Annotated in this window: 42 protein-coding genes (1 of these 42 cut by a window edge); 21 read left to right on the top strand and 21 right to left on the bottom strand. The window is 68.7% G+C overall.

Annotation, left to right across the window (positions count from 1 at the left end; translation table 11 throughout):
- Positions 1 to 144: 144 nt before the first annotated feature.
- Positions 145 to 3,840 carry a multifunctional oxoglutarate decarboxylase/oxoglutarate dehydrogenase thiamine pyrophosphate-binding subunit/dihydrolipoyllysine-residue succinyltransferase subunit gene (locus ACIOSY_RS04540; protein ID WP_400850918.1) on the bottom strand — a complete coding sequence of 1,232 codons (3,696 nt, stop codon included), beginning with the start codon at positions 3,838 to 3,840 and terminating at the stop codon, positions 145 to 147.
- Between the two features lie 157 nt (positions 3,841 to 3,997).
- On the opposite strand from ACIOSY_RS04540, the gene ACIOSY_RS04535 reads away from it, so the two are divergent.
- The 3 genes from ACIOSY_RS04535 (at position 3,998) to ACIOSY_RS04525 (ending at position 7,942) form a co-directional block, all read left to right on the top strand.
- Positions 3,998 to 5,452, top strand: a complete 1,455-nt coding sequence (locus ACIOSY_RS04535) for a GuaB1 family IMP dehydrogenase-related protein (RefSeq protein ID WP_400849699.1) — start codon at positions 3,998 to 4,000, stop codon at positions 5,450 to 5,452.
- 115 nt (positions 5,453 to 5,567) lie between these two features.
- Positions 5,568 to 6,884, top strand: a complete 1,317-nt coding sequence (locus ACIOSY_RS04530; RefSeq protein ID WP_400849696.1) for a hemolysin family protein — start codon at positions 5,568 to 5,570, stop codon at positions 6,882 to 6,884.
- Positions 6,881 to 7,942, top strand: coding sequence for a hemolysin family protein (locus tag ACIOSY_RS04525; RefSeq protein ID WP_400849693.1), 1,062 nt, complete (start codon positions 6,881 to 6,883; stop codon positions 7,940 to 7,942). The genes ACIOSY_RS04530 and ACIOSY_RS04525 overlap by 4 nt, the downstream gene beginning before the upstream one ends.
- A 101-nt stretch (positions 7,943 to 8,043) precedes the next feature.
- Here the strand turns inward: ACIOSY_RS04525 and ACIOSY_RS04520 are convergent, their stop codons facing one another.
- Complete coding sequence (locus ACIOSY_RS04520) at positions 8,044 to 9,111, bottom strand: NADH:flavin oxidoreductase/NADH oxidase (RefSeq protein ID WP_400849690.1); 1,068 nt, start codon at positions 9,109 to 9,111, stop codon at positions 8,044 to 8,046.
- Between the two features lie 56 nt (positions 9,112 to 9,167).
- Between ACIOSY_RS04520 and ACIOSY_RS04515 the strand changes: the two genes are divergently transcribed.
- Genes ACIOSY_RS04515 through ACIOSY_RS04505 form a run of 3 tightly spaced genes read left to right on the top strand, consistent with a single transcriptional unit; the run spans position 9,168 to position 11,551 of the window.
- Positions 9,168 to 10,001, top strand: coding sequence for an NAD(P)H-hydrate dehydratase (locus tag ACIOSY_RS04515; RefSeq protein WP_400849687.1), 834 nt, complete (start codon positions 9,168 to 9,170; stop codon positions 9,999 to 10,001).
- Entirely contained in the window at positions 9,998 to 11,233 is a 1,236-nt protein-coding gene (locus ACIOSY_RS04510; protein ID WP_400849684.1) for a hypothetical protein, read from the top strand. The genes ACIOSY_RS04515 and ACIOSY_RS04510 overlap by 4 nt, the downstream gene beginning before the upstream one ends.
- 3 nt (positions 11,234 to 11,236) lie before the next feature.
- A complete protein-coding gene (locus ACIOSY_RS04505) occupies positions 11,237 to 11,551 on the top strand; it encodes an MTH1187 family thiamine-binding protein (RefSeq protein ID WP_400849682.1) in 315 nt (104 codons plus the stop codon).
- Between the two features lie 6 nt (positions 11,552 to 11,557).
- Here the strand turns inward: ACIOSY_RS04505 and ACIOSY_RS04500 are convergent, their stop codons facing one another.
- Complete coding sequence (locus tag ACIOSY_RS04500; protein WP_400849679.1) at positions 11,558 to 12,013, bottom strand: DUF2000 family protein; 456 nt, start codon at positions 12,011 to 12,013, stop codon at positions 11,558 to 11,560.
- A gap of 49 nt (positions 12,014 to 12,062) precedes the next feature.
- Here ACIOSY_RS04500 and ACIOSY_RS04495 point away from each other — a divergent pair, with 49 nt between their 5' ends.
- From ACIOSY_RS04495 to ACIOSY_RS04485, 3 genes are read left to right on the top strand one after another with little or no spacing between them, the layout of a single operon-like run.
- On the top strand, positions 12,063 to 12,854 hold the full coding sequence (locus ACIOSY_RS04495) for an AraC family transcriptional regulator (RefSeq protein ID WP_400849676.1): 792 nt from the start codon (positions 12,063 to 12,065) through the stop codon (positions 12,852 to 12,854).
- Between the two features lie 4 nt (positions 12,855 to 12,858).
- Positions 12,859 to 14,088, top strand: coding sequence for an MFS transporter (locus ACIOSY_RS04490; protein ID WP_400849674.1), 1,230 nt, complete (start codon positions 12,859 to 12,861; stop codon positions 14,086 to 14,088).
- Between the two features lie 9 nt (positions 14,089 to 14,097).
- Entirely contained in the window at positions 14,098 to 14,706 is a 609-nt protein-coding gene (locus tag ACIOSY_RS04485) for an NUDIX hydrolase (RefSeq protein WP_400849671.1), read from the top strand.
- Between the two features lie 2 nt (positions 14,707 to 14,708).
- On the opposite strand, the gene ACIOSY_RS04480 is transcribed toward ACIOSY_RS04485, so the two are convergent.
- The 3 genes from ACIOSY_RS04480 to ACIOSY_RS04470 form a co-directional block, all read right to left on the bottom strand.
- Positions 14,709 to 15,917 (bottom strand): homoserine O-acetyltransferase, encoded by a 1,209-nt coding sequence (locus ACIOSY_RS04480; RefSeq protein WP_400849668.1) that lies wholly within the window; start codon positions 15,915 to 15,917, stop codon positions 14,709 to 14,711.
- Between the two features lie 40 nt (positions 15,918 to 15,957).
- On the bottom strand, positions 15,958 to 16,932 hold the full coding sequence (locus ACIOSY_RS04475; protein ID WP_400849665.1) for an endonuclease/exonuclease/phosphatase family protein: 975 nt from the start codon (positions 16,930 to 16,932) through the stop codon (positions 15,958 to 15,960).
- A 99-nt stretch (positions 16,933 to 17,031) separates the two neighbouring features.
- Complete coding sequence (locus ACIOSY_RS04470) at positions 17,032 to 18,354, bottom strand: bifunctional o-acetylhomoserine/o-acetylserine sulfhydrylase (protein ID WP_400849663.1); 1,323 nt, start codon at positions 18,352 to 18,354, stop codon at positions 17,032 to 17,034.
- A 147-nt stretch (positions 18,355 to 18,501) separates the two neighbouring features.
- On the opposite strand from ACIOSY_RS04470, the gene ACIOSY_RS04465 reads away from it, so the two are divergent.
- From ACIOSY_RS04465 to ACIOSY_RS04455, 3 genes are read left to right on the top strand one after another with little or no spacing between them, the layout of a single operon-like run.
- A complete protein-coding gene (locus ACIOSY_RS04465) occupies positions 18,502 to 19,284 on the top strand; it encodes an SDR family oxidoreductase (RefSeq protein ID WP_400849660.1) in 783 nt (260 codons plus the stop codon).
- A 2-nt stretch (positions 19,285 to 19,286) separates the two neighbouring features.
- On the top strand, positions 19,287 to 20,000 hold the full coding sequence (locus ACIOSY_RS04460; RefSeq protein WP_400849657.1) for a uracil-DNA glycosylase: 714 nt from the start codon (positions 19,287 to 19,289) through the stop codon (positions 19,998 to 20,000).
- A 4-nt stretch (positions 20,001 to 20,004) separates the two neighbouring features.
- Positions 20,005 to 20,625 carry a GNAT family N-acetyltransferase gene (locus ACIOSY_RS04455; protein ID WP_400849654.1) on the top strand — a complete coding sequence of 207 codons (621 nt, stop codon included), beginning with the start codon at positions 20,005 to 20,007 and terminating at the stop codon, positions 20,623 to 20,625.
- 2 nt (positions 20,626 to 20,627) lie between these two features.
- Here the strand turns inward: ACIOSY_RS04455 and ACIOSY_RS04450 are convergent, their stop codons facing one another.
- The 6 genes from ACIOSY_RS04450 to ACIOSY_RS04425 all read right to left on the bottom strand — a co-directional run bounded on the left by ACIOSY_RS04450 (position 20,628) and on the right by ACIOSY_RS04425 (position 26,591).
- Positions 20,628 to 21,428: an ABC transporter ATP-binding protein gene (locus ACIOSY_RS04450; protein ID WP_400849651.1), complete on the bottom strand. Its 801-nt coding sequence runs from the start codon at positions 21,426 to 21,428 to the stop codon at positions 20,628 to 20,630.
- Positions 21,425 to 22,216: an ABC transporter ATP-binding protein gene (locus ACIOSY_RS04445; protein ID WP_400849648.1), complete on the bottom strand. Its 792-nt coding sequence runs from the start codon at positions 22,214 to 22,216 to the stop codon at positions 21,425 to 21,427. Before ACIOSY_RS04445 ends, ACIOSY_RS04450 begins: the two co-directional genes overlap by 4 nt.
- Positions 22,213 to 23,082: an ABC transporter permease gene (locus ACIOSY_RS04440; RefSeq protein WP_400850915.1), complete on the bottom strand. Its 870-nt coding sequence runs from the start codon at positions 23,080 to 23,082 to the stop codon at positions 22,213 to 22,215. The genes ACIOSY_RS04445 and ACIOSY_RS04440 overlap by 4 nt, the downstream gene beginning before the upstream one ends.
- The gene (locus ACIOSY_RS04435) at positions 23,082 to 24,029 is read right to left on the bottom strand and encodes an ABC transporter permease (RefSeq protein ID WP_400849645.1); all 948 of its coding nucleotides are present in this window, start codon (positions 24,027 to 24,029) and stop codon (positions 23,082 to 23,084) included. The genes ACIOSY_RS04440 and ACIOSY_RS04435 overlap by 1 nt, the downstream gene beginning before the upstream one ends.
- Before the next feature lie 18 nt (positions 24,030 to 24,047).
- Entirely contained in the window at positions 24,048 to 25,565 is a 1,518-nt protein-coding gene (locus ACIOSY_RS04430) for an ABC transporter substrate-binding protein (protein ID WP_400849642.1), read from the bottom strand.
- A gap of 105 nt (positions 25,566 to 25,670) precedes the next feature.
- Positions 25,671 to 26,591: an alpha/beta fold hydrolase gene (locus tag ACIOSY_RS04425; RefSeq protein WP_400850912.1), complete on the bottom strand. Its 921-nt coding sequence runs from the start codon at positions 26,589 to 26,591 to the stop codon at positions 25,671 to 25,673.
- Between the two features lie 170 nt (positions 26,592 to 26,761).
- Here ACIOSY_RS04425 and ACIOSY_RS04420 point away from each other — a divergent pair, with 170 nt between their 5' ends.
- From ACIOSY_RS04420 to ACIOSY_RS04410, 3 genes are read left to right on the top strand one after another with little or no spacing between them, the layout of a single operon-like run.
- Positions 26,762 to 27,238 (top strand): carboxymuconolactone decarboxylase family protein, encoded by a 477-nt coding sequence (locus tag ACIOSY_RS04420; RefSeq protein ID WP_400849639.1) that lies wholly within the window; start codon positions 26,762 to 26,764, stop codon positions 27,236 to 27,238.
- Positions 27,235 to 27,948, top strand: a complete 714-nt coding sequence (locus ACIOSY_RS04415) for a tyrosine-protein phosphatase (protein ID WP_400849636.1) — start codon at positions 27,235 to 27,237, stop codon at positions 27,946 to 27,948. Before ACIOSY_RS04420 ends, ACIOSY_RS04415 begins: the two co-directional genes overlap by 4 nt.
- 53 nt (positions 27,949 to 28,001) lie before the next feature.
- Complete coding sequence (locus ACIOSY_RS04410) at positions 28,002 to 28,472, top strand: SIP domain-containing protein (RefSeq protein ID WP_400849633.1); 471 nt, start codon at positions 28,002 to 28,004, stop codon at positions 28,470 to 28,472.
- Between the two features lie 3 nt (positions 28,473 to 28,475).
- Here ACIOSY_RS04410 and ACIOSY_RS04405 read toward each other — a convergent pair whose 3' ends face one another.
- From ACIOSY_RS04405 to ACIOSY_RS04390, 4 genes are all read right to left on the bottom strand, one after another.
- A complete protein-coding gene (locus tag ACIOSY_RS04405) occupies positions 28,476 to 28,913 on the bottom strand; it encodes a Fe-S oxidoreductase (protein WP_400849630.1) in 438 nt (145 codons plus the stop codon).
- Entirely contained in the window at positions 28,910 to 29,731 is an 822-nt protein-coding gene (locus ACIOSY_RS04400) for an arginase family protein (protein WP_400849627.1), read from the bottom strand. Before ACIOSY_RS04400 ends, ACIOSY_RS04405 begins: the two co-directional genes overlap by 4 nt.
- Positions 29,732 to 29,794: 63 nt before the next feature.
- Entirely contained in the window at positions 29,795 to 30,538 is a 744-nt protein-coding gene (locus ACIOSY_RS04395) for a PspA/IM30 family protein (protein WP_400849624.1), read from the bottom strand.
- Positions 30,539 to 30,593: 55 nt separating this feature from the next.
- Positions 30,594 to 32,597 carry a TPM domain-containing protein gene (locus ACIOSY_RS04390; RefSeq protein ID WP_400849621.1) on the bottom strand — a complete coding sequence of 668 codons (2,004 nt, stop codon included), beginning with the start codon at positions 32,595 to 32,597 and terminating at the stop codon, positions 30,594 to 30,596.
- A gap of 152 nt (positions 32,598 to 32,749) precedes the next feature.
- Here ACIOSY_RS04390 and ACIOSY_RS04385 point away from each other — a divergent pair, with 152 nt between their 5' ends.
- Genes ACIOSY_RS04385 through ACIOSY_RS04370 form a run of 4 tightly spaced genes read left to right on the top strand, consistent with a single transcriptional unit; the run spans position 32,750 to position 35,632 of the window.
- A complete protein-coding gene (locus ACIOSY_RS04385) occupies positions 32,750 to 33,589 on the top strand; it encodes a DUF3097 domain-containing protein (protein WP_400849618.1) in 840 nt (279 codons plus the stop codon).
- Positions 33,590 to 33,634: 45 nt separating this feature from the next.
- Entirely contained in the window at positions 33,635 to 34,360 is a 726-nt protein-coding gene (trmB, locus tag ACIOSY_RS04380; RefSeq protein ID WP_400849615.1) for a tRNA (guanosine(46)-N7)-methyltransferase TrmB, read from the top strand.
- Positions 34,357 to 35,190, top strand: a complete 834-nt coding sequence (locus tag ACIOSY_RS04375; RefSeq protein WP_400849612.1) for a CPBP family intramembrane glutamic endopeptidase — start codon at positions 34,357 to 34,359, stop codon at positions 35,188 to 35,190. The genes trmB and ACIOSY_RS04375 overlap by 4 nt, the downstream gene beginning before the upstream one ends.
- Positions 35,191 to 35,239: 49 nt before the next feature.
- Positions 35,240 to 35,632, top strand: coding sequence for a DUF1304 domain-containing protein (locus ACIOSY_RS04370; protein WP_400849609.1), 393 nt, complete (start codon positions 35,240 to 35,242; stop codon positions 35,630 to 35,632).
- Between the two features lie 6 nt (positions 35,633 to 35,638).
- Here ACIOSY_RS04370 and ACIOSY_RS04365 read toward each other — a convergent pair whose 3' ends face one another.
- The 5 genes from ACIOSY_RS04365 to ACIOSY_RS04345 form a co-directional block, all read right to left on the bottom strand.
- Complete coding sequence (locus ACIOSY_RS04365; protein ID WP_400849605.1) at positions 35,639 to 36,040, bottom strand: RidA family protein; 402 nt, start codon at positions 36,038 to 36,040, stop codon at positions 35,639 to 35,641.
- Positions 36,041 to 36,161: 121 nt separating this feature from the next.
- Entirely contained in the window at positions 36,162 to 37,139 is a 978-nt protein-coding gene (locus tag ACIOSY_RS04360) for a zinc-binding dehydrogenase (protein ID WP_400849602.1), read from the bottom strand.
- A gap of 19 nt (positions 37,140 to 37,158) precedes the next feature.
- Entirely contained in the window at positions 37,159 to 37,581 is a 423-nt protein-coding gene (locus ACIOSY_RS04355; protein WP_400849599.1) for an organic hydroperoxide resistance protein, read from the bottom strand.
- Between the two features lie 21 nt (positions 37,582 to 37,602).
- Entirely contained in the window at positions 37,603 to 38,079 is a 477-nt protein-coding gene (locus ACIOSY_RS04350) for a MarR family winged helix-turn-helix transcriptional regulator (RefSeq protein WP_400849596.1), read from the bottom strand.
- 98 nt (positions 38,080 to 38,177) lie between these two features.
- Positions 38,178 to 38,603, bottom strand: coding sequence for a GIY-YIG nuclease family protein (locus ACIOSY_RS04345; protein ID WP_400849585.1), 426 nt, complete (start codon positions 38,601 to 38,603; stop codon positions 38,178 to 38,180).
- A gap of 126 nt (positions 38,604 to 38,729) precedes the next feature.
- On the opposite strand from ACIOSY_RS04345, the gene treS reads away from it, so the two are divergent.
- A complete protein-coding gene (gene treS / locus ACIOSY_RS04340; RefSeq protein WP_400849580.1) occupies positions 38,730 to 40,499 on the top strand; it encodes a maltose alpha-D-glucosyltransferase in 1,770 nt (589 codons plus the stop codon).
- Positions 40,496 to 41,720 carry the 5' portion of a phosphotransferase gene (locus ACIOSY_RS04335; RefSeq protein WP_400849577.1) on the top strand. The gene runs 233 nt beyond the window's last position, so only the first 1,225 of its 1,458 coding nucleotides appear in the window; the start codon lies at positions 40,496 to 40,498; its stop codon lies off the right edge, out of view. Before treS ends, ACIOSY_RS04335 begins: the two co-directional genes overlap by 4 nt.

Genomic DNA, 41,720 nt, shown 5'->3' with positions numbered 1-41,720 from the left:
CGCCCGCCCCCGCTCTGCCCGCGGTGGGGGGGCTCGCCGCCGCCCCCGGGTCGTCACTTTTAAACAAATCCAGGGGCGGGGGGGGGGGGGCGCCCCGCCCCCCCCCCCCGCCCCTCTTCTGTATCGCGTTCTTGTATCGCGGACTCAGCCGGTCGTGAGCGCCTCGCGCAGCAGCGTGGCCTGCTCTGCGGCGTGCACCTTGGACGACCCGGTTGCGGGCGAGGCCGAAGCCTGACGTGCCACCGGACGGAACGAGCGGTCCCCGGGGACATCGGCGAACGCGAGCGCGAGGAACGGCCACGCGCCCTGGTTCTCCGGTTCCTCCTGCACCCAGACGAGCTCGGCGTTCGGGTAGGAGTCGGTGATCGTCTTCAGATCATCGATCGGCGTCGGGTAGAGCTGCTCGAGACGAACGAGCGCGACCTCGGGGTTGGGGTTCTTCTCGAGTTCGGCCCGCAGATCCCAGTGGACCTTGCCCGAGTGCACCAGCACGCGCTTGACGGCGTTGCGGTCGAGCTGGCGGCTGTCGTCGACCACCGGCTCGAAGCGACCCTGCGTGAAGGCCTCGACGGGGCTCGTCGCGCCGCGCAGGCGCAGCATGGCCTTCGGTGTGAAGACGATCAGCGGCTTGCGCGGACGAGCATAGGCCTGACGGCGCAGCAGGTGGAAGTACGACGCCGGAGTCGACGGGCGGGCGACGATCATGTTCTCCTGCGCGCACAGCTGCAGGAAACGCTCGATGCGCGCCGACGAGTGGTCGGGTCCCTGGCCCTCGTAGCCGTGGGGGAGGAGCAGCGTGACGCTGGACTGCTGGCCCCACTTCTGCTCGGCAGCCGAGATGTACTCGTCGATGACCGACTGGGCGCCGTTCACGAAGTCGCCGAACTGCGCCTCCCACAGCACCAGGGCTTCGGGAGCCTCGACCGAGTAGCCGTACTCGAATCCGAGTGCGGCGTACTCGCTGAGGAGCGAGTCGTAGATGAAGAACCGGCCCTGCGCGTCGGACAGGTTCGACAGGGGCAGCCATTCCTGGCCGTTGGCGCGGTCGTGGAGGGTCGCGTGGCGCTGCACGAAGGTGCCGCGACGTGCGTCCTGGCCGGCGAAACGCACGGGCGTTCCCTCGACGAGCAGCGATCCGAACGCCAGCAGTTCGCCGAAGCCCCAGTCGATGCCACCGTTGCGGCTCATGTCGAGGCGCTTCTCGAGCAGCTGCTGGATCTTCGGGTGCACCGTGAAGCCCTCGGGCTTGTTCACGAACGCATCGCCGATGAGCTGGATGACCTCGCTCGGCACGCCGGTCACCTCGGGCGCGCCGACCTGGTCGTCGATCGGGGGCAGGTCCGGCGCGATCGGAGTGGCTCCGGTCTCGGCCGCGTGCGTCTCGGCGAACGCGATCTCGAGGCGGTTCTGGAAGTCCGCCTTCGCCTCGTCGTACTCCTGCTCGGTGATGTCACCGCGGCCCACGAGGGACTCCGTGTAGAGGCGGCGGACGGAGCGCTTGGCCTGGATGAGATCCGTCATCAGCGGCTGCGTCATCGAGGGGTCGTCGCCCTCGTTGTGTCCGCGTCGGCGGTAGCAGACGAGGTCGATGACGACATCGCGGTGGAACCGCTCGCGGTACTCGAAAGCGAGCTGAGCGACGTGGATGACGGCTTCGGGGTCGTCGCCGTTCACGTGGAACACCGGCGCCTGGATGGTCTTGGCGACATCGGTCGCGTAGACCGAGGTGCGTGCGTCGCTCGGCGTGGTGGTGAAACCGACCTGGTTGTTGACGACCACGTGGATCGTGCCGCCCGTGCGGTAGCCGCGCAGCTGCGACATCTGCAGCGTCTCGACCACGACGCCCTGACCGGCGAAGGCCGCGTCACCGTGAACGAGGATCGGCAGCCAAGCGAACGTGCCGATCGGCTTACGGTCCTGCTTGGCGCGGACGATGCCTTCGAGCACACCGTCGACGGTCTCGAGGTGCGACGGGTTGGCGGCGAGGTAGACCGGCAGCTCGGAGCCGTCGTCTGCGACGAACGTGCCCTCGGTGCCGAGGTGGTACTTCACGTCACCCGAACCGCGCTGGTTGCCCGGCATCTGCGTGCCCTCGAACTCGCGGAACACCTGTCCGTACGTCTTCCCGGCGATGTTGGTGAGCACGTTGAGGCGACCACGGTGGGCCATGCCGATCGCGGCGCCGTCGAGCCCGCCGGTCGCGGCACCCTGCAGGATCTCGTCGAGAAGCGGGATGAGCGACTCGCCGCCCTCGAGGGAGAACCGCTTCTGTCCGACGAACTTGGTCTGGAGGAAGGTCTCGAAGGCCTCGGCCTCGTTGAGCTTGCGGAGAACGCGCAGCTGCTCGTCGTGGCCGGGCTTCTGGTACTTGAGCTCGACCTTCTCCTGGAACCACCGGCGCTGCTCGGGGTCCTGGATGTGCATGTACTCGATGCCGAGCGTGCGGCAGTAGGAGTCGCGCAGCACACCGAGGATGTCGCGCAGCTTCGCGATGCGTCGGCCGCCGAAGCCTCCGGTGACGAACTCACGGTCGAGGTCCCAGAAGGTGAGGCCGTGACTCTCGATCTCGAGGTCGGGGTGCGACCGCTGCACGTATTCGAGCGGGTCGATGTCTGCCATCAGGTGGCCGCGGACGCGGAACGAGTTGATCAGTTCCTGCACGCGCGACTGCTTGTCGACGCGCTCGGCGAGATCGACCGCGATGTCGGGGTTCCAGTGGATCGGGGCGTAGGGGATGCGCAGGGCGGCGAAGATGTCGTCGTAGAAGCCGCGCTGCCCGATGAGGAGCTCGTGCACCTTCTTGAGGAACTCGCCGGAGCCGGCGCCCTGGATCACACGGTGGTCGTACGTGCTCGTGAGCGTGATCGTCTTGCCGATCGCGAGCTCGTTGAGCGTCTTCTCGCTCGCGCCCTGGAACTCGGCCGGGTACTCGAGCGCGCCGGCGCCGATGATGCAGCCCTGGCCCTTCATCAGACGCGGCACCGAGTGCACCGTTCCGATGCCGCCCGGGTTGGTGAGCGAGACCGTGGTGCCCTGGAAGTCGGCCGCCGTCAGCTTGTTGTTGCGGGCGCGCGTCACGAGGTCTTCGTAGGCCGAGAGGTACTCGGTGAACGACATGGTGTCGGCGCGCTTGATGCTCGGAACCATGAGCGCGCGGGTGCCGTCGGGCTTGGGGAGGTCGATCGCGATGCCGAGGTTCACGTGCGCCGGTGCGACGACCGACGGCTTGCCGTCGACTTCGGCGTAGAAGACGTTCTGGCTGCGGAACTCGTCGAGCGTGCGGATCAGCGCCCAGCCGATGAGGTGGGTGAAGCTGATCTTGCCGCCGCGGGTGCGGGCCATGTGGTTGTTGATGACGATGCGGTTGTCGATCATCAGCTTCGCCGGGATCGTGCGCACGCTGGTCGCGGTCGGCACGGTCAGCGACTCGTCCATGTTCGCTGCGAGGGCCTTCGTCATGCCGCGGAGGACCGTGACCTTGTCTTCCTCGACGGTGACCTCAGCCGCGGGCTCGGCGGTCTTCGCCTGGGGCTTGGGGGCCTGAGCGGGGATCGGGGCGGCGGCTGCCGGCTTGGCGGTCGTGCGTGCCACGGGCTGCGAGCCGATGACGGGGATCGGTGCCGTGACGGGGTGGGCGGTCTGCGACGCGGCATCCGAGGGCGCGGCCTCGGATGGTGCGGCACCGCCGGCGGTGTCGGAGTGGTACTTCTCGAGGATCGGCCACCATTCCTTGTCGACGGAATCGCGGTTCACCTTGAACTGTTCGTAGAGCTCTTCGACGAGCCAGGAATTGGCTCCGAACCCTCCGTCGCCCCCGACGCCGGTCACCTGGTTCGACACGCTCGATCGCCCTCTTTCATCGCTGAAGCTCACAGTGCTCACCAGACGCAGGATGCGCCCAGGTCCGCACACTCTCGACTTTCAAGCCTAACGTGTTTCGTCGTGTGAATCTCGGATGCCGTGCCCAGGATCCACCCGATCTCGATACCGTGGAGTCATGGAGTTCTCAGGTGCACTGCCGAGCGTCGATCTCACCTATTCCGACGTCTTCCTCATCCCGCGACGATCCGCGGTCACGAGCCGGCTCCAGGTCGATCTGGCGCCGCAGGACGGCACACCTGCGACTCTGCCGCTCGTCGCGTCGAACATGAACTCGGTGACGGGGCCGCGGCTCGCCGCCGTGATGGCTCGCCGCGGAGGTCTCGGTGTCCTCCCGCAGGACATGCCGCTGCAGGATCTCGACGCGGCGATCCGCAACGTCAAGGATCAGCCCGTGCTCTGGGACACGCCCCTCGTGCTCCCGCCGAACGCCTCGGTCGCCGACGCGCTGCGTCTGCTGCCCGCCACGGCCGGATACGGGATCGTCGTCGCGGAAGGGCCGGCGCCGATCGATGTCGGCAGCATCCGGGGCATCCTTCCGGCGCACCGGCTCGCCACCGCTTTGCCGGATGCTCAGCTCGGCGACCTCGTGCACGCGGGGAGTCCGTCGATCGATGCCGACGACATCGGATCCGAACGTCATGCGTTCGACGTGATCACCGACGCTGGCGTCGAGATGGTGACGGTCATCCGCCATGGCCACCTGGTCGGCACCCTGAGCGCTCGCAGCGCGCTGCGTTCGACCCTCTACCGCCCCGCGCTGGACGCCGACGGTCGCCTCACGGTGGCTGCAGCGGTGGGGATCAACGGCGACGTCGCGGCGAAGGCGACGGCGCTCGCCGGGGCAGGCGTGGACGTGCTGGTGCTCGACACCGCTCACGGACATCAGGACGGGATGCTGCGCGCTCTGCGCACCGTGTCGGATCTCGGGCTCGGTCTGCCGATCGTGGCCGGCAACGTCGTCACGGCCGACGGGGTGGAGGATCTCGTCGATGCCGGAGCATCCATCCTGAAGGTCGGCGTGGGCCCCGGGGCGATGTGCACCACGCGCATGATGACGGCCGTGGGGCGGCCTCAGTTCTCGGCCGTGCTCGAGACGGCCCAGGCCGCCCGCGAACTCGGTGCGCACGTCTGGGCTGACGGAGGCGTCCGATATCCGCGCGATGTGGCGCTCGCGCTCGCGGCGGGCGCGGCGTCAGTGATGATCGGATCCTGGTTCGCCGGCACGATCGAGGCGCCGGGAGAACTGCAGCGGGATGCGGAAGGGCGCGTGTACAAGGAATCGTGGGGGATGGCATCGACCAAGGCCGTGCAGGCGCGGTCCGGTCGCCTCGATGCCTTCGAGCGGGCGCGGAAGGAGCTCTTCGCCGAAGGCATCTCCTCGTCGAAGATCTATCTCGATCCGCTGCGACCGGGCGTCGAAGACCTTCTCGACATGATCACATCGGGGGTGCGTTCGTCGTTCACCTACGCCGGGGCATCCTCCGTGCGCGAATTCCATGGGCGCGCACTCGTCGGCCTGCAGTCCGCAGCCGGTTACGAAGAGGGCAAGGCACTGCCGGTCAGCTGGTGATTCGGGCGCTCCCGCCCGTCCCAGAGTTCTGTAGAATTGTCGGCACCATGGACGACCCTCCCAGTTGTAGTACCTCGCCCCACTGTCCGCCTCTCTCATCGGAGAGGAACCTCTGATGGACTACATCATGTTGGGCGTGGGGCTTCTGCTCACGGTCGGCACCGGCCTCTTCGTCGCGAGCGAGTTCGCGCTGGTCAATCTCGACCGGGCCGATCTCGAGGCGCGTCAGGCTCGGGGCGAGTCCCGTCTCTCTCTGACGATCAGTGCTCTCAAGCACACGTCGACCCATCTCTCCTCTGCGCAGCTCGGCATCACGCTGACCACTCTGCTCACCGGTTACACGATGGAGCCGGCCCTGTCGAACCTGCTCAGGCCGACGCTGGTCGCCTGGCATCTTCCCGAGGCCGCCGTCGCGCCGATCGCGACCGTCGTGGCCATGTTCGTCGCCACCGTGCTGTCGATGATCCTCGGCGAGCTGGTTCCGAAGAACTTCGCGTTGGCTCTGCCGCGCGCGACCGCCAAGCTCGTCATCCCGTTCCAGGTCGCGTTCACGACCGTCTTCAAGCCGGCGGTCGTCGTGCTCAACGGCAGCGCGAACGGCGTGCTGCGAAGCATGGGCATCGAGCCGAAGGAAGAGCTCTCCGGTGCTCGCAGCGCGGAGGAGCTCTCTTCCCTGGTCCGCCGGTCGGCCAGTGCCGGACTGCTCGAGGCCGACACCGCCACGCTGCTGGATCGCACCCTCACCTTCTCCCGGCTCACCGCTGCGGATGTCATGACCGCGCGACCCAGCATGCACGCGATCTCCGCGGGCGACTCGGCCGACGACGTCATCCAGCTCGCCCGCCGCACGGGGCACAGCCGGTTCCCGGTGTACGACGACGATCTCGACGACATCACCGGCGTCGTGCACCTCAAGGCCGCGATCTCCGTTCCCCGTGACCGCCGAGCGGACGTGCCCGTGGGTGCCCTCTCGACCGAGCCGCTGCGCGTGCCCGAGACGGTGCATATCGACGTGCTGATCTCCGAGCTCCGCGCTCGCGGTTATCAGCTGGCGGTCGTCGTCGACGAGTACGGCGGCACCGCCGGCCTCGTCACGCTCGAAGACCTGGTCGAGGAACTCGTGGGCGAGGTCTCCGATGAGCACGACCGCACCCGGGCCGGGGTCATCCGTGGCCGTGACGGCCTGACTTTCCCCGGCGAACTGCGCCCGGACGAACTGCGCAGCAGAGCCGGCATCGACGTCCCGGAGGGCGACGTGTACGACACCGTCGGCGGTTATGTCATGAGCGTGCTCGAGCGGGTTCCCGCCGTCGGTGACGAGGTCTCGCTCGACAGCGGCATGCTGCAGGTCGTCCGGATGGACGGACGCCGAGTCGACCGCATCCGATTCGTCCCGAGAGCGACTGCTCCCGAAGAAGGGAACGTCCGATGAGTGATTGGGGAGGACTCGCCTGGTTGGTCGTGCTTCTCGTCGCCAACGCCTTCTTCGTCGGTGCGGAATTCGCGGTGATCTCGGCGCGGCGCTCGCAGATCGAACCCCGTGCCGAGCAGGGCTCGCGTTCTGCGAAGACGGCGCTCTACGCGATGGAGCACGCGACCCTCATGCTCGCGACGTCTCAGCTCGGCATCACGATCTGCTCGCTGCTGATCCTGAACGTCTCCGAGCCCGCCATCCACCATCTGCTGGCCGTGCCGCTGCACGCGCTGGGGATGCCGGATGCCGCGGTCGACGCCGTCTCGTTCACGATCGCCCTGCTGATCGTGTCGTTCCTGCACGTGGTGTTCGGCGAGATGGTGCCGAAGAACCTCGCCTTCTCGATTCCCGAACGTGCGGTGCTGATCCTGGCACCGCCCCTCGTCTGGGTGTCGAAGGTGTTCATGCCGGTGATCTGGGTGCTCAACGCCGCAGCGAACGGCGTGCTGCGTCTGTTCCGCGTCGAGCCGAAGAACGAGGCCGCCTCGACCTTCACGCTCGACGAGGTGGCGACGATCGTCGACCAGTCGCGCCGTGAGGGATTGCTCATGGATGCGGCGGGTGCGGTCGCCGCAGCCGTCGAGTTCACCGACAAGAAGGCGCGCGACATCGCCGTACCGCTGAGCGACCTGGTGACGTTGCCGCAGTCCACGACGCCGGATGACATCGAGAAGGCGGTCGCCCGTTACGGGTTCTCGCGCTACGTGATCGTCGACGACGAGCAGACGCCGATCGGGTACGTGCACCTGAAGGACATCCTGCGCGCGTCGGATGGTCCGGACGCGGCGACGAAGATCGCCGAGCCCGTGCCGTCGAAGCGCATCCACCACATGGTGCCCGTCCAGGAGGACACCGATCTCGAGGATGCGCTCGCCGCGATGCGTCGTGCGGGCCGCCATCTCGCGAAGGTACGCAACGCGGAGGGCGAGACCACCGCAGTGCTGTTCCTCGAAGACATCCTCGAGGAGCTGGTCGGCGAGGTGCAGGACGCGACGCGACGCGTGCGCGGGCACTGACCGCACTGAACGACAGAGGCCGCCGACTCTCCTTCGAGTCGGCGGCCTCTGTCGTGTGCGTGTGCGTGTGCGTGTGCGTGTGGCGTGCGGCGTGTGGTGGATCAGCGCCAGCGAGCTCGGTCGTACTGCGGCGGCCAGGCCACGTCGACGCCGAGTTCGTGCGCGGCACGCAGAGCGAAGTGCGGGTCGCGCAACCACTCGCGTCCGGCGAAGATCGCGTCGGCGGCACCGTCGACGAGCACCTGCTCGGCCTGTGCCGCCGCGGTGATCAGGCCGACGGCCGAGACGGGGATGCGTCCGCCCTGGCGCACGGTCTCGGCGAGCGGAACCTGATACCCCGGGAACACGGCGATCTGCTGATGCGCGACGAGGCCACCGCTCGAGACGTCGACGAGGTCGGCCCCGTGCTCCGTGGCCCAGCCGCCCACCTGCGCGGCCTCATCGGGAGTGAAACCGCCGTCGGCATGATCGGTCGCCGAGATCCTCAGGAAGATCGGCGCGCCGTCACCGGCGACCGCACGCACCGCATCGAGCACGCGCAGCAGAAGGCGGGCACGGTTGTCGAGCGAGCCGCCGTACTCGTCGTCGCGCAGGTTGGAGAGCGGCGAGAGGAACTGGTGCAGCAGATATCCGTGTGCACCGTGGATCTCGAGCACGTCGAAGCCGGCGTCCAGCGCTCGCCGGGCTGCCGAGGCGAAGGCATCCACGATGCGCTCGATCCCCGCGTCATCGAGCGCGGCCGGCTCGGCGAACCCCTCGAAGGCGATGGCCGACGGCGCGGCGGTCACCCACCCGCCGTCCGAAACCGGGACAGAACCGCGGGCGTCCGCCCACGGCCACCACGTCGAGGCCTTCCGTCCGGCGTGGGCCAGCTGTATGCCGGCGAGCGAGCCGCGGTCGTGGATCGCCTGAACGATCGGTGCCCAGGCATCCCGCTGCTCGTCGTTCCAGAGTCCGACGTCGCGCGGTGAGATGCGGCCCTCGGGAACGACGGCGGTCGCCTCGGCGACGATGAGACCCGCCCCTCCGGATGCGAACTGCGTCAGATGCCCGTGGTGCCACTCCTGCACGACGCCGTCGACCGCGCTGTACATGCACATCGGCGACACCCAGAGGCGGTTGCGGAACTCGACGGATCGGATGCTCAGGGGAGAGAAGAGAATGCTCACCGTTCGACGCTACCGCCGGTCGAGCGCCCCGAGGGCCATCGCACTAACGTGGAGTCATGGTCGAGGTGCGCGAGTGGTCCCGCAGCGATACGGCGCGATTGCTGCGCGTGCCGTCGGCGGACGATGACAAGTACTCGCGGGGTGTCGTGGCGCTGCGCACGGGGTCGACGGCGTATCCCGGCGCGGCGGTCCTCGGCGTTGAAGCGGCGTGGCGCGCGGGAGCGGGCTTCGTGCGGTTCGTGGGGGAGCAGCGCGTGGCGGATGCCGTACTCGCCCGTCGCCCCGAGACCGTCACGGGCAGCGACGTCGGCCGAACGCGCATCGATTGCTGGGTCGTCGGATCCGGGACCGATGCTGCAGACCGGAGCAGTGAAGACGCAGAAGCGCTCCGTTCGCTGATGACCGGGAGCGCGCGTGTCGTCATGGACGCGGGCGCCCTCGACCTCGTCGATCGGGTGAGCGCGCCCGTGGTGATCACTCCGCACGCCGGCGAGTTCGCGAAGCTGCGCGAGCGGCTGCGTCTTCCCGTTACCGGAGCGGATCGAGCCGCCGATGCCCGCGAGGTCGCGACCGCTCTCGGCGTCACCGTGCTGCTGAAGGGATCCCGAACGCTGATCGCCGCACCCGACGGGGGAGTCACCGCGCTCGCCGCAGGGACGGGATGGCTTGCGACAGCGGGCACGGGCGATGTACTCGGCGGCGTACTGGGGGCGGTCCTCGCCGCAAACCCCCACGCGCAACTGCACGAGGCGGCGGCCGCGGGGGCATGGCTGCACGGCTACGCGGCGCGACTCGCCTCCGGCACCGAGAACGGTGAGCCGGGGCATCCGATCGTCGCTCTCGATGTCGCGCAGGCGTTGCCGCGCGCGATCGCGGACGTGCTGGCGTGACGCGCGGCTCCGGGCGCCTCGTCGCGCTCTGGAGTGCGTTCCTCGCGGTGCACGCTCTGACCGCGTGGCTCGGGTGGGTGTATCCGAGCCAGCCGATGGGCGACGTGGTGCTCGTCTACGAACCCTGGGCCTCTGCCGCCCTGAGCGGCGGTCCGATCGTCGGCGTCACCGAGACCTGGGTGTATCCGCAGCTGGCCCTCGTGCCCATCCTGCTCGCCAAGATGCTGGCGGCGCCGTTCGTCGGCCTTCTCGGGGTGTCGGGCGCCTATCTCATCGCCTGGGCGGTGCTCGTGACCGCGCTGAACGCTCTTGCCTTCGGTGTGCTGCTCGGGCGTTCGCCGTCGGCCCCTCGCCGCATCGCCGGATGGTTCTGGACCGCCGCGCTCCTGCTCCTCGGCCCGATCGCCCTCTACCGCCTCGATGCGATCACCCTGCCGATCGTCGTCATCGCCGGGCTCTGGCTCGTCGCTCGTCCGGCGCTCGCCGCGGCCCTGCTCACGGTCGGGGCGTGGATCAAGATCTGGCCCGGGGCGATCCTGCTCGCGGCGCTGGTGGCCGGGCGCCATCGGGTGCGGATGCTGCTCGCCGCCCTCGGCGTCACCGCCGCGGTGATCGTGACGCTCCTGCTGCTCGGTGCACGCGAAGAGATACTCGGATTCGTCACGGAACAGGGCGGACGCGGGTTGCAGATCGAAGCCGTCGCGGCCACACCGTTCCTGTGGCTCGCCGCGGGGGGATCGGCCCGCATCGAGTACAGCTTCGACATCCTGACCTTCCAGATCGGCGCAGCTGGGGCGGATGCCGTCTCGGCGCTGCTCACGCCGCTGATGATCGTCGTCATCGCGGGGATCCTGCTCGTCGCCGCGCTGAAGGCCCTGCGCCGCGCATCCTTCGCGCGTCTGTTTCCTCCGCTCGCGCTCTCGCTCGTCGTCGCGCTCATGGTCACCAACAAGGTGGGCTCTCCGCAGTTCCATGTCTGGCTGATCGCACCGGTCATCCTCTGGTTCGTGTTCGATCGGGTGCGTGCCCGTGTGCCCGCCGCGCTGGTGCTGGCGCTGTGCTTCCTCACGTTCCTCGTCTATCCGCTGAGCTACGACGCCCTGCTGCAGGCACAGCTGCTGCCGATCGTGGTGCTTTCGATGCGCAACATCCTGCTCGTCGTGCTGCTCGTCATCGGTGTTCGCGCGCTGGTGCGGGTGCCGTCATCTCGACCGCTGAAATCCAAGGAGTAAACCATGCTGATCGCCTTCTCCGTCGCACCGTCCGGCACCGGCCGCGAAGACGGTTCGGTGCACGCCGCCGTGGCCGCCGCCGTACGTATCGTCCGCGAGTCCGGGCTGCCGCACCGCACCACGAGCATGTTCACCGAGATCGAAGGCCCCGACTGGGACACGGTGATGGACGTCGTGAAGCGTGCGACCGAGGCTGTGATGCCGTTCGGCTCGCGCGTCTCGCTCGTGCTCAAGGCCGATATCCGTCCGGGATTCACGGGTGAGCTCGACGCAAAGATCGAGCGACTCGAACGCGCCATCGAGGACGACGCCGAGTAGTCGCGCTCAGGCGTGGAGCCGCGCGCCCTTCACGAACCTGTCGACGGCGTTGCGGGGTCCGCGGAGAGCGATGCCGACGAGGTCGAGGTCGGTGGATGCGACACCGGCGACGGCCGCCCGGTTCGCCTGGTCGTGTCCCGTGGCGAACAGGTCGCGGGTGTAGATCGCCAGGGCCACGTCGTCGCGGGCGGCCGCCTTCGCACGCACCATCCCGAGAAGCTCGGAGCCGCCGGTCATGACGAGCACGGGCTGACGCAGCATGGGCAGATACTCGGTGCCGTCGGCATCGCGATACGGCTCGCCGGTCAGATCGGTGCCGCTCACGGCGATGCCGGACATCAGGAAAGCGGTGACGTTGAGCTCCTGCCACGGGGCGAGATCGTCGTTCAGGAGCACGACGACCTTGGTGTCGAAACGGGGAGGTGCGGTCGGGGAGTCTGCGGATGCCTGCGTGGTGCTCATATGTCCACGATCGCGCCGCGGGTACCTCCGCGTCTTGTACGTTTCTTGCATGGTCGAACACGTGCGCGCCTGGCATCCGTCAGTGCCGTCCGTGCGCGAGGTGTACCACGCGGCGTTCGAGCACGCCTACCCGATGCACGCGCACGACGCCTGGACGGTGATGCTGGTCGATCAGGGGGCCGTCGCCTACGACCTCGATCGTTCGTCGCACATCGCCGCGCCGGGTGCGGTGACGCTGCTGCCGCCGGGAATCCCACACGACGGCCGGTCGACGATCGACGGGCGCATCTATCGCAAGCGTGTCGTCTACCTCGACCACGACTGGCTGCCGGAGCACGCGGGAGGGCTGTCGGCCGGCAAGCCCACCGTGCAGAGCGCGGAGGCTCTCGCCGGGGTGCATCGCATACACGCGGCCCTCGCCGAGCCCGGTGATCTGCTGGCGGCCGAGCACTGGACGCTCGCTCTGCGGCGGATGATCCTCACCCACCTCGGAACACCGGGAAGCGCCCTGCGGGACACGCCCCTCGCTCGCCGGCTGCGTTCTCAGCTCGACGACCGGTTCACCGAGTCGTTCACGCTGCGCGACATCGCCGCGTCGTTCGGAACAAACCCGAGTCATCTCGCTCGGTCCTTCTCGCAAACCTACGGTCTGGCCCCGCACCAATACGTTCTGAGCCGCCGCATCGACCTGGCGCGCAGCCTTCTGGTCGACGGCATCCGGCCCGCCGATGCGGCCATACGTGCCGGGTTCCACGATCAGTCCCACCTCACGCGCCACTTCCGGCGGATGCTGGGAACCACGCCCGGTGCGTTCGCGACCCCCGTGCGCCCGCTAAGCTGATCCGGTGAATCCCTCGACTGAATCGAGGGGTGCGGCGAAGAGGGCGCTCCTCTCTCTCGCCATCGGCAGTTTCGGCATCGGCATGACCGAGTTCGTCGTGATGGGCCTGCTGCCCAACATCGCCGGCGACCTTCTGCCCACCCTCTGGGCGTCCAGCCCCGAAGACGCGTTGAGCCAGGCCGGCTGGCTGATCTCGCTCTACGCCCTCGGCGTCGTGATCGGTGCACCGACCATCGCGGGGTTCGTCGCGCGGTATCCGCGCCACCGCGTCATGATCGTGCTCGCCCTGGCGCTCACCGTCTTCAACGCGCTCACCGTCGTGCTGCCCACGTTCGAACTGGTCGGGGTCTCGCGCTTCCTCGCCGGGCTCCCGCACGGGGCCTACTTCGGCATCGGCGCTCTGGTCGCCGCCGACGTCATGGGGCCGGGCAACCGGGCCAAGGGAGTCGCCTTCATCCTCACCGGGCTCACGGTCGCCAACGTCGTGGGCGTTCCGTTGGGGACGTTCCTCGGGCAGCAGTGGGGGTGGCGTGCCGCGTTCGCCGTCGTGGCGATGGTGTTCGCGCTGGCGACACTGTGCATCGCGCTGTTCGTGCCGCACCACCCGGGAACCCCGGGGCGCACCATGCGACAGGAGCTCGGGGTCTTCCGCATCCGCCAGGTGTGGTTCACCCTCGGTATCGGAGCGATCGGCTTCGGCGGATTCTTCGCCGTCTACAGCTACATCGCTCCGCTGGTCACCGACGTGGCGGGCTCGCCGGAGTGGGTCGTGCCGATCGTGCTCGTGTTGATGGGCATCGGCATGACGGCCGGCAACCTCGTCGGCGGCCACCTGGCCGACATCGACCTGCGCCGCACGCTCCTGTTCGGTCTCGCGGCGATGGCAGTCGTCTTCGCACTCCTCGCCGTGTTCTCGTTCTGGATCGTGTCGCTCAGCATCCTCGTGGTCGTCGTCGGCTTCGTCTCGTCCGTGCTGAGCCCGACCATCCAGACGCGCCTCATGGATGTGGCCGGCGACAATCAGTCGATCGCCGCCGCCATGAACCACTCGGCGCTGAACATCGGCAACAGCCTCGGCGCCTTCCTCGGCGGCGTGGTGATCGCTGCGGGGTGGGGCTTCATCGCTCCCGCATGGACCGGAGCCATCCTCGCCGTCGCCGGCCTGCTGATCGCTCTGCTCTCGTACCGCGTCGAGGCGCGGAGTCCTCGCGCGTTGGCCGAGACCCGGTCGTAGAGTGTGGGGGTGACCGCCCCCGAAGACCTGCCCGTCGCCGGCACCGTCGTGATTCTCCGCGACGCCGCCGACGGCTTCGAGGTACTGCTGCTGCGCCGACCCGATCGGGGCTCGTTCGCCGGCGCCTGGGTGTTCCCCGGCGGCAAGGTCGAACCGGGCGATCGGCGGCCCGGGGCGACCGAGATCGACGACGCGGAGCGTGCCGGCATCCGCGAGACGAAGGAGGAGGTCGGCCTCGTCATCGATTCCCTGCGGGCGCTCTCGCAGTGGCAGCCGCCGCGCGAGGCCCCCACGCGCATCCGCACATGGTTCTTCGTCGCGATGTCGCGCGGCGTCGAGCCCTCGCCCTCGCCGGACGAGGTCGCCGAGCTCGCCTGGGTCACTCCCGCCGAGGCCCTCGCGCGTCACGCGAGAGGGGAGTGGACGTTGTTCCCGCCGACCTGGGTGACTCTGCACCTGCTCTCCGACTTCTCGGATGCGGACTCGGTGATGACGTCGGCGGGCGAGCCGGCGCTGTTCCGCACCCGCGTGCTCGAGACCGAATCGGGTCGGGCGTTCGCTTGGGAACAGGGGCGCCTCGACGCGGGCACGCTTCCCTGGCGCTACGAGCCCGCCTGACGTCAGCTGTCGAGCAGCCGCCGCAGGTGAGCGCCCACGGCGTCGTTCTCGATCAGGAATCCGTCGTGTCCGAAGTCGCTGGTGAGCACCACCGCGTCGTTGCCGTCGAGGGTGTTCGGGATGCTCCGGGCGATGCGGTGCTGCCCGTCGACGGGGAACAGGCGGTCGCTGTCGATGCCGAGCACGAGCGTCGTGGCCGTGACGGTGCGCAGCGCCTCTTCGACGCCCCCGCGGTCGCGCCCGACGTCGTGCGAGTTCATGGCCTCGACGAGCGTGATGTAGCTGTTCGCGTCGAAGCGTCGGGTGAACTTGTTGCCGTGGAAGTCGAGGTACGACTCCACGGCGAACCGTCCGCCGTGGCCGAGCGGCGAGACGCCCGACTGCCACGACCGCTGGAAGCGCTGGTTGAGCTCGATCGGGCTGCGGTAGTTCAGCAGCGCCATCCTACGGGCGAGGGCGAGACCGCGGTGCGGGCCCTCGCCGTCGTCGAGGTCGTAGTACTCGCCGCCCTGGAAGCGCGGATCCATGCGGATCGTCTCGATCTGCACCGTGTTCAATGCGATCTGGTCGGCCGTCGTCACCGGCGGCGATGACAGCACGGCGAGGCGCTGCACACGATCGGGGTGAGTGACGGCCCACTCGAGCGCGTGCATTCCGCCCATCGAACCGCCGATCACCGCGGCCCAGGTGTCGATGCCGAGTGCGTCGGCGAGGAGCACTTGGGCGGCGACCTGATCGCGGATGGTGAGATACGGGAAGCGCGAGGCCCATTCGTAGCCGTCGGGTGCGACGCTCGCGGGGCCCGTGGATCCCTGGCATCCGCCCAGGATGTTCGGGGCGACGATGAACCAGCGATCGGTGTCGAGCGGAGCCCCCGGTCCGGTGAGCTGCTCCCACCAGCCGGCGGTGGGGTGCCCTGCGCCGGCTTCTCCGCGTACGTGGCTGTCGCCGGTGAGCGCGTGCAGCACGAGCACGGCGTTGTCGCCGGCGGCGTTCAGCTCGCCCCAGCTCTCGTAGGCCACACGGATGCCGGGAAGCTCCGCGCCGCTCTCAGTGGGGAACGCCCCGAACGGGGCGAAGAGGCGTCCGCCGACGGGGTCGCCGTCGCGCCAGGCTCCGGTCGCGGGAGGTCGAGCACGGAGGAGCCGGACGTCGGCCTCCGTCACGAGCGCCGACGGCACCGTGTCTTCAGAGGTCGTCTGCCAGTCCATGTCTCCATTGTCGCGTGGTCAGACGGCGCGGAGTCGCACGTTACGGCGATGCGTCGGATGCTCGCGCCGTCACCGTGGTGACCGTCGCGAGATGATCGCTGTTGCCGGCACGCATCGTGGTTGCCGAGACCACGTCGAGACCGCGGACGAACACCTGATCGATCCGCGCGAGCGGGAAGGCGGCGGGCCAGGTGAATCCGAGGGTGCCGTCGGTGGGCCGCACCCACGACAGCTCGGCTCGAAGGGCGGCGAGACCGGGATCGGCGGGGGCGGCGTTGAAGTCGCCGACGGCGACGATCGATTCCGCGGGGTCGGCGGCGATCTGCGCGGCGAGACCCGACAGCATCGCATCACGATCGCTCTGCTGGCCGGGCCGGACGGATGCCGCGTGGATGACGTAGACCGCCGTCGAGGTATCACCGGTCTGCACGTCGATGCGGAGCGCGCGGTTCCAGCCGAGCCCGAGCGACAAGGGCTCGGTCGATTCGATGGGCAGCCTGCTCCAGATGCCGACGGTGCCGATCGCGTAGGAGTTCGGGTATTCGACGGCGAGCGTCTCGCGGGCGACGGCGAGGCTCGCGGCATCGAGTTCGGTGAGAGCGACGACGTCTGCTCCGCTCGCCGCGAGCGCTTCCGCGGAGGCGGCCGCACCGCCGGAGTGTGCGCGAACGTTCTGGCTCACCACGGTCAACGAGTCCGTCGCGGCGCTCGCCCCCGCACCGGGGAAGAAAGGGGCCATCGCGAGCGTCCACACCAGAACGGGGGCGAGCAGCAGGAGGATCACGCGGCGGGCGAGCACCGCCGCGATGACGGTCAGCACCAGCAGGAGAAGTCCGGTCCAGGGGAGAGCGGCCGCTCCCGCCGTGCCCACCGTGCCGGGCATCCACGCGCAGACGACCGCGACGAGAAGGACCATGCCGGCGACGGCGATCCATCGAGCATGGCGAGTCTTGGTGCCGCGACGTCGCCGCGGGGTTGCAGTGTCGATCGTGCTCTCCTCCTCGCGGGTTCCCATTCTCGGTGGCGCCTCCTGTGGGGAGGCCGTGCGCGGCGCGCACACACGGATGCCCCGGACTGCAGCAGTCCGGGGCATCCGTGTTCGTGATGATCCGTGTCAGGCGCGCGCGGCCTCCGACACGCGGCGTGCCGCGGCGAGAGCCTGGTCGAGGTCGGCCTTGAGGTCGTCGACGTTCTCGAGGCCCACCGACAGTCGCACCAGGCCCGGCGTGACACCGGAGGTCAACTGCTGCTCGGGCGTGAGCTGCGCGTGCGTGGTCGACGCCGGGTGGATGACGAGCGAGCGCACGTCGCCGATGTTGGCGAGGTGGCTGAACAGCGACAGGCTGTTGACGAACTCGCGACCGGCTTCGACGCCGCCCTTGAGCTCGAAGGACAGCACCGCTCCGACGCCCTTGGGCGCGTACTCGTTCGCCTTGGCATACCAGGGCGAGGAGGGGAGACCGGAGTAGTTGACCGTCGCGACGTCGTCACGGTTGTCGAGCCATTCGGCGATCTCCTGGGCGTTCTGCACGTGGCGCTCGATGCGCAGCGACAGCGTCTCGACGCCCTGGATGAGGTTCCAGGCGCTCTGCGGCGCGATGGCCGCACCGAGGTCGCGCAGCAGCTGCACGCGCGCCTTGATGATGTAGGCGAGCGGGTCGCCGACGGCCGCCGTGTAGCTGGCACCGTGGTACGAGGGGTCGGGAACCGTCAGCCCGGGGAACCGGTCGACGTTCTTCGACCACTCGAAGGAGCCGCCGTCGATGATCACGCCACCGATCGTGGTGCCGTGGCCGCCGAGGAACTTGGTGACCGAGTGCACGACGATGTCGGCGCCGTGCTCGAAGGGACGGATCAGGTACGGGGTCGCGATCGTGTTGTCGACGATGAGCGGCACGCCGCTCTCGTGGGCGATGTCGGCCACCGTGCGGATGTCGAGCACGTTGATCTGCGGGTTGCCGATCGTCTCCGCGAAGAACAGCTTCGTGTTCGGGCGCACGGCACGACGCCATTCCTCGGGGTCGTCCTGGTTCTCGACGAACGTGACCTCGATGCCCAGCTTCGCGAGCGTGTACTTGAAGAGGTTGTACGTGCCGCCGTAGATCGAGCTCGAGGCGACGAAGTGGTCGCCGGCCTCGGCGATGTTGAGCACGGCGAACGTCGATGCCGCCTGGCCGCTCGCGAGCACCAATGCTCCCGTGCCGCCCTCGAGCGCGGCGAGGCGCTGCTCGAGCACGTCCTGCGTCGGGTTCTGGATACGCGTGTAGATGTTGCCGAATTCGGCGAGCGCGAACAGGTTCGCGGCGTGGTCCGCGCTGTCGAACACGTACGAGGTGGTCTGGTAGATCGGCGTGGCGCGTGCCTTGGTGACCGGGTCGGGCGCGGCCCCGGAGTGGATCTGCTTGGTCTCGAAGCGCCAGGTCTCAGGTGCGGACATGTGTTCCCCCTGGAACGTGTGGAAGGTCGGATGGCAGAAGCCGTTTCAGTGAGAGTACGGAATATTCCCTCGTGTCAACAATGGGTGGGAAATGTGACGTAACACTGCCGGAGCGCGAAAAACTGCGGAACATCGTACGGTGGAGACATGGTCAACAGACGTGCAGTGGTGACGGGTGCGAGTTCGGGGATCGGAGCGGCGACGGTGCGTGAGCTCCGCTCGCGTGGATGGGACGTGGTCGGGGTGGCCCGCCGCGAGGATCGGCTCGCCGCCCTCGTGGGCGAGACCGGAGCATCCGCCATCGCCTGCGACCTGACGGACTCGGCCGCCGTCGACGCCCTCGTGCGCGAGCTCGAGGCCTCAGGGCCCGTGCACGCGCTCGTGCAGGTCGCCGGAGGTGCTCGCGGCACCGATCGCATCGAGGACGCCTCGGTCGACGATTGGCAGTGGATGTTCGACGCCAACGTGCTGTCGACGCAGCGCCTCGTCGCCGGGCTCCTCCCGCTGCTCCGCCGCGCTGCGGAGGCGGACGGGTACGCGGACGCCGTGTTCGTCACCTCGACGGCCGCGCAGTCCGCCTACGCGGGCGGCGCCGGCTACAACGCCGCGAAGGCCGCCGAGGCGATGGTCGTGCGAGTGCTGCGGCAGGAGCTCAACGGCGAACCGATCCGCGTCGTCGAGGTCGCGCCGGGCATGGTGCACACCCAGGAGTTCACGCTGAATCGACTCGGGGGCGACGCCGTCGCGGCCGAAGCCGTCTATGCGGGTGTCGATGAACCTCTCGTCGCCGGTGACGTGGCCGACGTCATCGCCTACGCTCTCGATGCCCCCGGGCACGTGAACCTCGACCTGATCACGATGCGTCCCGTCGCGCAGTCGGCGCAGCATCTGCTGGCGCGCGGACCGCTGCGCCCCCGCTCGGTCGGGTGACGGTGGCACGCACGCTGGCCGAGCTCGCCTCCGACGGGCTGATCGATCGGGAGTGGGCGGATGCTCTCGCTCCCGTGCAAAACGAGATCACCGCGCTCGGAGAGCGACTGCGCGGCGAGCAAGCGGCCGGGCGGGGCTATCTCCCCGACGGAGCGCACGTGCTGCGGGCGTTCCAGCGCCCGCTGGCGGACGTGCGGGTGCTCATCACCGGACAGGACCCGTACCCGACGCCCGGGCATCCGATCGGCCTGTCCTTCGCGGTGGACCGCGATGTGCGTCCGCTGCCGCGGAGCCTGGCGAACATCTACAAGGAGCGCGAGAGCGACCTCGGACTGCCGCCGGCTCCGCACGGCGATCTCACGGCGTGGAGCGATCAGGGCGTGCTTCTGCTCAACCGCGTGCTCACGGTGCAGCCCGGCGTCGCCGCCTCGCACCGCGGCTGGGGCTGGGAACGTGTGACGGAGCTCGCGATCCGCACCCTCGTCGCCCGCGATCGCCCGCTCGTCGCGATCCTGTGGGGCAAGGACGCGGCGAATCTGCGGCCGCTGCTCGGCGAGACGCCCATCATCGAAACCGCCCATCCGTCGCCGCTCTCGGCACGGCGCGGGTTCTTCGGCTCTCGACCGTTCTCGCGGGCGAACGCCCTGCTGGAAGAACTCGGTGCCCGGCCCGTGGACTGGCGGGTAGAGGGCGAAGCCGCCGAATCCCTAAGCTGAGCCCATGCAGTTCGAACCGGGGGACCGTCGCCGCGTCCTGCCGCGCCACCTCCGCCCCGAGCCGGAACCGGAAGTGTTCGCCTACACGATCAGGCCCGCCCGAGCCGGCGATCTCCCGCACGTCCGCGAGATCTACAACCACTTCGTGAGCAACTCCGCGGTCACGCTCGACGAACGACGCAGCAGCATCCCTTACTGGCGTGAGAAGTTCGCGCTGCTCGACCGTCTCGAACTCCCGTTCCTCGTGGCGGTCTCGCCGACGGGATCGTTCCTCGGCTATGCGCTCGCACAGCCCTGGGCGGGGAAGAACGCCTACCGCTACACCGTCGAGGACTCGATCTACCTCGGGCCGGGTGCGGGCGGCAAGGGACTCGGCGCCGCGCTTCTGCAGGCACTCATCGAGGCGTGCGAGCAGATCGGGATCCGTGAGATGGTCGCCGTCATCAGCGACAGCGGCGCGGAGGCGTCGATCCGGCTGCACTCCCGCCTCGGTTTCGTCGAGGCCGGTCGCATGGGCCGGGTCGGCCACAAGTTCGGACGCGAGCTCGGCACGGTCTACATGAAGCGGGCGCTGCGTCCGTCGGGCAAACGGCGTCGCCTGATCCCCGGCCGCAGCCGGCACTGAGATCAGTCGGGTCGGTGCGCCGTGGGGATCACCGGGATCGCCGCGAGCAGTGTCTTCGTGTAGTCGTGCTGCGGATGCAGGAGCACGTCGTCGGTCGCGCCCCGCTCGACGATGCGTCCGTCCTTCATGACCACGACGGTGTCGCTGAGGTTCTGCACGACACCGATGTCGTGCGACACCAGAACCAGCGTGAGATCGGTCGTGCGGCGCAGATCGATCAACAGGTCGAGGATCTGCGCACGCACGGTGACGTCGAGTGCGGAGAGCGGTTCGTCACCGACGAGGATGCGGGGGCGATGCACGATCGCTCGGGCCAGGGCGATGCGCTGTCGCTGCCCTCCCGAGAACTCGTGGGGATAGCGGTCGGCCATGTCGGGTTCGAGGCCGACCTGGGCGAGCACCTCGCGGACGCGTGCCCGGTGGTCGCCGTCGATGCCGAGTGCCCAGAGCGGCTCACGCACGATCTGCCCGGCGGTCATGCGGGGGTCGAGCGAGGCGTAGGGATCTTGGAACACGAGCCCTGTCTGCCGGCGCAGCCAGTGGAGCGACTTCGCGGATGCCGCGGCATCCACCGACCGCCCGTCGATCGAGATCGTGCCGGCGGTCGGACGGTCGAGGCCCAGAAGCAGTCGGATGAGCGTCGACTTGCCCGACCCCGACTCGCCGATGATGCCCACCGATGATCCCTCGACGATGTCGAGGTCGGTCGGCTCGAGCGCGGTCTGGGTGCGTGTGCGCTCGAACGCGCCGCGCTTAGGGACCACGAAGTCGCGGCGCAGACCGCGTGCCTCGATCAGGCTCATGCGTCGCTGCCTTCCGGTCGCCACAGCGTCGCGGTGGCGTCGCGCAGCAGGCCCTGGGTGATGGGGGAGGACGGAGCGGTGAGCAGGTGCTCGACCGGCGCAGCCTCGACCACCCTGCCGTGCTCGAGCACGACGCCGTGCGTGGCGACCTGCGCCAGCACCGCGAGATCGTGCGTGATGAACACGAGCGACATGCCTTCGTCGTTCACCAGTGCGAGCAGCAGCGAAAGGATCTCGGCCTGGATCGTCACGTCGAGCGCCGTGGTCGGCTCGTCGGCGATCAGGAGGCGAGGTCGGCACGCGAGAGCCATGGCGATCGCCACGCGCTGGCGTTGACCGCCCGAGAGCTGATGAGGATAGCGATCGACGATCGACTCGGGCTGCGGAAGCCGAACGCGGGCGGCTTCGACGACGGCGCGCTCGCGCGCCTCGCGCCGACCGACACCCTCGTGGATGCGGATCGACTCGGCGATCTGGCGACCCACCGTGCGGATCGGATTGAGGGCCGTGCGCGGTTCCTGGAAGACGATGCCGATCTCGTCGCCCCGGAGCTTCGCAAGCTCCCGGTCGGGCATGCCGATCAGCTCCGTGTCGTTCCAGCGGATGCTCCCGCTCGCCACCGCCCCATCGGGCAGCAGGCCGAGGATGGCCAGCGCGGTGAGAGATTTCCCCGATCCGGACTCGCCGATGAGACCGAGACGTGCGCCGTTCGGAACCTCGAACGAGATGCCGTCGACCACCCGGCGTCCGTCGATCTCGATCACGAGGTCTTCGACGATCAGGCTCATGCGACCACTCCCGGTGTGTGGATCTCGGCCGCGCGATGGCGCAAGGTCGGGTCCGTGGCCTCACGCAGGCCGTCGCCCAGCAGGTTCAGAGCGAGCACGGTCACGGTGATCGCGAGACCCGGCCAGATGACCGAGAGCGGATGCACGCCGATGTAACGCTGCAGGTCGGCGAGCAGGATGCCCCAGCTGGGCTCGACCACGGAGGCCCCGAAGCCCAGATACGACAGCCCCGCCTCGGCCAGCACGGCGACCGCCATCGACCACGAGAGCTGCACGATGAACACCGGTGCGACGTTGGGGAGGAGATGACGCACGAGGCTCTGCGACGGGGTGAGGCCCGACGCGCGAGCGGCGAGGATGAAGTCGCTCTGCTGCACGCGACGCAGTTCCGGCCGCGTGACGCGGGCGATGTTGACGCCGAAGCCGATGCCGACCGACCAGATCACGACCCACAGCGAACCTCCCCAGACCGAGGAGATCATCATGGCGATGAGCAGCACGGGGAAGGCGATGAGGATATCGACGAGCACCGCGACCGTCTCGCGCACCCACCGGGCGGTGAGGGCGCCGAGTGCCGCGAGCGCGATGCCGACGATCGTGGCGACGACGCCCGCGCCCACGCTCACGAAGACCGTGGTGCGCGCGCCCGCCATGATCAGGCTGAGGATGTCGCGGCCGGTGTCGTCGGTACCGAGAAGGTGAGGCCAGCTCGGTGGCAGCCAGCGATCGCTGATCGTCGACGACTGCGGGTCGAACGGTGTCCAGAACACCGACACCAGCGCGGTGAGCGCGATGACGGCGATCACGATCAGGCCGAAGCGGCCGGTCGAGGTCGCCCACAGTCGGCGGAGCCAGATCGGAACCATCATGCCTCCCGCTGACGAGGGTCGATGGCGCGGTGAAGCAGATCGACCAGGAACCCGATCACCAGGACGAAACCGGTGAGGACGAGCAGTTCGCTCTGCACCTTGATCAGATCACGCGTGCCCACATCGGCGACGAGCATCCGACCGATTCCGGGGAGGGTGAAGAGCTGTTCGATGACCACCGACCCGACGATGATGCCCGCGACCTGCAGCCCCAGCACGGTGATGATCGAGAGTCCGACAGCGGGGATGCCGTGCCGGATCAGCGCCTGCGTGCGGGTGAGTCCCTTCGCGGCCGCCGTGCGCACGAAGTCCTGGCCCGACGCCTGCAGTGTCGCGCTGCGCACGAAGCGCATCAGCATCGCCCCCTCGACGATGCCGATGGTGAGCGCGGGCAGGAGCAGCGATTCGATCGCCTTGCCCGGCGTGCTCCAACCGGTGCGCGGGAAGCCCTGCGGCGGGAGCCATCCGAGCCAGACCGAGAACACGACGATCAGCATCATGCCCGCCCACACGACGGGAACGGCGGCAAGCCCCTGGGCTCCGATGCTCAGCGCTGTTCCGCTCCGGCGACCGCGGAGGATCGCCGCCAGGATTCCGAAGGGGACGGCGATCAGCACGGCGATCAGGAGCGACATGATCCCCAGGGGAACCGTGACCTGCGCCTTGAGCACCAGCTCCTCGCCGACGGACGCGCCGGAGAGGAGCGACGTACCGAGGTCGCCGCGGAAGATCCCGCTGATCCATTCCGTGTACTGGGTCAGCAACGGACGGTTGAGGCCCAGGGACTCGCGCAGCGCCTCGACCTCGGACGGGGAGGCCTGCGTGCCGGCGATCAGCTGGGCGACATCTCCGGGGAAGACCCGCAGGGTGAGGAAGATGAGCGCGCTCGCCACGAGGAGCCCTGCGATGAGCAGGACTCCTCGGGAGAGCACGTAGCGGATCACGGAGGTGGCGACTGACCGTTACTTCTCGACCGAGACCGTGACGCCGGCCAGGTCGATGCGCGAGTTGATCGAGTCCTCGGGGAAGCCGCTGACGAGCGGGCTCACCGCGGTGATCGTCTCACCGTTGTACAGCCAGTCCGCCGCATGCTCCTCCGACACGATCCGAGCGGCCTGCGCGAGCAGCTCCGCCGACTTGTCGGGATCGACCTCGGCGAGCGCCTCGGCGTACAGGCTCTGCACCTCGGCGTTGTCGTAGCCGAAGTAGTACTCCGGGTTCGCGAAGTTGCCGAAGTCACGGGGCTCGACGTGCAGGACGAAGCTGAGGTCGTAGTCCTTGTTCGTGTAGACGTCTTCCAACCATGCCGGGAACTCGACCGAGTCGACGTCGAGGGTGACGCCGACCTTGGCGAAGTCGGAGATGAGCACCTTCGGCACCGTGGTTCCGTAGAACGAGGGGATCGTCAGGGTGAGCTCGAGGTCTTCCTGGCCCGCTTCGGCGAGGAGCTCCTTGGCGCGCTCCGGGTCGTACGAGACGACATCGGAGAGGTCTTCGTATCCCGGGTCGAGCTCGGGGATCGGGCCGTAGAGGGGAGTGCCCGCTCCGACCGCTTCGATGAGCGCCTTGTGGTCGATCGCGAGACGCAGAGCCTCGCGGACGCGGACGTCGTCGAGGGGCGCCTTCGCGTTGTTGAAGGCGAGCGTGGCCTTGTCGGTCGTGCGGCCCTTGGTCAGCGTGAAGTCGCCGGAGTCCTCCAGCTGCGAGGCGAGGTTGGGATCGACGGCGGTCAGCACCTGCACGTCGCCGGCGATCGCGGCGTTGACTCCCGCGGTGAAGTCCGGGATGTACTGGAACTCGACCTCGGCGACACCCGCCGGCTCGCCCCAGTACGCGTCGAAACGGGCGAACGTGATCGTGCTCCCCTTGCTCCAGCGGGTCAGCGTGAAGGGGCCGGTGCCGTTCTCCGCCGTCTTCAGGTCGGTGGTGTCACCGCTCTTGAAGACGAGGCCGGCCGGTCCCGTCAGGGCGAAGAGGAAGTTCTGGTTCGGCTCCGACAGCACGATCTCCACCGTGGTGGCATCGGGAGCGGTGACCGAGGCCACCGAGGCGAACTCGGCGTTGCCCTGCACTGTCTCGTCGGTGCGCACCGCTTCGTAGGACGCGACGACGTCGGCCGACGTCAGGGGCGACCCGTCATGGAAGAGGATGCCGTCGTTGAGGGTGAACGTGTAGGTCAGTCCGTCGTCCGACACCGTGTAGTCCGAGGCGAGGCGCTCGACGATCTCGTTGTCCTGCGTGCGGGTGACCAGACCCTCGTAGATGTTGTCGATGAGGATCTGCTCGAGTGCGGCACCGCTGGTGTGCCGGATGTCGAGGTTGGTCGGCTCGAGGACGAGACCGACCTGGAGCGTGGCGTCGGGGTCGACTTCGGCCTTCGACGTGGATGCGGGCTCCGGGGCGCCGGTGCACGCGCTGAGGATCACAGCGGTGGCGGCGAGCGCGGAGATCAGCGCTATGCGTCGGGAGCGTCGGAACATGGTGGTTTCCTCTCGGTGCGGCAGTTGCTGTGTGCCGGTTGATCGAGCCTAGGGATGAGTCAGAAGGTCACGGGGTCGGGATGGAACGGGGCGTCACATTCGGTGTCAGACGGACGCAGAAGACGCGGCCACGAACGCGGCGAGCTCGACGGGAGCCGTCTCCTGCACGTTGTGGGTCGCGTCGAAGACCACGACGCGGGCGTTCGGCACACGGCGCTGCAGGTCGGCGGCATCCGCTTCGCTGACGAATCCCCGTGTCGCGCGGATGAGGGTGATCGGAGCCTTCACTCCGGCGAGGTCGTCCCACCCGGTCTCGTGCAGCACCGAGGGTGCGGCATCCGGCCCGGGGGCGTGCGCCGAGAGCGCCTGCGCTGCGAGATGGGCGAAGTGGTGCTTCCATTCGATTCGCCCATCGGGTCGAACGCGGGTGTTCAGGAAGACGCCGCGTTCCGTCTCGGGGCGGGTTCCCCCGAAGCCCAGAGCGATCGCGCGGTCGACGAGTTCGTCGCGGGTTGCGAAGTCCGTAGGACCTGCGTAGAACTCCCGCAGCGCTGCGGGGCCTGCGGAGGTGTCGATTCCGGGGGTGATGTCGACGACGATCAGCTCGGCGACGAGGTCGGGTCGGGCCGCGGCGAGAGCGGCACCCGTGAGACCGCCGAGAGACTGGCCCACGACGATCTGGGGACCGGAGGTCCATGCGTCCAGCGCTGCAGCGACATCGGAGGCGAGGGTGCGCGGGGTGTAGTCGAGGTCCGAGCGCCACGCGGAGTCACCGTGCCCGGCGAGGTCGATCGACAGGAGCGGCAGGCCGAGCGCGAGGGCCGTGGTGTCCCACGTGTGGGCGTTCAGCCCCGCGCCGTGCAGCAGCGTGACCTGGGGCGCGTCCGTACCGAAGCGCAGGGCGCTGACGTTGCGCCCGTCGGGCAGCGGCAGGGTGAGACGTTCGACGGGAGGAACGGGAACGCCGAGCGCCTCGGCCTGTGCGGGAAGATAGCTGAACTCGTTGTTGTCGATCGCCACGCCCATATTCTGCGCCCCGGATGCACGCATCGCGAAATGCGAGATCAATACGACAACTACTAACACGCCAAGTCTGCAAGAAACGCTCAATGATTGGCGTTTCAGCTTGTCTTTATGCATTTCGAGCGAGAATCGACCTGCCTCCGACGAGCCCCCGCGACGAATATCATGGAGTCATGAGCGAGAAGCGAGTGCACCTCTCCAAGACCGAGCCGGCCGCCTATCAGGCCCTCGATGCGTTCTCGCGAACCGTCGGGGAGATCTGCGCCGCGAACGGCATCGACGAACGCCTCAAAGAGCTCGTCATGATCCACTGCTCCCAGCTGAACGGATGCGGCTACTGCACGCGCATCCACGTCGACCGTGCGGTGGCGGCGGGAATCGACACCGACACCCTCATGCAGATCGCCACCTGGCGCGAGAGCGGCGTCTTCTCCGACCGCGAGCAGGCCGCTCTCGAGCTCGCCGAGGCCTTCACCTTCATCTCGGAGGAGGGCATCTCCGACGAGGTCTACAACCGCGTCGGCGGCGTCTTCACCGAGAAGGAGTACGCCGCGCTGAGCTGGGCGTGCGTATCGATCAACGCCTTCAACCGTGTTGTGATCGCCGGGCGCTACCCGGTGCCGCCCCGAGCGCCTCAGGCTCAGGCGTGACCATCCTCGAGGTCGACGGCGTCCCCAACGTCCGCGACGTCGGTGGGATGCCGGCAGCGGGCGGGCGGATCCGCGCGGGCGTGCTGTTGCGTTCCGGACAGCTCTCGGGTGCGACGTCTGCAGGCGTCGCCACGCTCCGCGACCGGGTGGCGCACATCGTCGATCTGCGCGACGGCGAAGAGGTGGCCGCAGAACCCACCGAGGTCGATGGCCCCGACACCACCCACCTCCCGCTGTTCCTGGGCTCGGTGCGCTCGTTCTTCGAGAGCGACACGAGCCTCGACGACCTCTATCTGCACCTGCTCGAAGAGAGCGGTGAGCGCCTCGTCGCCGCAGTCCGCATCATCGCCGAGGGCAAGCCGACGCTCGTGCACTGCACCGTGGGCAAGGACCGCACCGGAGTCACGGTGGCGCTGGCGCTCTCGGCCGTGGGAGCCGACCGTGAGGCGGTGATCGCCGACTACGCGCTCACGGAGTCGCAGTTGCCGCCCGAACGCAATCGCCGTATCGCCGCCTATCTGCGGCAGTCGCACCCGGAGGCGGTGCACGCCGTTGCTCTCGCCACCGAGTCGCCGGCGCCGGTGATGCGCCGATTGCTCGAAGTGATCGACGAGCGCTGGGGCTCGGCAGCCGGCTACCTGCGGGCGCAGGGGATGACGGAATCCGAGCTGCGCGCGCTCACCGACGCACTCGTCGAACCTGCGACCTGATTTCCGCCAAGCAAGGTAAGGCATGCCTTCATCGGTGTTACGATGGAGAGATCATGGACATCTCGCTCGACACCCGCAGCACGCGCTCAGCCCGCCGTGCCGCTCGTCGACGCGCTCACTACCTGGTGACCGCCGATGAGCACTCGCTCGTCGACCTCGAGATGTTCCTGTCGACGCTTCCGCTCTGCGCCTCCGGTCGGATCTTCATCGAAGTGCCCACCGCCGCAGACATCCAGGTGATCGACGCCCCCGGGCGTATGACCGTCACCTGGCTGGCGCGGGGCGTTCGTTCCGGTGCGCCGGGTACCGGCCGCTCCTGCGCCCCCGGCGAGGCGCTGTCGCGTGCGACGTGTGCGTGGGCCGACGAGATGCTCTGCGACGACGAGCTCGAGACGCAGATCACGCTGCTCGGCGGCTACCTCGGAACCGCGGACATCGTCGATCACCTCACTGCCGACCTCGGCGTCGCCCCGTCGTCGATCTACGCTCCCGAGCGCTTCGGACTGCTCCGCTCCGACAGCTGAGCGTCAGCGGGCTCGGCGCACGTAGTTGCCGTCTTCGAGGCCCGCTTCGATCTCGAAGCGATTGCGCAGCGGGTCGCGGCCTGCGAGGAAGTACAGCACCGGCATCAGGAAGCCGTACCGGAGCCACTGCGCCTTGTGCACGGCCTCGTGACGCAGCACAGCCTCGGTCGGGCGCGCAGCGCCGGTGAGGAAGCAACCTCCCACGCAGACGCCTCCACGGTTGAAGGTCCAGGACGGCATCCCCTGGAATATCCACAGCCCAGCGCGACGCTCGACCGGACCGGTGCTCCACAGCGATCCCCAGACCCAGCCCACCGCCGTGCCCCACCAGTAGCCGACGCGGCTGATGGGTGAGCGCAGCAGGAACGACGGGATCCGCCGGTCGAACCGTCGTCCTCGCTCCAGCGCAGCTTCGGCCGCAGGCCGCCAATCGGCGGTCATGCGAGGGGAACCGGTCGTGCGACGGCCCCGACCAGGCGGAGCAGGGCGCCGAGGTCATCGACCGCGTCAGCGGGTGTGCGCGGGGCGAAGCCGGCGATCGTGGCGCCCGCGAGCGGGACGACCTCGCGCAACCGGAGGATCGCGGCGCTCACAGCGGCCGGACTCAGCCCGAAGGGGGCGGCGGAGGAGACGCCCGAGAGTTCGGCGGGATCGAGCACGTCGACATCGATGTGCACCCAGACGCGTGATGCTCCCGTCGCTCGCACGGCATCTGCCAGAGCATCGACGCGTGCCAGGTCGTCGACGCTCAGATTCGTCAACGACGACACCTCGTCGAGCTCGGCGTCGTCGATGTCTCGCATGCCGACGGTGACGACGCGATTGCGCGCGATGCCGGGGGAGAGGGCGATTTGCGGCTCACCCTCGCCGAGGACGGCGCGCAGAGCCATGCCGGAGAACGCTCCGGAGGGCGAGGTCTCCGGGGTGTGCAGGTCGGCGTGCGCGTCGAACCACACGACCGCGAGGTCGTCGGTACCGCCGGGCAGCGCGTCGAGTCCGGCGACCGTGATGCTGCAGTCACCGCCGATCAGCACCGTGTCGGCGGCGAGATGCTGACCGACCAGTTCACGGGTGCGGAGCAGAGCGCTCAACCGGCGCACGCCCGTTCCGAGAGACTCACCCGCCTCGATGGGGACATCGAGGACGGTGGTGCTCGATCGCGGCAGATCGCCGGCGATGGCGGATGCTCCGTCGACGAGGAGCATCGCGCGGGCGGCAGGTGAACCCTGCCACTGCGGAACGACGAGGAATTGCACCACGGGTGCCTCCGAAGAAAGGTGCGGATGCTCCGGATGCGGTGATCCGGAGCATCCGCAGGTGAATCAGGAGCCTTCGATGGCCGTGCGGGGCGCGGTGCCGCCGGCCTTCAGCTCGGCCAGGCGTGCCTCGACCTCGGTCAGCTCACCGAGGTCTTCGAGGCTCTCGAACTGTGCGTCGAGGCTCGACGCGGCGAGCTCGATCTTGCCCTGGGCGAGGGCCTCCTGGCGGCGGACCTTGTCTTCGAAACGGCCCAGCTCGCTGGTGGGGTCGAGGACGTTGATCGAGCCCACGGCATCCTGCACCTTGGTCTGCGCCTCGGCGACCTTGGCGCGCGCGAGCAGCTCGCTGCGCTTGTTCTTGAGCTCGCCGAGCTTGTCCTTCATGCCGTTGAGGCCGCTCTTGAGCTTGTCGACGATCTCGGTCTGCGCCGCGATCTGCGGCTCGGCGCCGGTGGCCTCGCGCTCGGCGCTGATCTGACGCTGCAGCGCGATCTTGGCGAGGTTGTCGAACTTGTCGGCGTCGGTGGCGTTGCCGCCTGAACGCATCTCGTCGGCCTTGCGGCTGGCGGCCAGCGCCTTGTTGCCCCACTCGGTCGACGCCTGCACGTCTTCTTCGTGGTCGCGCTCGAGCAGACGCAGGTTTCCGATGGTCTCCGCGATCGCGGACTCGGCGTCGGCGATGCTGTTCGTGTAGTCGCGAACGAGCTGGTCGATCATCTTCTGCGGGTCTTCGGCAGAGTCGAGGAGCGAGTTGATGTTGGCCCGGACGAGGGTGGAGATACGCCCGAAGATGGACTGCTTGGTCATGGGTGGTTCCTTTCAGAGGGTCGTGTTCGAAGCCTGTCGCATGAGTCTGTGAGGTTCAGAAGCGTCCACCTCCGGAGCGGCTGGATCGGCCGCCACTGGAGCGACCGCCGCCGCCGAAACCGGAACTGCGAAATCCGCCGCCGCCACTGGATCGATAGCTGCTGCCGCGCGACGACGAGCGGCTTCCGCCTCCGCCGCCGGACAGCAGGCCGCCGATGATCCCTCCGAGGATGTCGCCGCCGATCCCGGAACCGCCGGAGCCCGAGCCGCCGAAGGGTCCGCTGCCCCACCCGCCGTCGTTCTGCGCGTTGTAGGACGAGACGTCCGACGACGCGGAGGCGATGGCCTGCCGGGCGAGATCGAGCGCCCTGGTCGCCTCGGTCAGCGCGGCCTCGGGCGACGTCGCACGTAGGCTGAGCGCCTGAGTGAGGCTCGCTTCGGCCTGGGACAGGCGCGTGCGGGCGGTCGAACCGACCGTGCCGCGCCGCGTCTCGATGAATTCGCGTGCCGTGCGGATCTCGGATCCGGCCTGGGCCAGCGTCTGTTCGAGCATCTGCTGCGCGCGCCGCGCCCGCTCGACGCTCTCGCGCCCCTGGGCGATCGCGGCGTCGATCTGCGCGTTCGCTGCGGTCAACGCCTCGAGCGCCCGCTGGGGGCTTCGTGCCGAGCCCGTGAGGTCCGCCTGTGCGAGCTGCAGCTGCTGCATCGTGGCCGATGCCGCCGCGGCGATCGTGCCGCTTGTGTCGGGAAGCTGCTGGGCGGTCGCGACGTCGCCCTGCAGCTCGGTCACGAGGGCCTGGGCCTGCGTCTCGATGGTCGCGAGATCGCTGCCGAGGGCGGAGATGGCGTTCGCGAGCTGCGCGGCCTGGGCGACCGACTGCTCGGCGGTGCGGATCGCGAAGGCGGCCTCGCCGGACTTGCCCGCCGCGATCGCCTGTGCGGCGGCGTCGATCGAGCGGTCTGCGAGAGCGGCACGCTCGCGCGCCTGGTTCGGGTTATCGGCCACGGTGGCGATGGCGGCCGCATCGTACGCGGACGACAGCGTGGCCAAGGCGGCGGGTGCTCCTGCGAGGGCCGGTTCGAGAGCTGCACGCTCGGCACGCACGCGCTCGAGCTCCTGCGGCGCGTTCTGCTCGAGCTTGCGCAGCGCGTCGAACGCCTCGGTGTTGGCGTCGAGGGCATCGTCGATCTCGTCGGCGAGCTGGATGATGCGGATGTGCCACGCGCGCCGGTCGTGGATCGTGTCTTCGATCTCGTCGTCGAGCTTCTGCTTGAGGTCGAACGCCTCGGACATCTTCGTCTTGGCGATCTCGACCGCGCGGCTGAACTCGGCGGTGGCGCCTTCGCCGAACTGCGCCACGGCGAAACCGAGCTCCTCTCGGCTGGAGGTGATCGCGTCGTCGGCCTGGACGAGTGCTGATCCTGCCTGCGTCTCGACCTGCGCGTCGGTCAGCGTCGAGAACGGGTCGTTCGGATCGGCCTTCTCGGGCATGGCTCCCCGCGCGCGGATCGCGGCATTGCGGCGACCGCGCCGCACGAGGACGATGACCAGCCAGATGACGAGCGCAGCGGCGATGATGCCGACGACGATGAGGAATCCTCGGAAGGCACCCGCTCCGCCGTCGCCCTGGATCTCATCGGCCGCGAGCACGATCGCGCCGTCCCAGTCGTTCTGGGCCAGGAGCGGCTGGATCTTCTCCTCGATGTCGTCGAGTTTGGCGTCGCTGAGCGGTCCGCCCTCGGCCGACGAGATGTAGTAGCTGCGCTGGTCGGTCGCGATCGCGAGCAGGTACTGCTCCGGACCGAGGTTGTTGTCGTCGGCGACCCGGTTCGCCCACTCGACGCGATCGGAGGGTGACGTGAAGCCATCGACCAGCACGACGAAGAGATCGGCGGAGGAGTTCTCGGTCAGGGTCTGCAACCGTGCCTCGACCGCATCGTGCTCGTCGGCGCTGAGCACACCGACATCGTCAGTCACGTACCCGGCGTCGAGCGTGACGGGGTCTGTCGCAGACGCCGCGCTCACCGAGAACAAGGCTGCGGTGGCCGCCAACGTCATTGCGGCCAGAGTCAGCCATCGAGTCCTCATCGTGTTCCCTCCGACTGGCTGCCGCGCCCCATGTGCCGAGTCTATTCACAGTCCCCGACACGCGACAGCAATCGGAGCCGGATCGCCGTTCGCCCGTAGCGGAGACGCATACGCTGGAGGGCATGGAAGACAGGTACGGATCGGACGTGCTCGCGGCGGGATGGCGAGAGCGCGCGGCGAAGCCGGTGCCACAGGTGCCCGCCGAGCTCGACCTCGTCGTCGAGGTCGCGGGTGACGGATTCTGCGGCGCCGTGACACGCGTGCAGGGTGGCAACGTCGAACTCGAGGACCGCCTCGGGCGCAAGCGTCTGTTTCCCCTGGGTGGCGGATTCCTGATCGACGGCGAGGCGGTTCGGCTCACCGTTCCGGCACCCAAGGCCCAGGGGCCCCGGCGCACGGCATCCGGCTCTTTCGCCGTCGCCGACCAGCGCGCCCGCGTCGCGCTGCCCAGCCGCATCCTGGTCGAGGGCAAGCACGACGCCGAACTCGTCGAGAAGGTGTGGGGTGCCGACCTTCGTGTGGAAGGCGTCGTGGTCGAGTTCTTGCAGGGCGTCGACCTGCTCGACGACCTGCTCGCCGCGGAGCCGCCGAATGCGCAGCGTCGCTACGGCGTGCTCGTCGATCACCTCGTGCCCGGATCGAAGGAATCGCGCATCGCGGATGCCGTCGCCCGGGGTCCGCACGGTCGCCATGTGCGCATCGTCGGGCATCCGTTCGTCGACGTCTGGCAGTGCGTCACCCCGCAGGCGCTGGGCATCGCGCGGTGGCCGGAGATCCCTCGCGGAACGGACTGGAAGACGGGAATCTGCCGCGCCTTCGGCTGGCCGCACGAGACGCAGGCCGATACGGCCAGGGCGTGGCAGCACATCCTGAGCAAGGTGCACAGCTTCCGCGACCTCGAGCCCGCGCTGCTCGGTCGGGTCGAGGAACTCATCGACTTCGTGACGGCTCCCTCGGCCTGACCCGCGCGGCGCGCACGGGCCGGGTGCCCCGACTACCCTGGAACCATGTCAGAACCCCGCACTTTCCGTGACGAACCGGTGTCGTTCGTGCGCCGCAGCGGCCGGATGTCGGAGGCGCAGGAGCGCGCCTTCATCGATCTCGCTCCGCACTACCTGCTCGACGTGGTCCGCGGCGTCGCGTCGACATCGGTGCACCCCGAGGCGCGTCTCGACGTCGCCGCCGAGTACGGTCGCGACGCCGACCTGATCGTCGAGATCGGATCGGGCCAGGGGCATGCGATCGTGGCGGCCGCGACGGCTCGCCCCGATCACGATTTCCTCGCCGTCGAGGTGTTCCGCGCCGGTCTGGCCCGCACGATGCTCGACGCGGACCGTGAAGGTGCGAAGAACCTGCGGGTGGTCGAGGCGAATGCCCCCGAGGTGCTGTCATCGTTCCTGCCGGAAGGTGCGGTCAGCGAGGCGTGGATATTCTTCCCCGATCCCTGGCACAAGAAGAAGCACACCAAACGCCGCCTCGTGCGGGCGGGCTTCGCCGACAACGCCGCCCGGGCGCTCGTCGACGGCGGACTTCTGCGCCTCGCGACCGACTGGGAGGACTACGCGCTGCAGATGCGCGACGTGCTCGACGCCGAGCCGCTCTTCGAGAGAGCGTTCGAGGGGGAGTGGGGCGAGCGGTTCGACGGTCGCGTCATGACGGCCTTCGAGCGCAAGGGAATCGCGAAGGGCCGGGAGATCCGCGACCTGGTCTACCGACGGCGGTCCCGCGCGTGACCGACGTGCGGGCCGCGGCCACGGTCTGGCCGGGCATCGCCCCTGCCGTGCTCGTCTGCGCCGCGGCGCCCGCATTCTTCGTGCTGCAGATCGCGTGGCTCGGATGGCTGCTGCTCGCCCTGGGCATCGGGGTCGCATGGTGGATCGAGCGGGGCCGGGTGACGGCATCCGCTCCGTCTCTGACCCGCGACCTCTCGCTGATCGCACTGGGTCTTCTCATCGTCAGTGTCATTCCGCTGGCGGCCGAGCTCGACAACATGGCGATGCTGCGCTTCACACTCGCGCTGGGCGGCGCCGTCGCGGTGCCCTATGTGGTCTCCCGCTTCCTCTACCGTGATCGTGCGATCTCGTTCCCCTGGCGGGCGCATCGCCGCTGGGGTCGCCTGCAGTGGGGGTGGCTCGCCGCCGTGCTCGTGCTCGGCTGGCTCATTTTGCCGTTCTACTTCATCACGAGCGGCGTCTATCAGAACTGGCCCGTCGTCGATACGCCCGATCTCATCGCGCGGCTCTTCGTCGGCGTGGGAGCGGTCGGCATCTGGGACGAGCTGTTCTTCATCTGCACGGTGTTCGCGCTGCTGCGTCGGCATTTTCCGGATGCGCTCGCGAACGTGCTGCAGTCGATCGTGTTCGTGTCGTTCCTCTGGGAGCTCGGCTACCGCGAGTGGGGGCCGCTGCTGACGATCCCGTTCGCCCTGCTGCAGGGATTCATCTTCCTGCGCACGCACTCGCTCGCCTATGTGGTCACCGTGCATCTGCTGTTCGACGCCGTCGTGTTCGGCGTGCTCGTGCACGCGCACAATCCGGGGTTGCTGCCGATCTTCCTGGTCTGAGCCGTCGGGGGGTTTGCTGCCGAGGGCATCGGAGCAGGAGAATCAGAGGATGCTCATCGCCGGTCTCGTCCTCGCAGCTGCTGCTGCCGCCTTCCACGTCTTCATCTTCGCCCTCGAGTCGCTGAAGTGGACCGAGCCCGAAACCCGCAAGATCTTCGGCGTCGCCAGCGAGGCGGATGCCATCACGATGAAGCAGCTCGCCTTCAACCAGGGCTTCTACAACCTCTTCCTCGCGCTGACGACGCTCTTCGGCATCGGCTTCGCCATGTTCGGGTTCACCACGATCGGCCTCACCCTGGTGTTCGCCGGGACGGGCATGATGCTCGCCGCCGCGCTCGTGCTCGTGCTCGCCGACCGCACGAAGGCTCGTGCGGCCGCGATGCAGGGCACCCTCCCGCTGCTCGCCGTGGTCGTCACGGCGATCGCCGTCGCGATCGGCTGACCGGCGTCAGTCGCGCACGACGGCGGCCACGGCGCTGACCTCGATCAGCGCGCCCTGAACCCCGAGACCGGCGACGATCGCTGCGGTCACGAGGGGCGGCGCTCCGTCGCGGGCGAGCTTCGACGCCACCGCGCCGTAGGCCGCCCGGAGGTCGGCATCCTGGTGGATCAGGACCGTCCAGCTGATGACGTCGTCGAGGGTCGCGCCGGCCGCGTCGAGAGCGACGCGCGCGTTCTCGACGGCGCGAAGCGATTGTTCGCCGGCATCGTCGGAGACGATCTTCCCGACCTCGTCGACACCGTTCTGACCGCCCACGTAGATCGTCGTGGCCCCGGGAAGAACGACGGCGACATGACTGAACGCGGGACTGACGACGAGACCGGCGGGCTGCATGAGTGTGATGTCCATGACAGCACTCTGCGCCCGGCCGCCGACATTGTCGAGGGGTGCGTTGTCGAGGGGTGCGTCGTCGAGGGATGCAGAGAGGGCCGCCCCGACGGGACGGCCCTCTCTGCGCGGTTCGTGATGCTCAGAACCGGAGCAGCACCTTGCCGACGCGACCGGGCGAGTTGCTCAGGCGCACGGCGTCCGCAACGTCAGCGGCGTCGAACACACCGGCGACGGGCAGGGTGAGCGTGCCGTCGCCGACCCGCTGGATGAGCTCGCCGAACAGCGACGTGCGGACGGCAGCATCCATCGTCTGGATGACCTTGCTGCCCCAGAAGCCTTTCACCGTCGCCTGCTTGAAGATGACATCGCCCGATGCGATCTCCATGACGGGGGAGTTCATCGCGCCGAAAGCGACCAGAGTCCCGCCCTCGGCGAGCAGCGAGAGCACGTCGCCCGATGCGGAGCCGCCGACCGAGTCGACGCCAGCGACGATGGGCGCGCCGCCCGTCAGGCGTGCGGCCTGCTCGCGCCAGTCCGGGTGATCCGTGGCGATGATGTTCTCGATGCCCTGCGCGCGGAGCTCGTCGACTCCTTCTGCGCGCCGCACGAGCCCGAGAACGTTGACTCCGCGAGCAGCGCCGAGCTGCGCGAGCATGCGTCCGACGGCGCCGTTCGCGGCGTTCTGCACGATCCAGTCGCCCTCGTTCACGTCGAGGAAACGCAGCAGGCTGATCGTGCTGAACGGCATCGACACGAGCTGTGCCGCGCTCTCGTCGGGAAGCCCGTCCGGCACCGGGATGAGTCCGGCGGCGTTCGCGACGATGTATTCGGCCCAGGCGCCGAAGGTGCCACCTGTCGCCACGCGCTGACCGACGCTGAGGTGCTCGACGCCCTCGCCGAGTGCGTCGACGATGCCGAGCGCCTCGGTGCCGGACGCCGCGGGAAGCTCGGGCTTGAAGCCGTACGTGCCGCGCACCGTCCACAGATCGTGGTTGTGGATGGGGGACAGGACGACGCGGAGCCGCACCTGACCCGGGCCGGGCTGCGGAACGGGGCGCTCTTCGATCGCGAGGACCTCGTCGGCTTCGCCGAATGTGGGGTGGATGAGTGCACGCATGCGGGAGTCCTCTCGGGTCTCAGTCATCGGAGACGGTGATCGTGACGTCGATGTTGCCGCGCGTCGCGTTCGAGTACGGGCACACCTGGTGGGCGGCATCCGCCAGCGCCTGGGCCTGCTCGTGCGGGACGTCCGGGATGACCACTTCGAGCTCGACGGCCAGGCCGAACCCGCCGTTGCCGTTCGATCCGATGTGCACGCGAGCGCCCACGGACGAATCGGCGATGCTGACCTTCTGGGCGCGGGCGACGGACTGCAGTGCGGAGTGGAAGCACGCGGCGTATCCCGCGGCGAACAACTGCTCGGGGTTCGCGCCGTCACCGCTTCCGCCCATCGCCTTGGGAATCGCGAGGTCGAACTCGACGCGGCGGTCGTCGGTGGCGACGTGTCCGTTACGGCCTGCGCCGGTGGCGACGGCCTCTGCGGTGTAGAGAGCTTCCATGAATGGGTTCCTTCCGGGTTGTCAGTCGATCGACGTCGATCGTGCGCCCGAGGGCGCCGACGACGTGGTCGTGTTCGCGGCCTGAAGCAGGCCGGTCAGTTCGTGGAGTTCGGCGATCAGTCGACGTCGGTGCGCATCGTCGCGGATGCCGGAGAGCTGAGCGATCTGCGCGGGGATCTTCGCGAGCTCCGACCGGAGCGCCTGGCCCTCGGGCGTGAGCTGCACGGTGACGACCCGCTCATCGTGCGTGCTGCGGGCCTTCGTGACGAGACCCACCTGTTCCAGCCTGCGCACGAGCGGGGAGAGCGTGCCCGAGTCGAGCTGCATCTCGTCGCCGAGCGAACCGATCGTCTGCTCGCCCTCGTGCCAGAGGATCGCCAGGACCAGGTACTGCGGGTAGGTGAGCCCCCACGGGGCGAGCAAGGCCCGGTAGGCCTGGGTGGTGGCGCGCGCGGCGGAGTAGAGGGAGAAGCACACCATCTCGTCTGTCACGGCCATACATTAAGTATTGCACGCGATTAGATTGTGCACAATTGAATCTTCACTGATGCACCACCGACGGACGTGAAGACGCTGGATAGCAGCGCCGTCGAACCTCACGGGCGCAGCGCCTCGCTCAGCCAGCGGGCGTAGAGCTCCCAGGGAGAACCGCCGGACGACAGCCCGGCGATATGCGCGCGCAACGGCGCAGTCAGCGTGAACCACTCGCCGCCCTCGCGTGCCTCGGCGAACTCCAGGTGCCGTCGCCGCTCCACCGTGCGGTCGCCGCGCTCGAACGCGAGGAGTTCATCGTGGCGGATGCTCGCGAGCCGCTGACGCGGGCGCATGCTCGTGCCGATCTTCACCCGTCGGTCGTAACGGAGGTAGTACACGACGTCGATGCGAGGACGCGGCAGGTCGTCGTCGGGCACGTCGCCGTAGCGCCACCCGCACGTCGCGCACTCCCACGTACCGCCGGTGCGGATGCCGGACACACTGCCGCAGAGGTGGCACGGCCCCGGGAGAGTACGCGGTGTCGGCATGGCTCGACGATAGGCGGGGGCACCGACAGTCCTCGGTTACACCTTCCCCGTCCGTGGGCGCAAGGGGTGACGCGCGGGCCCGCTCATGTGACAAGTTGGGCGCATGGTCCGCACTGGGAGAACCGCATGAGCTCTGCTGCAGAATCGGCGCCGCCGACGGCATCCATCCCCATCCTGACTCAGGAGCCCTTCCCGGATACACCGGGGAGTCCCGAGCCGGAGTGGTTCAAGACGGCCGTGTTCTACGAAGTGCTCGTGCGCTCGTTCAAGGACGGCGACGGCGATGGGTCGGGCGATTTCCGGGGACTGATCGACAAGCTCGACTACCTGCACTGGCTCGGCGTGGACTGCCTGTGGATCCCGCCGTTCTTCCCGTCGCCCTTGCGGGACGGAGGATACGACGTGGCCGACTACACGGGGGTGCAGTCCGACCTCGGCACGACGGCGGACTTCCAGGAGTTCCTGGATGCCGCGCACGCCCGCGACATGCGCGTGATCATCGACTTCGTCATGAATCACACCAGCGACGAGCATCCGTGGTTCCAGGCCTCGCGCAACGACCCGGAGGGTCCTTACGGCGACTTCTACGTGTGGAGCGACACTGACGACCTCTACGAGGACGCCCGCATCATCTTCGTCGACACCGAGCCGAGCAACTGGACGTGGGACCCCGTGCGCCAGCAGTACTTCTGGCACCGCTTCTTCGCCCACCAGCCCGACCTCAACTTCGACAACCCGAAGGTGCACGAGGCGATGATCGACGCCATGCGCTTCTGGCTCGACATGGGACTCGACGGATTCCGGCTCGATGCGGTGCCCTACCTCTACGAGCGGCCGGGCACCAACGGCGAGAACCTTCCCGAGACGCACGAGTTCCTGCGCAAGGTGCGCCGTATCGTCGACAGGGAGTATCCGGGGCGCGTGCTGCTGGCCGAGGCGAACCAGTGGCCGGCAGACGTCGTGGACTACTTCGGCGACGCCGAGGTGGGCGGTGACGAATGCCACATGTGCTTCCACTTCCCGGTCATGCCGCGCATCTTCATGGCGGTGCGTCGGGAATCGCGGTATCCGATCAGCGAGATCCTCGCCGAGACGCCGCCGATCCCGGCGGGGTGCCAGTGGGGTATCTTCCTGCGCAACCACGACGAGCTGACGCTCGAGATGGTCACCGACGAAGACCGCGACTACATGTGGAACGAGTACGCGCAGGATCCGCGGATGAAGGCGAACATCGGCATCCGTCGTCGTCTCGCGCCGCTGCTCGACAACGACATCGACCGCATCGAGCTCTTCACCGGACTCCTGCTGTCTCTGCCGGGCTCTCCCGTGCTCTACTACGGCGACGAGATCGGCATGGGCGACAACATCTGGCTCGGCGATCGCGACGGCGTGCGCACGCCGATGCAGTGGACCTCGGACCGCAACGCCGGATTCTCGACGTCGAACCCCGGCAAGCTCGCTCTGCCCCTGGTGCAGGATCCGGTGTACGGCTACCTGGCGGTCAACGTCGAGGCGCAGCAGGAAGACCGTTCGTCGCTGCTGCACTGGACGCGCCTGATGATCCAGGCGCGCAAGAAGCACCCGGCATTCGGACTGGGGAGCTTCAACGACCTCGGCGGATCCAACCCCGCCGTGCTGTCGTACACCCGTGAGCACACGAACGACGACGGCAGCGTCGACGTGATCCTGTGCGTCAACAACCTGTCGCAGTTCCCCCAGCCCGTCGAACTCGACCTGCGGCGCTTCGAGGGGATGGTCCCGGTGGAGCTCGTGGGTGGTGTGCGGTTCCCGAGGGTGGGGGAGCTGCCCTACCTGCTCACCCTGGGCGGCCACGGATTCTTCTGGTTCCAGCTGCAGGAGCCGGCGGAAGACGCCGACGAGAGGGGGCTGCTATGAGCGGCATCGCCCCCGCCGTCCTCGAGCACTACCTGGTGCGCACGCGCTGGTTCGGCGGGAAGAGCCGTCCGTTCCAGGTCTCGCGGGTGCAGACCATCGCGGAGCTGACCTCCCACTCGCCGAGCATGGATGTGCTCGTCACGCTCGTGACGGTGGACTACTCCGACGACGAGGGCGGTCACGAGACGTACCAGGTGCCGCTCGCTCACTACGACGACACCCAGGATGCGATCGCGCACGCCTACATCGGCACGGTCGAGCACGATGACCGGGTTCGTCACCTCTACGACGCGGTGCACGACCGGTATGCGATGGCGCTCTGGCTCGAGGGACTCATCGCCGCGGAGACCTCCGGTCACGCGGAGCGCGGGGGACTGCGCTTCCGGCGTGTGCCCGGAACGGAGTCCCTCGATCCCGGGCTGCGCTCCTCGCCGCTCACCGGGGAGCAGTCCAACTCCTCCGTGCGTTTCGACGACACCGCCATCATGAAGGTCTTCCGCAAGGTGAGTCCCGGTCTCAACCCCGACATCGAGATACACGAGGAACTGACCCAGGGCCACTCCGAGTACATCGCCGCCCTGTACGGCTGGGTCGAGGTCGACCTCGACGGCGAGGTCGTGCAGTTGGCGATGATGCAGGAGTTCCTGCGGACCGCCTCCGACGGATTCGAGCTCGCGACGGGGAGCGTGCGCACTCTGCTCGCCGAGCCCGGTCAGAGCATCAGCGAATCCGGGGGCGACTTCGCCGGTGAGGCGTCGCGCCTGGGCACCGCCGTGGCAGAGGTGCACGCCCGGCTGCGCGAGCGGTTCCCCGTTGAACGGCGGGGACCACGTGCGGCCGCGTCTCTGGCGCGCACGATGAACGAACGCCTCGACCGGGCCCTCCTCGTCGTGCCGGAGCTCTCCGCCTACGAGGATCGACTGCGGCTGGCCTACACCGGGGTCGCCGCGCTCCCCGGCCTCGATGTGCAGCGCGTGCACGGTGACCTGCATCTCGGACAGACACTCCGCACGGCGCAGGGGTGGCGGATCGTCGACTTCGAAGGCGAGCCGGGCCGGCCCTTCGCCGAGCGGTCGCTGCTCGACTCGCCCTGGCGTGACGTCGCGGGCATGCTCCGATCCTTCGACTACGTGCCGGGAGTCGTCGAGATGTCGCACGCCGCTCCCGCTGACGGGCCGGTGGATACCGACGACGATCTCCGTGCCGCCAGTGGCCGGGAGT

This window comes from Microbacterium sp. NPDC087665, from assembly GCF_044743285.1.
Classification (GTDB): domain Bacteria; phylum Actinomycetota; class Actinomycetes; order Actinomycetales; family Microbacteriaceae; genus Microbacterium.
This window is presented reverse-complemented; position numbering and strand designations above follow the sequence as displayed.

What these genes read in the sequence shown, in the direction of transcription:
- ACIOSY_RS04505 (WP_400849682.1), top strand. Translation starts at nt 11,237, where the DNA reads ATGCTGATCGCCTTCTCCGTCGCACCGTCCGGCACCGGCCGCGAAGAC.
- ACIOSY_RS04455 (WP_400849654.1), top strand. Translation starts at nt 20,005, where the DNA reads ATGCAGTTCGAACCGGGGGACCGTCGCCGCGTCCTGCCGCGCCACCTC.
- ACIOSY_RS04410 (WP_400849633.1), top strand. Translation starts at nt 28,002, where the DNA reads ATGGACATCTCGCTCGACACCCGCAGCACGCGCTCAGCCCGCCGTGCC.
- ACIOSY_RS04350 (WP_400849596.1), bottom strand. Translation starts at nt 38,079, where the DNA reads ATGGCCGTGACAGACGAGATGGTGTGCTTCTCCCTCTACTCCGCCGCG.
- ACIOSY_RS04525 (WP_400849693.1), top strand. Translation starts at nt 6,881, where the DNA reads ATGAGTGATTGGGGAGGACTCGCCTGGTTGGTCGTGCTTCTCGTCGCC.
- ACIOSY_RS04365 (WP_400849605.1), bottom strand. Translation starts at nt 36,040, where the DNA reads ATGGACATCACACTCATGCAGCCCGCCGGTCTCGTCGTCAGTCCCGCG.
- ACIOSY_RS04405 (WP_400849630.1), bottom strand. Translation starts at nt 28,913, where the DNA reads ATGACCGCCGATTGGCGGCCTGCGGCCGAAGCTGCGCTGGAGCGAGGA.
- ACIOSY_RS04395 (WP_400849624.1), bottom strand. Translation starts at nt 30,538, where the DNA reads ATGACCAAGCAGTCCATCTTCGGGCGTATCTCCACCCTCGTCCGGGCC.
- ACIOSY_RS04530 (WP_400849696.1), top strand. Translation starts at nt 5,568, where the DNA reads ATGGACTACATCATGTTGGGCGTGGGGCTTCTGCTCACGGTCGGCACC.
- ACIOSY_RS04430 (WP_400849642.1), bottom strand. Translation starts at nt 25,565, where the DNA reads ATGTTCCGACGCTCCCGACGCATAGCGCTGATCTCCGCGCTCGCCGCC.
- ACIOSY_RS04465 (WP_400849660.1), top strand. Translation starts at nt 18,502, where the DNA reads ATGGTCAACAGACGTGCAGTGGTGACGGGTGCGAGTTCGGGGATCGGA.
- ACIOSY_RS04475 (WP_400849665.1), bottom strand. Translation starts at nt 16,932, where the DNA reads ATGGGAACCCGCGAGGAGGAGAGCACGATCGACACTGCAACCCCGCGG.
- ACIOSY_RS04470 (WP_400849663.1), bottom strand. Translation starts at nt 18,354, where the DNA reads ATGTCCGCACCTGAGACCTGGCGCTTCGAGACCAAGCAGATCCACTCC.
- ACIOSY_RS04500 (WP_400849679.1), bottom strand. Translation starts at nt 12,013, where the DNA reads ATGAGCACCACGCAGGCATCCGCAGACTCCCCGACCGCACCTCCCCGT.
- trmB (WP_400849615.1), top strand. Translation starts at nt 33,635, where the DNA reads ATGTCAGAACCCCGCACTTTCCGTGACGAACCGGTGTCGTTCGTGCGC.
- ACIOSY_RS04370 (WP_400849609.1), top strand. Translation starts at nt 35,240, where the DNA reads ATGCTCATCGCCGGTCTCGTCCTCGCAGCTGCTGCTGCCGCCTTCCAC.
- ACIOSY_RS04450 (WP_400849651.1), bottom strand. Translation starts at nt 21,428, where the DNA reads ATGAGCCTGATCGAGGCACGCGGTCTGCGCCGCGACTTCGTGGTCCCT.
- ACIOSY_RS04445 (WP_400849648.1), bottom strand. Translation starts at nt 22,216, where the DNA reads ATGAGCCTGATCGTCGAAGACCTCGTGATCGAGATCGACGGACGCCGG.
- treS (WP_400849580.1), top strand. Translation starts at nt 38,730, where the DNA reads ATGAGCTCTGCTGCAGAATCGGCGCCGCCGACGGCATCCATCCCCATC.
- ACIOSY_RS04385 (WP_400849618.1), top strand. Translation starts at nt 32,750, where the DNA reads ATGGAAGACAGGTACGGATCGGACGTGCTCGCGGCGGGATGGCGAGAG.
- ACIOSY_RS04420 (WP_400849639.1), top strand. Translation starts at nt 26,762, where the DNA reads ATGAGCGAGAAGCGAGTGCACCTCTCCAAGACCGAGCCGGCCGCCTAT.
- ACIOSY_RS04480 (WP_400849668.1), bottom strand. Translation starts at nt 15,917, where the DNA reads ATGGACTGGCAGACGACCTCTGAAGACACGGTGCCGTCGGCGCTCGTG.
- ACIOSY_RS04535 (WP_400849699.1), top strand. Translation starts at nt 3,998, where the DNA reads ATGGAGTTCTCAGGTGCACTGCCGAGCGTCGATCTCACCTATTCCGAC.
- ACIOSY_RS04425 (WP_400850912.1), bottom strand. Translation starts at nt 26,591, where the DNA reads ATGGGCGTGGCGATCGACAACAACGAGTTCAGCTATCTTCCCGCACAG.
- ACIOSY_RS04345 (WP_400849585.1), bottom strand. Translation starts at nt 38,603, where the DNA reads ATGCCGACACCGCGTACTCTCCCGGGGCCGTGCCACCTCTGCGGCAGT.
- ACIOSY_RS04440 (WP_400850915.1), bottom strand. Translation starts at nt 23,082, where the DNA reads ATGGTTCCGATCTGGCTCCGCCGACTGTGGGCGACCTCGACCGGCCGC.
- ACIOSY_RS04360 (WP_400849602.1), bottom strand. Translation starts at nt 37,139, where the DNA reads ATGCGTGCACTCATCCACCCCACATTCGGCGAAGCCGACGAGGTCCTC.
- ACIOSY_RS04390 (WP_400849621.1), bottom strand. Translation starts at nt 32,597, where the DNA reads ATGACGTTGGCGGCCACCGCAGCCTTGTTCTCGGTGAGCGCGGCGTCT.
- ACIOSY_RS04495 (WP_400849676.1), top strand. Translation starts at nt 12,063, where the DNA reads ATGGTCGAACACGTGCGCGCCTGGCATCCGTCAGTGCCGTCCGTGCGC.
- ACIOSY_RS04515 (WP_400849687.1), top strand. Translation starts at nt 9,168, where the DNA reads ATGGTCGAGGTGCGCGAGTGGTCCCGCAGCGATACGGCGCGATTGCTG.
- ACIOSY_RS04355 (WP_400849599.1), bottom strand. Translation starts at nt 37,581, where the DNA reads ATGGAAGCTCTCTACACCGCAGAGGCCGTCGCCACCGGCGCAGGCCGT.